Here is a 53902-nt window from a genome sequence, read left to right as displayed (position 1 = left end):
GCGGGGCCGGCGCCGCCCACGGTCACGACCGCGAGCAGACCGGCCGCGACGGCTCCTCTGGCGAGCATGCGGACCTCCCTCACTGTGGGCGATTACCCGCTCACAGTACGCTCCCGCACGACCTCGTGCCCGGCACGCCGCCAGCCGATCAGGCCGCCGTCCAGCGGGCGGGCGTCGAGACCGCGCTCGCGCAGCAGGCGGGCGGCCTGCGGGGAGAGCACGCAGTACGGCCCGCCGCAGTAGGCCACGACCCGGGCGTCCGCGGGCAGCTCCGCCAGGCGGCCCGCCAGGTCGTCAAGGGGCACCGAGATCGCGCCCGGCACGTGCCCCTTGGCGTAGGCGGCGGCCGGCCGGACGTCGACGACCACCGTGCCGGGATCGGCCAGCCTGGCGGCCAGCTCGTCGGCCGTGACGCCGGACAGGTCGCCCAGGTGCTCCCGCACCGCCTCGCGCAGGCCGGACAGCCGGTCGTGGGCGAAACGCTGGAGGTCGCCCAGGAAGCGCGAGACCTGCTCGTCGGCCAGCCGGTAGCGGACCCGCGTGCCGTCCCGGCGGCTGGTCACCAGGTGGGCCGCGTGCAGGTGCTGGAGCTGGGCCGAGGTGTTCTTGAGCGGCACGCCGGCCGCCCGCGCCAGCTCCTCGACCGTGCGCTCGCCCTGGTCGAGCACGTCGAGCAGGCGCAGCCGCACCGGGCTGGCCAGCGCCTTGCCGACGCGGGCCAGCTGCCGGTAGACGGGCTCCTCGGGGAAATCCGCCATCAGACCGCGTACTGGTCGTGGCGCAGCCAGAGTTCGGTCCACTCCTCGGGGGTGAGCTCGCGGCCGCTGTGGGTGATCTCGGCCAGCTCCTCGAAGTACGCCTCGCGCGGCGCGCCCGGCGTGAAGAGCACCAGCATCGAAGCCGGCTCGCCCGAGGCGTTGCGGAAGGCGTGCACGCCGCCCTCGGGCACGTGCAGGAAGTCGCCGGGGCGGCCGTCGGCCCACTTGTCGCCGTCGTAGAGCTGGACGGTTCCGGTCAGCACGTAGAACGACTCGGTGATGGTGCGGTGGAAGTGCGGGGACGCGCCGCCGGGACGCGGGCCCATCTCCCAGCGGTAAAGGCCGTAGGCGCCGTTCGTCGAGCCGCCCGTGCCCAGGTAGTGGACGCGGGTGCCGGTCGCCATCGACAGGTCGGGGCCGTTGTCCGCCGGGCGCAGGGTGGCGCTGATCTCGCCGGTCTCGCCGAGGTAGCGCTGCTGGGGGTACGACATGGGACAACCTCCACTATTCCAAAGAAAATGAGAATAGCGCCTCAGAACGTGATGACCGTGCGGGCGACCGTCCCCTGGCGGACGTGGGCGACGGCCTCGTTGATCTGGTCGAGGGGGAGGCGTTCGGTGATCAGGCCGTCGAGGTCGAGGCGGCCGCGGAGGTACTGGGCGGCCAGCATGGGCAGGTCGCGGTGCGGCGCGGCGTCGCCGCCCTGGGTGCCCATGAGGCGGCGGGAGGAGAACAGCAGGCCGGTGTCCAGCGCCATGGGGTGGCCCTGGGGCGGGCTGCCGACCATGACCGTGGTCCCGCCCGGCTGGGTGGCGGCGAAGGCGTCCGCCAGCACGCCGGGGACGCCGGTCGCGTCGAAGGCGTAGTCGACGCCGCCGCGGACCAGCGCGCTCACCTGGCGGGGCAGGTCGCCGGCGGTGAGCAGGTGGGTGGCCCCGAAGCGCTCGGCCAGCTTGAGCTTCCCCTCGGCCACGTCCGCGGCGATGATCGTGGTGGCGCCGGCGAGCACCGCGCCCTGGATGACGTTGAGCCCCACGCCGCCGCAGCCGACCACCAGGACCGAGGCGCCCGGCGGCACCTCGGCCACGTTCAGGACGGCGCCCACGCCGGTGACCACGCCGCAGGCCAGCAGGCACATGGCGGCGAAGGGCGCGTCCTGGGCGATCTTGACGCACATGGCCTCGGCGACCACCGCGTACTCGGCGAACGAGCCGATGCCGATGAAGCGGCGGGTCTCCCGGCCGTCGAGGGTGACCCTGGGCGGGCCGCCCATGATGGTCGGCAGCCGCTGCGGGCCCGAGCACAGGTGGAAGCGGCCGGAGCCGCAGTGGCGGCAGCGCCCGCAGGGGCCGCTCATGGCGATGATGACGTGGTCGTCCGGCCTGACGGAGGTGACGCCCGCGCCGACGCTCTCCACCACGCCCGCGCTCTCGTGCCCCAGGATGAACGGCGGCGCGCCCACTACCGGGCTCTTGCCGTCGATGGCCTTGAGGTCGGAGCCGCACACGCCCGAGGCCCTGATCCGGACGCGCACCTCGCCGGGGCCGGGGTCGTCTATCTCGACGTCGCGGATCTCCATGGGGGCGTGGAACCCGGTCAGCACGGCCGCGCGCATCAGCATGGGCCCACGCTAGCCCGGCGCGCCGTCTGCGAGCAAGCGGTTGCTCGGTAGGCCGTTGACACCCCCTTCCGGCAAATCTACGCTCAGCGAAACCAAGCGAGCGCTAGGCCGAGTCGCGAGGAGAACAACATGGTACGGCGGGGCGCGGCGGCGCTCACCCTGACGCTGCTCGTCGCCGGCTGCGCGGCCCAGCAGACCGGCGCGGCCCAGTCGGGCGCGGGAGTGACGGACACCACGATCAAGATCGGCGGCGTGCTGACCAAGACCAGCGCGAGCGGCTACTCGACCAGGGACGCGGAGATCGGGGCGAAGGCCAGGTTCGCCCGCGCCAACGCCGAGGGCGGCGTGCACGGCCGGAAGATCGACTTCATCGGCGCCGAGGACGACGCCCAGGACGCGGCCAAGGGCGACGCGGCGGCCAAGAAACTCGTCCAGAAGGACCAGGTGTTCGCCCTGGTCCCGGTGCACGCCCCGAACTTCGGCGGCGCGGCCTTCCTCGAACAGCAGGGCGTCCCCTGGTTCGGCTGGGCCACCGGGCCGCAGTGGTGCGGCACCAGGACCGGGTTCGGCTACAACGGCTGCCTGGCCCCCAAACAGGGCGCCGGCTCCCAGACGTGGTGGGGCAGGCAGATGGCCGACCTGCTCGGCGGCGCCGCCGGCAAGAGCGTCTACGTGCAGACCAGCGACTCCAGCGGCAGCAAGTACGGCGGCACGACCATCTCCCAGTCGTTCACCGCGGCCGGGTTCGAGCTGGCCGGCGTGAACTCCGGCCTGCCGGCCGCCGCCCCGCCCCCCGACTGGCTCCCGTACGTCAACAAGATCATGACCTCGGACGGCGGCAAGGCCCCCGACGTCGTCGTCTCGGTGATCGCCGGCACCAAGTTCAACGTCGGGCTCTACGCGGCGCTCAAGCGGGCCGGGTACAAGGGCGTGCTCACCGACGCCACCAGCTACGACCTGGCCATCCTCAAGGACCCGGCCGGCGCGCAGGCGCTCGACGGCGTGATCGCCGCGCCCATGTTCGAGCCGTTCGAGTCGCCGGCGCCCGAGATCGCCCAGCTCAAGAAGGACGTCGAGCAGGTCGCCCCCGGCACCGCGCTCACCCAGCACCTGGCGATCGGCTACTGGGCCGCCGACATCTTCCTCGACGTCCTCAAGCGCACCGGCAAGGACCTGACCAGGGAGAAGTTCCTGGCCACCGCCAACGGCGACTACGTCTACGAGAACCCCGGGTTCGGCCGCATCCGCTACCCGCGCGACCACAGCGAGCCGAACGGCTGCGGCGCCCTGGTCAAACTGGAGGGCGGGGCCTTCCAGGTGGCCAGGAGGATGGCCTGCTTCGACAACGTGCCGCTGAAATGATCCTCCAGTACGTGCTCAGCGGCCTGGTCACCGGGGCCGTCTTCGCGATCATGGGCTCCGGCCTGACCTTGTCGTACGCGGCGACCGGGGTGTTCAACTTCGCCCACGGCGCCGTCGGCTTCCTGGCCGCCCTGGTGTTCTACGAGCTCACCGCCGCCGCCGGGCTGCCCGCCTGGCTGTCGGCGGTGGTGGCGGCCGGGCTGTTCGCGCCCGCGCTCGGCTACCTGCTGCACCGGGCCATGTTCCGCGGGCTCGCCCAGGCGGGGGAGACCGCGCAGATCGTCGCCACCATCGGGCTCACGATCGCGCTGCCCGCGCTCGGCCTGCTGGCCGTGGAGCTGGCCGGGCTGCCCGCCACGGACGCCACCTCGCTGCCGCGCGGTGTCGGACCCCATCCGGCCGTGTCGCTCGACCCGCTCGGCGTGCGGCTGGACACCGACCAGCTCATCACCTTCGCCTTCTCGGCCGTCGCGGCGGCGGGGTTGTGGGCGTTCCTGCGGCACACGCCGTACGGGCTGCGCATGCGCGCCTCCGTGGACCGCCGCCGCCTGGCCACGCTGCGGGGCATCGACGCCGACGCCACCTCGGCGCTGGCCTGGATGCTCGGGTCGGGGCTCGCCGGGCTGGCCGGGGTGCTGGCGGCACCGGTGCTCGGGCTGGACGCGACGGCGTACACGGTGCTGCTGTTCGCCTCGGCGACGGCGGCGGTGTTCGGGCGGCTGCGCTCGATTCCCTGGACGTTCGCCGCCGGGCTCGCGCTCGGCGTCGTGCAGAACCTGGTCGCCGGGTACACCGACTTCCTGGAGGAGGTCACCGGGCTGCGCACGGCCGTGCCGGTGATCCTGCTGTTCGCCGGGCTGCTGCTGCTGAACCGGTCGCGGGAGCGGGTGGCGGGCAGCGCCGCCGAGGACGTCCCGCCGCCCGACCACCTGGCCGGGGTGCCGGCCTGGCGCAGGCGGCTGCCGTGGGCGGCGGGCCTGGCCGCGCTGGCGGTCTTCGCCCTGCTCGGGCCGGAGTACTACGTGGGCGTCGCGGCCCAGGGGCTGGTGCTGGCGCTGATCTTCTGCTCGTTCGTGGTGGTGACCGGGATCGGCGGCATGGTGAACCTGGCGCAGGCCGCCTTCGCCGCCATGGCGGCGCTGACCTGCGGGTGGGCGTTCGCCTCCGGGCTGCCGTTCGTCGTGGCGATCCTGCTCGGGGTGGCCGCCGCGGGGGCCGTCGGGCTGGTCGTGGCGCTGCCCGCGCTGCGGCTGGGCGGGCGGGTGCTGACGCTGGCCACGCTGGCCCTGGCGCTGCTGGCCGACCAGGTGCTGTTCCAGGTGGACGCCTTCAGCAACGGGACCATCGGATGGGCGCTGCCGGCGCTCGGGCTCGGCTTCGCCGACACCTCCGACCCGCGGGTGCGGGTGGCCGTGCTGCTGGCGCTGATCGGGCTGGTGGCGCTGCTGGTGCGCAACCTGGAGCGGTCGGCGTCGGGGCGGGCCGTCCTCGCCGTGCGGTCGGCGCCCGCGGCGGCCGTCACCTCCGGGCTGTCCGCGCCGCGGGCCAAGATCGTGCTGTTCGTGCTGGCGTCGGCGATCGCCGGGCTCGGCGGGGTGCTGTTCGCGATCTCCAAGGGGTCGGTCACGGCCACCGACCTGCCGGCGTTCGCCGGGTTCGTCTGGCTGGCGGTGGTGGTGCTGCAGGGCGTGCGCAGGATCGGCGGGGCGGTGCTCGGCGGGCTGGTCGCGGTGGCCGTGCCCGAACTGCTGGCGACCTGGGACGTGTCCGCGCACGTCGGGTCGATCCTGTTCGGCGCGGGCGGCATGATCCTGGCCCGGCATCCGGACGGCGTGCTCACCCAGCTCGCCGAGGCCCGCCATCGCCGCCGCGCCCGCCGCCTCCCCGCCGCTGCTGCCATCGCTCCTTCCACCGCTTCCTCCACCGCTTCTTCCGGCACGCCTGCCGCGCCTCCGGCCGGGCGTGGCGGGTCCGGCGGGTCGCTGTTCGTGCTGGAGGACGTCGTGGCGGGCTACGCCGACTGCACCGTGCTGCGCGGGGTGCGGCTGGAGGTGCGGCCCGGCGAGGTGGTGGCGCTGCTCGGCGCGAACGGCGCGGGCAAGTCCACCGCGTGCGCCGTCGCCGCCGGGGACCTGCCGGTGACCGGCGGCCGGATCCTGCTCGACGGCGTGGACGTCACCGCCTGGCCGGCGCACCGGCGGGCGCGCGCCGGCGTCCTGCTGGCCCCCGAAGGGCGGGGCGTCTTCCCCGGGCTCACCGTGGAGGAGAACCTGCGCACCTGGCTGGACGATCCGGAGCCGGTCTACCGGCGCCTGCCGCAGCTCGCGGCCCGCCGTACGGTGGCCGCGGGCGCGCTGTCGGGCGGCGAGCAGCAGCTCCTCACGCTGGCCCCGGCCCTGGTGCGCCCGCCGCGGGTGCTGATCGCCGACGAGCCCTCGCTCGGCCTGGCCCCGCTCGTGGTGCGGCAGGTGTTCGACGTCTTCGCCGAGCTGCGCGACCGGGGCGTGGCGCTGCTGCTGGTCGAGGAGAAGGCGACCGAGGCGCTGGCCGTCGCCGACCGGGTCGCGTTCATGCGGCTGGGCGCCGTCACCTGGACGGGCCCCCGCTCGGAGGTGGACGGCGACCGGCTGACCGCCGCCTACCTGGGGGTGAGGTGAATGCTGGCGGTGCAGGGCGTGTCCGTGGCCTTCGGCGGCGTCAGGGCGCTGGACGGCGTCTCGTTCGAGGCCGGGCCCGGCCAGGTCTGCGGGGTCATCGGGCCGAACGGCGCGGGCAAGACCACGCTGTTCGACGTGGTGTCCGGGCTGCGCAGGCCGGTCGCGGGCCGGGTCACGCTGGACGGGCGCGACCTGACCGGCGTGTCCGCGCTCCGGCGGGCCAGGGCCGGCGTGCGCAGGACGTTCCAGCGCACGCAGGTGTTCGGCCGGCTCACCGTGGCCCAGAACGTGCTGGCCGCGCTCGACTGGCACGGCGGTGGCGGCGGACTGGCCGCCGACCTGGCCGGGTGGCCGAGCCGGCGGCGGATCGAGCGCGAGCGCGGCGCGCGCGTGGCCGAGGTGCTCGACCTGTGCGGGCTCACCCCGCTGCGCGACGCGTACGCCGCCGCGCTGCCGGTCGGGCAGCGCCGGATGGTGGAGCTGGCCCGTGCCCTCGCGGACCGTCCGCGGCTCCTGCTGCTGGACGAGCCGACCTCCGGCCTGGACGCCGCCCAGACCGCCCGGCTGGGCGAGGTCGTCAGGGCTCTGGACACCACCGTGCTGCTGGTCGAGCACGACATGGGCTTCGTCATGGAGATCTGCGACCGGATCGTCGTCCTGGACCTGGGCAGGGTCATCGCGGCCGGGACGCCGGCGCGGGTCAGGGACGATCCGGTGGTGCGGGCCGCGTACCTAGGCTGAGTGCCGTTCGGTGAAGGACAGGATGCGGCGCCAGGCGTCCTGGCAGATGTGCTCCCACTCCTTGAACGAGCGGTCGAAGAAGGAGTGGGGCGCGCCCTCGTAGACGTGGGTCTCGTGCTCGGTGCCCACCCGGTCCAGCGCCGCGGTGTAGGCGTCGAACTCTTCCGGGCTCGACACCTTGTCCGCGCCGCCCCTGAGCAGCAGCAGCGGCGCGCCGGGGCCGGTCGTCGGCTCGTCGATGAAGCGCAGCGCGCCGTAGAAGCCGATGCTCCCGGCCAGGCCGTTGCCCTCCGCTCCCTGACGCCACGACAGGGCGCCGCCCATGCAGAAGCCGACCGTGAACACCGGGCCGCCGGCGGCCAGCTCGGCGGTCGCCGCCGCCGCGTCGGCCTGCACCTGGTCGAGCTTGAGCTGGTCGACGTGGGGCATGTAGTCGAAGTCGTCGCCCCGGTCGTCGGTCCCGGCGGTGCGGCCGAAGTAGTCGATCGCGATCGTGCGGAACCCGGCCTCGGCGAAGCGCACCGCGAGGTCGCGGTAGAACGGGTGCAGGCCGCGCACGTCCGGCATGATCACCACGCCGCGGCCGTTCGGCTCGGCCGGGTCGGCCCGGTAGGCCATGAAGCGGGTGCCGTCGGCGGAGGTCAGCGTGATCTGCTCGTGCGCCGCCACCCCGCCCCGGATCGGCGGGGCGGGCGGCCGGCTGTCGGTGGAATGACACATGTGCCCAGCATGCCCAAGGTGATCGCCCGTCATCCACCTTCGTCCTCAGTACGGCGGCGCCGCCCGGAACGCCGCCAGCAGGTGGGCCCGCACCCGCCCCACGGCCGGCCTGGCCGGCGCCCCCGACCGTACGGCCAGGTAGCCGGTGTTGATCGGCGGCTCCGCCGGCTCGGCCAGCACGACCAGCGTGCCCTCGGCCAGGTCGCGCCGGCACAGGTACGCGGGCAGGACGGAGACGCCCATGCCGGCCCGCACCGCGCTCAGCACGCCGCGCAGGTCCGGGATGACGACCTGCGCGGCCATCGACGGCCGCCGCCCGAAGACGGCCCGCCAGTAACGGCGCACGATGGGCAGGTCCTCGGCGTAGGCCACCACGGGCACCGCGGCCAGCTCCTTGGGCCCGACCCGGCCGGGCGGCAGCGCGCGGGCCACGGACGGCGCCGCCACCAGGACGAACTCCTCGTCGTAGACCGGGTCCGCCTGGACGCCGCGCACCCGGGGCCGGATCGTGGACAGCACCAGGTCGAGCCGTCCGGCGGCGAGGTCGGCCAGCAGGTCGTCGGCCAGGCCGAGGGTGGTGCGCAGGCGCAGCCCGTCGCGGACGAGCGGGGCGAGCATCGGCATGACCTCCTCGCACAGGAACTCGGCCGGGCCGCCCAGGTGCACGGCCTCGTCCGAGGGCAGCTCCGAGCCGGCCACCTCCTCCAGCGCGTCGAGGGCCGGGGCCACCCGGCGGGCCAGCTCGTCGGCGGCGGGGGTGGGCGCGACACCGCGCGGCAGCCGGTCGAACAGCGGCCGGTCGAGCGTCGCCTCCAGCGTCTTGACCTGGGCGGTCACCGCGGGTTGCGAGAGGCCGAGCGTCTGCGCGGCGGCGGTGATGGAGCCGGTCCTGTGGACGGCGAGGAAGGTCCGCAGCAGGTCCAGCGAGAGAGACGACATATCAGCATTCTGATGCCACGACCGACATTTCGCTATTTGTGGCTGATGGGCCTTCCTGGCCATGCTCGAAGGCATGAGCAAGCGCATCCTGATCGTGTTGACCAGCCACGACGACCTCGGCGGCGTGGAGCGTACCGGATACTACGTGCCCGAGGCGGCCCATCCCTGGCAGATCTTCACCAAGGCCGGCTTCGAGGTGGACGTCGCCAGCATCGCCGGCGGCCGCCCGCCGCGCGACGGCCACGACCCGGACGACCCGGCGCAGGCCGCCTTCCTCGCCACCGGCCTGGACGAGGACACCGCCCCCCTCTCCGGCGTGGACGCCTCGGCCTACGACGCCGTCCTGTACGCCGGCGGCCACGGCACCATGTGGGACTTCCCCGCCGGCCCCGACGTGGCCCGGGTCGGCCGCGAGGTCTACGAGCGCGGCGGCGTGGTCGCGGCGGTCTGCCACGGCCCGGCCGCGCTGGTCGGCCTGACCCTGTCCGACGGCTCCCACCTGGTGGACGGACGGCGGGTGGCCGCCTTCACCAACAGCGAGGAGACCGCGCGGGGCGTGGCGGGGGTGGTGCCGTTCCTGCTGGCCGACGCGCTGACCGAGCGCGGCGCCCGGCACGAGCCCGCCCCCGACTGGCAGCCGCAGGTCGTCGTGGACGGCCGGCTGGTCACCGGCCAGAACCCGGCCAGCGCCGCGCCCCTGGCCGAACAGGTCGTCACCCTGCTGAGCCGACCCCGGCTGACCCCCCGCTGACCCCGGCCGACCCCGGCCGAGGTCGCCGGACGGCGGGCGGGGCGCGCGCAACGGCAGCCGGATGGCGGTTGCCGCGCCGGCGCGCGAGATCCGACCATCGAGGGGTACGGCAAGCCCCCTCCGTGGAAGGAAGTCCTCATGGCGTTCCACCCCAACCTCGATCCGGACCTGCGTGCCGCCCTGGAGAACGCGCCCTTCCCGGCGTTCGACGTGACGGCGCTCGACGCGGAGGAGCTGGCCGGGCACCGGGCCCAGATCCACGCGATGCTGGCCGCGATGCCACCCGCCGAGACCGAGGTGCGGATCGAGGACCGCCGCGTCCCCGGCCCCGACGGCGAACCGGACATCCGGGTCCGCGTCTACCGCCCCGCGCAGGACGGCGCCGGCCGGCCCGGCCTCTACTGGATCCACGGCGGCGGCATGATCGTCGGCATGCCCGAGGTGGACGAGGCCACGATGATCGAGTACGTCGAGCGGCTCGGCGTCGTCGTGGTCTCCGTGGACTACCGTCTCGCGCCCGAGCACCCGCACCCGGCGCCGGTCGAGGACTGCTACGCGGGGCTGGTGTGGACCGCCAAGAACGCCGAGGAGCTGGGCATCGACCCCGCCCGGCTGGCCGTCGGCGGGGCCAGCGCGGGTGGGGGGCTGGCCGCCGGGACCGTGCTGCTCGCCCGCGACCGGGGCGGCCCCGAGGTGGTCCTCCAGCTGCTGATCTGCCCGATGCTCGACGACCGCAACACCACACCGTCGAGCCTGGAGTTCACCGAGGCCGTGGTCTGGGACCGGGCCGCGAACCTGTACGGCTGGTCCGCCCTGCTCGGCGACCGGGCGGGCGGCCCGGACGTCCCGCCGTACGCGGCGCCGGCGCGGGCCGAGGACCTGTCGGGGCTGCCGCCCGCGTTCGTCGACGTGGGCGAGCTGGAGGTGTTCAGGGACGAGGACATCGACTACGCCCAGCGGCTCGCGCGGGCCGGGGTGTCCACCGAGTTCCACCTCTACCCGGGGGCGTTCCACGGGTTCGACGTCATGGTGCCCGACACCCCGCTGAGCAGGCGGGCGCGGGAGACCCGGCTGGCCGCGCTCAGGCGGGCGTACCGCCTGTAGCGGCGGCGGCGTCGGCGTTCGCGGCGGTGGTGGCGTCGGCCGTGGTGGTGTTCGCGGTGGTGGCGTTCGCGAGGAGGCGCAGCAGGGCCAGGGCGAGGTGGGCGCGCAGGCGTCCGGCCGGGTCGGCGAGGGAGAAGCCCAGCGCCGACTCCGCCCGCGCGATGCGGGCGGCCATCGAGCTGTGGTGCAGGTGCGCCCCGGTGGCGGCGGCGCGGACCGATCCGGCCGAGCACAGCGCGCGCACCGCGAGCAGGTGGTCCTCGCTCAGCCGCGCCATCGCCCGCACGTCGGCCAGCTCCGCGACGGCCGGGCCGGGCAGGTCGGCGAACAGCGCGAGCGCGCCGAGATCGGTCCAGCGCACCACCCGGTCGTGCGGGCCGGTGAAGCGCAGCGCCGTGCGGGCCTTGGCCCACGACTCGGCGGCGTGCGACCCGGGCAGCTCGGGGCCGATGCCCACGCGGGCGCCCTCGGGCAGCTCGCCCTCGACGGTGGTGGCCACCAGCGCGGCCTGGGTGTCGCCGATCCTGGCCGTACGCACGCGGTGCCCCATCGCCCGCAACCCGGCCGCAAACGGGTCGCCGGGGAGGGGAAACGCCGTGGTCTGGAGCGGGTCGCCGGGGAGGGGGGACGCGGTGGCCTGGAGCGGGTCGCGGGGGAGGGGGGACGCGGTGGCCTGGAGCGGGTCGCTGGGGAGGGGGGACGCCGTGGTCCGGAGCGGGTTGCTGGGGAGGGCGAAGGCCAGGGCCTGGAGTGGGGTGGATGGTGCGAAGCCGAGCAGGCGGAGCGCCCGCGCGCGTTCCGCCTCGCCGGTCTCGGCCGACAGCACCAGCTCGACCAGCGCCGGGTCCCGGCCCTCGCGGGCCTGCGCGGCGGCGCGTTCCAGGGTCAGCTCGGCGGCGGCGGCGAACCGTTCGAGCACGATGTCGTCGAGGTCGTGCGGGGCGCCCTCGCGTTCCATCCACACGCTGCCCAGGCCGCCGCTCAGCTCCCTCGCCCGCGCCCCCTCCTGGGGCCCTGCCCCGGCCCGCTTCCCCGCGCCTGGCGTCTGCGCGTCGGCGGCCCGGCCGTCCGGGCCCGTCCGGAGGCGCCGGCCGGCGGTGGCGTCGTGCAGGCCGACCGGACATCGCGCCAGCCGCGCGGTCGCCGCGAGCAGCACCGGCACGGTGACGTGGTCGCGCACCAGCGAGTCGAAGTAGGCGATGACCCGCACCGCGCTCTCGGCGTCGGTGTCGAGCGTGGAAAGCCGGAGCAGAAGACCCTGCACGACGTCCACACTAGGCCGACGGACGGCGGCCTGGCCAGCGGACCAAGCGTGCGCTAGTTTGGTTTCGTGGATCTCGACTTCTCCCCGGCCGAGCTGGACTTCCGCGCCGAGGTTCGCGACTGGCTGGCCGCCCACGTGCCCGAACGGCTCCCGCCGATGGACACCGCCGAAGGCTTTCGGGCCCACCGTGCCTGGGAGGCGCTGCTGGCCGGTGAGCGGCTGTCGGTCGTCTCCTGGCCGCGCGAGTACGGCGGCCGGGCCGCGTCCCTGATCGAGTGGCTGATCTTCGAGGAGGAGTACTGGGCCGCCGGCGCCCCCGCCCGGGTCAGCCAGAACGGCATCTTCCTCCTGGCCCCCAGCCTCATGCGCTTCGGCACCCCCGAGCAGCGGCGACGCTGGCTGCCCCGGATGGCGACGGCCGAGGACGTGTGGGCGCAGGCCTGGTCCGAGCCCGAGGCCGGCAGCGACCTCGCCGCGCTCACCGCCCGCGCCGAACGCGCCGACGGCGGCTGGCTCCTGTACGGGCACAAGACCTGGAGCTCCCGGGCCGCCCACGCCTCCCACGGCTTCGGCCTCTTCCGCACCTCCGGCGCGCGGCACAAGGGCCTGACGTACTTCCTGTTCCCCCTGGACGACGTCGCCGTCCGGCCGATCGCGCAGCTCGACGGCCTGCCCGGGTTCGCCGAGCTGCACTTCGACGGGGTGTTCGCGCCCGACTCCATGGTGCTCGGCGAGCCGGGCGACGGCTGGCGGATCGCGATGTCCACCACCTCCTCCGAACGCGGCCTGACCCTGCGCAGCCCCGGCCGCTTCCTCGCCACCGCCGACCGCCTCCTCGACCTGGCCCTGGACGCCGACCCCGCCCTCGCCGACCGGGCCGCGCGCTGCTGGACGGCGGCCGAGGCGTACCGGCTGCACACCTTCGCCACCGCCCGCCGGATCATGGCCGGGGCCGAGATCGGGGCGGCGGCCAGCATGGGCAAGGTCTTCTGGTCGGAGCTGGACCTGCGCATGCACGAGCTGGCCATGGAACTGCTCGGCGACCGCGCCGGCGGGACGGCCTGGCTGGACGGCTTCCTGTTCTCGCTGGCCGGGCCCATCTACGCGGGCACCAACGAGATCCAGCGCAACATCATCGCCGAGCGTGTCCTGGGCCTGCCCCGATGACCCTTCTGGAGTCGCCCTCATGCACTTCGCCTTCACCGACGAGCAACTCGCCCTGGGGGCGACCGTCCGCGACGTGCTGCGGGCGCACTGCCCGCCCGGCGCGCTGCGGACCGAACGCCGTCCCGCCTGGGACCGGCTGGCCGAGCTGGGGTTCTTCGGGCTGCTGCTGCCGCCGGAGCTCGACGGGCTCGGGCTCGGGCTGACCGACGTGCTGCCCGCGGTCGAGGAGACCGGGCGGGCCTGCCTGCCGGGGCCGGTGGTCGAGACGGCGGTGGCGGCGGCGTTCCTGACGCCCTTCCTGGCGCCCGAGGCGGCCAAGCTGGCCTCGGGCGGGGTGTGCGTGGGGGTGCTGCTGCCGGGGGAGGCGTACATGGCCGACGCCGATCTCGCCGACGTGCTCGTCGTGGCGCGTACGGGGGAGGGGGTGCGGGTGCTGGCGGGGCACGAGGCGCGGCTCACCGCTGTGCCCGGCGTGGATCCGTGCCGGCCGTTGTTCGACGTCGCCTTCGAAGCGTCCGGACATGCCGATCCCGGCGCGGACCGGGTGGCGCTCGCGGCGCGGGCCGTCGCGGTGGCGACCGCCGCCCAGCTGATCGGGGTCGCGCGGGAGCTGCTCGCGGTCTCGGTGTCGTACGCGGGGGTCAGGAGGCAGTTCGGCGCGGCGATCGGGTCCTTCCAGGCCGTCCGGCACCGGCTCGCCGACGTGGCGGTCGCCGTCGAGTTCGCCGCGCCGCTGGTGCACCGCGCGGCGCTGTCCGTCGACCGGGACGCGCCCACGGCCGGACGGGACGCCGGCGCCGCCAAGGCCGCGGCGGGCGAGGCGGCGACGCTGGCCGCCCGCGTCGCCCTGCAGACCCACGGCGCGATCGGCTACACCGAGGAGCTGGACCTGCGGTTCTGGCTCGCGCGGGCCTGGTCCCTGTCGGCCGCGCACGGCACCACCGCCGCCCACCGCGAACACGTCCGCGCCTGCCTGGGCACCCGCGACCTGCGGAGGTATCCGTGAAGTACGGCGTGCCGCTGGGCCTGCTGCACCCGGACGCCTGGAAGGACGTGGCCGTGGCCGCCGACGAGCTGGGGTTCGAGTCGGTGTGGCTGCCCGAGCACCTGGTGTTCGCCACCGACCTGTCGCTCGCCGTCTACCCGGGCACCGAGGACCCCGGCATCAAGCCGACGACCCCGCTGTTCGACGCCCCGGCCTACCTGTGCTGGCTGGCCGGGCTCACCACCCGCGTCCGGCTCGGCACCGCCGTGCACCTGCTGGCGCTGCGCCACCCGTTCGTCTCGGCCCGCGCCTTCGCCACCCTGGACGTGGTGTCGGACGGACGGGCGATCTGCGGCGTGGGCGCGGGCTGGTACCGCGGGGAGTGGGCGGCGGCCGGGCTGCCCTTCGAGACCCGCGGCGCCCGCCTGGACGAGGTGATCGAGATCGTCCGGCGGCTCTGGACCGAACCCGTGGTCGCCCATTCCGGACGGTTCTACCGGTTCCCGGAGGTCGCCTTCGAGCCCAAGCCCGTGCAGGGACGGCTGCCGGTGCTGGCCGGCGGGGAGTCGGCGGCGGCGCTGCGCCGGGCGTCCCGGCTGTGCGACGGGTGGATCAGCATGCCGCACACGGTCGAGTCCATCAGGCCGCAGCTGGCGCGGCTGGGGGCGGGGGTGCCGGTCACGGCGCACGCGTACGCGCTGGGCTCTCCCGGGGAGGTGGCCGCCTGGGCGGAGCTGGGGGTGGAACGGCTGATCGTCCGGCCGTGGACGCGCAGCCGGGACGCGGTCACCCGCCTGGCCGCCTTCGCCGCCGACTACGACGTGACCTGACCCCGCCGGGCGCCGCCCGCCCGGCCCTCCCCGGCATCCCGCCGCCCCGGCGGGCCGTCCTCAGGCGGGCTGACGTCCCCAGTCGGGGGTGCTGACGATCTCGCGGGTGGGGGTGCGGTGACGGCGGCCGCGCAGAGGGGCGTCCTGGACGAAGGCGTCGATGGTGCTCGTGCCGCCGGACTGCTGGCGCGGGCCTCGCGGGTGCTGCGAGACCGCGGTCCCGGCAGCCCCGGCGGTTACGGCGGTTCCGGCGCGACGGTGGCGGCGGCCGCGCGGGACGGAATCGGCGGTGAACTCGTCCATGAAGAAGGGGTGCTCGGAGGCGTACGCGTCCAGGAGCGGCTCGCTGCGGCGGCGACGGCCCTGGTACGTCGCGCCGATCCCGGACGCCTGGGCGGCCCGCGGCGTCGTCCTCGTCCGGGCGGTCACCTCGGCGCCCGGGCGGGGGCTGGGGGAGAAGGCGCTGAACGTGCTCGTCGCCGGAGGCAGCGAGATCGGCACCATCGGGCCGGTGTCGAACATGGGCTCGAAGGGCGCCGTGTCGGGGGCGGGCCGGAACGAGGCGCTGTCCAGCCGCCGCGGCGGGGCCATCCGGTCGGTGAACGGCTCGAACGCGTCCACACCGGCCGCGACCTCGCCGCCCGCGGGGCCGAACTCGGGGACGGGGGCGGCGAACTCGAAGGTACGGTTCCTGCCGGCCTCGAAAGAGCCCGCGCCAAGCTCGGAGCGGCCGCCCTGACCGGTCTCGGGAGAGACGGCCGCGCGTTCGAAGCCGCCTTCCCGGCCGGTCTCGGAGCCGCCTTCCCGGCCGGTGCCGGGGGAGCCTGCGGCGAGTTCGAAGCGGTGCCTCCGGCCGGTCTCGTGCGAGGCGGCCGCGCGTTCGAGGCCCGTGCCGGAAGGAGTGGTGGTGAGTTGGAAGGGGTCGGCGGGGTCGGCGGTGGTCCGCAGCGCGGAGGGCCGGGTGTGCTCGTGGCGCGTCTCCGCGGGACGGCGGCGACGCCGGTGGCGTGAGGGGGCGGCGTGGGTGCCGCGCCTGGAACGCGTCCCGGGAAGGGGCACGGCGACGGGCACGGGAACAGGCAGAGCGACGGGCACGGCGATGCCGGCAGTGACGCCCGTGGCGATGCCGGCAGTGACCCCCGCGGTGACACCCGCGCTGACGCCCGTGGAGGTGCTCTCTGCCGAGGTGACGCTCAGAGCGGCGGTGCTCAGAGTGACGCCTTCCCTCGCGGAGAGGGTCGCGGCGGCGCGTACGCGGGCGGCCTTCGCCGAGGCGGTCGCCGGGCGGAGGCGGCTCTGGCGGGTCTTCGCCAGGGCGACGAGCGCCAGCGCGGCGATCAGCGCGGACCCGACCAGCGACGGGGAGCCGATCGCGGGGATCGAGCCGGTCGAGGAGGCGTCCACGAGCGTGGGAAGGGGCTCGGCGGTGGCGGACGTGGTGTCGGCGGTCGTCGCCTTGGCGTGCTTGGACTTCTGTCCCGACTTCCCGGCCGCCGCCGTCGGCACGGGCGCCGCCCCCGTCGCCGGCGAGGCGGACGCGGACGGCGCGGCGGGGGACGCCGGAGGCGAGGACGCCGTGGTCCTGGCGGGCTTGTCGGACTCGGCCTTCGGACGCGCGGCGAGCGGGGCCTCGACGGCGCGCTCCTGCTCGACGTGCGGGATCAGGGAGCTGAGCGAGTCGGCGGGGAGCTGGAGCGTTCCCACGTCGGTGCCGGGCCTGGCGGGCGTCGCCGCCTGCTCGTCGGCCCGCTGCTGGGCCGCCTCCTCGTCGAGACGGGCCTTGATGCGCTCGGGGTAGCCGTACCCGACGACCTTGCTGGTGTCGCGCTCCTTGCGCTTGGCGACGCCGCCGTCGATGTTGCCCTCGATGGTGAAGATCGTGTCGCCCTCGACCCGCGTGACGATGCCGACGTGGTCGATATTGTCGATCTTGCCGGTGCCGCTCCAGTCGTAGAAGACGAGCGCGCCGGGCTTGGGCGTCTTCCCCCAGGCATCCTGCGCCTTGAACCATTCGGCGTGCCGTACGGTCCAGGCGAACTGCCCGATCCACTCCTGGTAGCCGAGCTTGTGCGCGGCCCAGGAGAGGTACATGTCACACCAGGGTGCGGCGGAGTAGTCGGCGTCGAACTCGACGGTCTTGCCGTACCAGTCGCCGAACTTGGTGTACGCACCGGCCTTCTCGGCGTAGCCGAGCTGGCTCTCCAGCAGGTCGATGTACTTCTGCATCTCGGGCGTCATGGAAGTATGGGGGAACCTTCCGGTCAAGATCCGGATTTATCCACACATACTCGGGTACACGGGGGTAACCCGGGACATGTGTGGCAAAACCGGAAACCTGTAGTCTTCCGTGCGGTGCGAGGTTACCGCTTCGTGACCAAGGTCAAGCACGCCCCAAGAGAAGGCAAAGACATCACCGGGCGCATAACCGCAGCTCAACCAAGCTGGCGGACCGGCCCAGGGTGGGTGATTTAACAGGAAAAGGCGCGCGTGTCGCGCCCAGCGGGCCTAGTAACCGGCCCCGGTGAGCAACCCTCCGTCCACCGTGAACTCACTCCCCGTGCAGTAGCTGGCCCGGTCCGAGGCCAGGAACGCGACCACGTGCGAGACCTCCACCGGCTTCGCGAACCGCTTGATTGACCATGGACTTCACGAACGCCTCCGCGTCCACCTCGGCCATCAGGTCCGGGTTCACCGCCATCGCCGTGTTGATCGCCCCCGGATGCACCGAGTTCACCCGGATTCTGAACCGGGCCAGCTCCCGCGCGGCCGACTTGGTCAGCCCGCGCACCGCGAACTTCGAGGCCGCGTACGCCGACAACCCCTCCGCCCCGACGAACCCCTCGATCGAGGAGATGTTCACGATGGCGCCGCGTCCGGCCGCCTTCATGGGCTCGATCACCGACTTGACCCCCAGCCAGGTGCCCTTGAGGTTCACGTCGATCACCCGGTCGAAGTCCTCGGGCGCCATGTCCTGGATGCGGCCGTAGGTGAGGATGCCGGCGTTGTTCACCAGGACGTCGAGCCGGCCGTGCAGCTCCGTGGCCGTGCCGACGGCCCGCCGCCATTCGTCCGGGCTGCGCACGTCGTGCCGCACGTACGCGGCCCCGGTCTCGGCGGCCAGCGCCTTGCCCTCCTCCTCCAGCACGTCGCCGAAGACCACCCGCGCGCCCTCTTCGAGGAACAGGCGCACGTGCGACTCGCCCATGCCCCTGGCCCCGCCCGTGATCAGCGCGACCTTGCCGTCAAGCAGTCCCACGACTACCTCCTGCCGCGACGGCCGCCGCGGCCGCCTCCATGGAGCGGTAGACGGGGACGCCCGCCGCCGCCGCGATCCGCCGTACCTCGTCCTCCACGCCCGCGGGCGCGCACTCGCCGTTCCTGGTGACGAGCGTGATCCTCACCCGCGGCAGTGCCTCCTGCGCGGCGGCCAGCGCCCGCGCGTAGGCGTACAGGGGCTCGGCCGCGTCGCCGTAGGTGAAGAAGCTCTGCACGTTCACGTGGGCGACCACGTCCGCGTAGGGCTCCCGCCGGACGATCGCCCCGATCACCTCCGGCACCAGCCCGGGACGCCCGCGCGGCCCCACCGGCACCTCCAGCGGGTTGCCCGCGGCGGCCAGGCCGAGCCCGTCGAGCACGCCTTCCGGCAGCGGGGCGAGCCGCACCCCGGCCCGGTCGAACGCGTCGGCCGCCAGCACGCCCGCGCCGCCGCTCGGCCCGATCACCAGCACCCGGTCGCCGTCCGTCACGCGGGAGCCGTGCGCCTGGAAGAAGGCCAGCACGCCGATCAGGTCGTCCTGGGAGGAGACCAGCGCCGTGCCGGTCTGGGCCGCGACCGCCGCCCACACCCGCAGGTCGCTCACCATGCCGCCGGTGTGCGAGAGCGCCGCCCGCTGTCCCTGCGAGCTGCGCCCGCCGACCAGCAGCGCCACCGGCAGCCCCGCCGCGCGCAGCGCCTCGTGCAGCTCCCGGCCGCCGCGCGGGTCCTCCAGGTAGAGCCCGACGGCCCGCGTCTCGGGGTCGCGGGCCAGCCAGGACAGCAGCTCGGCTGGGGTCACGTCGGCCGCGTTCCCCACGGTGACGACCCGGCTGAACGCCAGCCCGCGCCGCTCCCCGACCTTGATCACCTCGCCCGCGAGGCCGCCGCTCTGCGAGATCAGCGCGACCGTCCCCGCCGGTCCGACCCCGCCGCCGACGAACGTCTGCCGGCCGCGCGGGCAGTACACGCCCATGCAGTTGGGGCCGAGCAGCCGGGTGCCCGCCGCGCGGGCGGCCGCGGCCAGGTCGCGTTCCAGGTCCGCGCGCCCGGCCTCGCCGAACCCGCCGCTCATCACCTGCACGTACGGGATGCCCGACGCCTGCCGCACGACCTCGGCGCACCGCTCGGCGGGCACCGCCACCAGCGCGTAGTCCACGTCGGCGGCGGCCAGTGACGGCACCGCGGGCACCCCCGCCACCTCGGCGGCCGACGGGTGCACGGCCACCAGCGGCACCCCGGCCGCCCGGTAGAAGTCGAGGAACATGTTCCCGAAGTTCGGCCTGCTCGCCGAGGCGCCGACGACGGCCACCGCGCGGGGCTCGAAGAGCGGCAGGAAGTCGGCCGGCTCGCGGGTGGCGGGCGGGCGCGGCCGGCCGGGCAGGTAGCGCGCGTCCACGGCGGTCACGCCGGAAGGGGTGGCGATGACCGGGTTTAGCTCGAACTCGCCCAGTTCCAGCCGTTCCCACAGGCCGCTGGGGCCGCCGACCGTCATGAGCAGCTTGACGACGGCGTCCACGTCCACGGGCGGGCTGCCGCGGTGGCCGTGGAGGAGGGCCGCGCCGCGCAGCTCGTCCAGCATGAGGCGCGCGTCCCGCTCGGAGATCGGGCAGAGGCGCAGCGCCGTGTCGCGCATCGCCTCCGTCCAGACGCCGCCCAGCCCGGCCAGCAGCACCGGGCCGAACCCCGGGTCGCCGACCAGCCCGACGATCAGCTCCACCCCGGCGGGCGCCTGCTCCTCGACCAGGAACCCCTCCACGTCGAGCCGGGAGCGCATCTCCGCGGCCGCCGCGGCGAGGCCGTCCGCCCGCAGGCCGAGCCGTACGGCCCCCGCCTCCGACTTGTGCACCAGCCCCGGGCCGAACGCCTTCAGCACCAGCGGCTCGGCCAGCTCCCCGGCCGCCGCGAAGTCCAGGTCACGCACCACCACCCCACGCGGCACCGGCACCCCGGCCGCCGCGACCAGCTCCTTGACCTCGTGCTCGCGGGGGGTGCGGGGGGTGTCGTGCGTGTGAGGGGCGCGGGGGAGGTCCCGGTTCCCGTGGTCCTGGGCGCTCACCCGAGCAGGTGCCCGTGCTGCTCGCGGATCCGGCGGCGCAGCAGCTTGCCGGGGCCGCCGGAGGCGTCCTGCGAGTGCGGCAGCTCGCCGGTCACCACGATGTGGTCGGGCCGCTGGTGCGGGGGCAGCGTGTCGGCCAGGGCGAGCGACAGCTTGGCGGCGTCCAGCGACTGCCCGGCGCGCGGCACGACCGCCAGCAGCACCCGCTGCTCGTCCGCCCCCTCGGGGACGCCCACCGCGCCGGCCTCCGCCACGCCGTCCAGCGCCGAGACGGCCTCCTCGATCGTGGCCGGCTGCGTCCACTGGCCGTGCTTGAGTATGGAGTCCTCGCGGCGGCCGAGGACGCGCAGCACGCCGTCGGCCGACAACGTCCCGAGGTCGCCGCCCACGTACCACTCGCCGCGCAGGACGCCGTGGTCCTCCGTGCCGTCGTAGCCCGCCATGCGGTGCGGCCCGGCCAGGTTGATCTCGCCGACCTCGCCGGTCACCGCGGCGCCGGACGGGCCGGTGATCCGTACGGCGTTGCCCGTGCGCGCCCGCCCCGACGACCCGAGCGGCGTCGAGCCGTCGTCCACGCGGCCCATGCACGTGTACGGCGCCTCTGTCTGCCCGTAGTAGGAGTAGACCCCCGCCCCGGGCAGCCTGGCCTTGATCCGGTCGAGCATGGTCGCGGTCAGCGGCTCGCCGCCCAGCATGATCACCTGGATCGACGACAGGTCCACCCCCTCGTGCTCGGACGTCCCCAGCAGCGCCGCGTAGAACGACGGGATCTGCGACACGTGGGTGACCCGTTCGCGTGGCACCACGCGCAGGAAGTTCGCCGGCCCCCAGTCCTGCTCCAGAACCAGGCGCATGCCCGCGTACAGGGCGGGGCCGACGATGGCGGGGAAGCCGATGCCCCAGATGATCGCGCCGGTGCCGAACACCGAGTCGGGGCCGCGCGGCACGTCCAGCCAGATCTGGGCGGTCGCCAGGGAGGAGGCGTGGGTGTGCACGACGGCCTTCGGCAGGCCGGTCGTGCCGGAGGTGTAGTAGAGGGCCAGCGGGTCGTCGTGGAAGCCGCCCAGCGGCGGTTCCTCCTCCAGGCCGCCGGTCAGCTCACCGGCGTCGATCCAGGTGGTGACCTGCGGGAGGGCGTCCCTGATGCCGTCGACCAGGTCGGCGACCGTGGAGTCGTACACGAAGGCCGTGCAGCCGGAGGCGGCCACCACCGCCCGCAGCGTCTCGGCCGGCCAGTACGGGTTGAGCGCCGCCGTCACCGCGCCGATCTTGGCCTGGGCCAGGTAGACCTCGGCGACCAGCAGCGTCTCGTTGAGCAGCGCCGCCACCCGCTGCCCGGCGGTGATCCCGGCCGCCAGCAGCGCGTTCGCCCGGCGGTTGACGGCCCGGTTCAGCTCGTCGTAGGTGAAGCTGCGCTCCCCGCAGTACGTCAGCGCCACCCGGTCGGGCGTGCGCAGCGCTCCCGCGGTCAGGATCGCGTGGCCGTAGTTGCCGTAGGGTGATCGCGCCATGGGGGGTGCCTCCAGGTCAGAGGGGCGAGTAGAGCACGAACGTGTTTCCTGAGGGGTCGCGCAGCACGGCCCGCCTCTCGTGCGGCCCGTCCTCGGGCGCGCGCACCACCTCGGCCCCGCGCGCCGCCATCTCGCGCACCGCGACCGCCACGTCGTCCACCTTGTACGACGGCGCCGCCGACGCGGTGACGTGCTCGGCCGGACCGGCCAGCGCCACGGTGACGCCCCCGCCGTCCAGCGCGGCGAACCGGTCGCCGTCCCTGAACTTCACCGGCAGGCCGTAGAAGGCGATCGCCTCGTCCAGGTCGGCTACGGGGATGAGCACGTTGCCGAGTTTCACACGGGCCTCCAATGCGGCAGATCGTCCACGAACGTCACCCGCACCGGCATCCCGACGCGGACCTCCTCCGGCGCGCACCCCACGACGTGCCCGAACGCGCGCACGCCCTCGTCCAGGTCCACCCACGCCGGCACGTACGGCTCCCGCCCCCGGTAGCCGGGCGCGAACGACCGGTGCACGACGGTGAACGTGTGGACCGTCCCCGTGCCCCTGGCGGGCTCGGCGGCCAGCTCGGCGCCGCCGCACGACGGGCACGACGGCTCGGGCAGGCAGCCGCGGCGGCCGCAGGACACGCAGCGCCGGATCACCAGCTCGCCGCGCGCCCCTGCGGCGCCGGTGGGGGAGGTGTCACCGCTCATCGCTGCCAAGCTAGCGCACGCTTGGTTGCCGAACAAGAGCCCCTGCCCCCACGAAACCGCCCCCGCCGCGCCTGGCCCCGCGCCCATCCCCGCGCCCATCCCCGCGCCCATCCCCGCGCCCATCCCCGCGCCTGGCCTCGCGCCCATCCCCGCGCCCATCCCCGCGCCCGTCCCCGCGCCCGTCCCCGTGCCGGGCCCCACGCCCGCTCCTGTGGTCCGCCCCCCCGCTGGCCGCCCCCGCGCTGAGCCCAGCGCCCGCCCCGCGACCCGCTGTCCGCGCCGCCGCCCGTGCTGCGCCCTCCTCGTGGCCCTGCTCCTAGCGGCCTTCCTGCTCCTGACCGCCGGGCACCAGCCCGCCCTTCCCCGAGTGGGAGTCCGCCGGGGAGGCGGCCTCCGTGGGATGTGCGGTCGCCGGGTAGGTCGCCGCCGGCGTGGGATGCGCCACGGGCTGCCCGGCGGTCGGGGACGCGGTGCCGGTCGGGGTGGCCGGGCCGGAGCGGGTCGGCGGTGGGGCGGTGCAGGCGGGGCCGTCCACCGCGACCTCGCTCACCTGCGGCCCGTTGACCGCCGCCGGCTCGGTCATGACGACGATCCCGAGGTAGGCCCGCACCCCGCAGTCCACGCTCCCGGGATCGTGCCGGACCCCGCTGGTGTAGGCGGTGCTGCCGCGCAACGTGAGGGTCTCCCGCCGCACGGTGGTGACCGGCCCGTCGCCGAGCCGCCGCGTGTACGCGATCCGCAGCCGCACCGGCCCCGTGCCGTCCGCGGACACCCTGATCGCGCCCGCCGAGCCGCTCCACCGCGCGATGCTCGCCTCCCGTACGGCGGGCGGCGGCAGGGCGGTCCCGCTCTGCGCCCGCGTCGGCACCGTTGGAGGCACCGTCGGAGGCGCCGTCGGAGGCGCTGTCGGTGGCGTTGTCGGGGGTGCGGCACTCGTGGGCGCGGGCGGGCCGGTCGAGACGTGCGGCCCGCCGGTGGCGGCGGGCGGGGACGCGCTGCCGCGGGCCGTGGCGGGCGTGCTCCTGCGGGGCGTCGGCGTGTGGGCGTCGACCGGCGCCGGGTTCAGCTCGCCCGGCGGCTTCGGCTGCGGCATCAGGATCGTGCCCGCCCCCGGCGACAGCCGTCCGCCGGAGATCACGAGGGCGATCGCCACGGCGACCACCGTCGCGCCCGCCACCCACAGGTGCGGCGGCAGCGCGGGCAGCCGGACCGCCCGCCCGCGGATCCCGGCGCGCGGCCGGCCCGGGGCGCGGGCGTCCTGCTCGGTCCTGGCCGCCAGCGGGAAGCGCAGGGCCAGCAGCGTGGCCAGCTCGGCGAGCCGGCGGCGGCCGCGCTGCTCCCAGTCGGGCCCGTATCCTGCGACGGCGTCCTCCTCCAGCTCGGCCGCGAACTGGCGGGCCGAGGCGTACCGGACCGCCGGGTCCTTCGCCAGCCCGCGCCTGAGCAGGTCGCGCAGGGCGTCCGGGACCACCTCCAGCGGCACCGGCGCCGCCAGGTGCAGCTCCCGCAGGGCCGCGACGTCCAGCTCGCCGTCCCCGCCGTTCCCGCCCTCCTTGTACGCGCGGTAGGGCGGCCGCCCCCTGACCGCCTCGAACAGCACGCAGGCCGCCGCGTACAGGTCGGCCGGCGGCCCGGCCCGTCCCTGCGTCCACAGCTCCGGCGACATGTACGCCGGGCTCCCCGCCGGCACCCCCGGCTCCTCGGCGTGCACGACCACCCCGAAGTCGGCCAGCTTGCTCGTGCCGTCCGCCTGGACCAGGACGTTCTCCGGCTTGACGTCCCGGTGCGGCACGCCCTTCTCGTGCACGGCGGCCAGGGCGGCGAGGATGCCCTTGAGCAGCACCAGGGCCGCCTCCGGGGCCGTCCGGCCGTGCTCGGCCAGCAGTGTGCGCAGCGAGACGCCGTCCACCAGCTCCATGACGACGGCGGCCCGGGCCGGGGTCTCGACGTACTCGTAGAGGCGGACCACGTTGGGGTCGTCGAGCTCGACGAGCTGATGGGCGTCGGCCCTGAAGCGGTCCATGAACTCGGGGTCCCTGCGCAGGGTGGCGTTCAGGTACTTGATCGCGACGTAGGCGCCGGTGGACTGGTAGGTGGCGAGGAACACGCGGCCGGTGCGGCCCGCGCCGAGCTGACGAACTTCACGGTAACCAGGGACCAAGTCCAACCCCCATCAGCCATGCCGTCGTGCATTCGACGGTCTCACCCGGGGTGTGGGTTGTCACGTCTGGAGAAATTTCGCCCTTTGTGATGAAAGGTGACGTCCGGTGAGGCCGTGGGGGCGGTGTTATGCTGTGGCGAACCCAAGCAAGCGCTCGGCTAAATGACGGAGGGTGCGGGTGGAGCGGTCGGCCGTGCTGGTGATGGAGATGCAGCGGGGAGTCGTCGGCGACCTCACGAAATTTCCGGATTTGGTGGCGGCCTGCGCCCGTCACGACGTCGTCCCCAACGCCGCCCGCGTCCTGCGCACGGCCCGAGCGGCCGGTCTCCCGGTGATCCACTGCACGGCCGCCTTCCGGCCGGACCGGGCGGGCTCGCACACCGGCAACTGCCCGTTCATCGTCTCCCTGCTCAAGGACCCCGCGCACATGCTGGAGGGCACGCCCGCCGTGGAGGTGCTGCCCGAGCTGCGCGAGGACGGCGACCTGGAGAGCCGGCGGCACCACGGGTTCTCGCCGTTCACCGGCACCTCGCTGGACATGACGCTGCGCTCCCTCGGCGTCTCGTCCGTGGTCGCGATGGGGGTCTCGCTCAACCTGGGCATCCCGGGGCTGGCGCTGGAGGCGGTCAATCTCGGCTACCGGGTGACGGTGGTGCGGGACGCCGTGGCCGGGATCCCCGAGGACTACGCCAAGGCCGTCCTGCGCAACACGATCGGCCTGCTGGCCACCCGCGTCGCCGCCGCCGACCTCGTCCGGGCGTGGACGTGATGGACGGCCTGCGCCTCGACGGCCGCGTCGCCGTCGTCACCGGGGGAGCGGGCGCGATCGGCACGGCCGTCGCGACCGATCTCGCCGCGCTCGGGGCCCGCGTCACCGTCGCCGACGTGGACCTGCCGGGCGCCCGCCGGACGGCCGCGGCGCTGCCCGGGGCGCGGGCGCTGGCCGTGGACCTGGCCTCGCCCGCCTCCGTCGAGGCGTTCTGCGCCGAGGCCGGGCCCGTGGACGTGCTCGTGCACAACGCCGGGGTGTCGGTCGTGCAGCCGTTCACGGCGAGCGACCCGGCGGACTGGGACCTCATGTGGCAGGTCAACCTGCGCGGCCCGATGCTCATGACCAAGCTGCTGTTGCCCGGCATGACGGCCAGGGGCTGGGGACGGCTGGTGTTCGTCTCCTCCGACGGCGCCAGGGCCGGCTCGGGCGGCGAGGGCGCGTACGCGGCCACCAAGGCGGGCCTGTTCGGCCTGGCCAAGACGCTCGCCCGGGAGGCCGCGAGGGGCGGGGTGACCTCGAACGTCGTCTGCCCCGGGCCGACCGACACCCCGATGCTCCGGCGGATCTCCGAGGCCGAGCCGGGGCTCGTGGACAAGATCGCCAAAGGGATCCCGCTGCGCCGGCTGGGCACGCCCGCCGACGTCGCGGGGCTGATCGCCTACCTGTGCACCGACCGCGCCGCCTACATCACCGGCCAGACGCTGTCGGTGAGCGGCGGCGTGACCATGCAGTGACGCGCGCCGTGAGGTCACAGGGAGCGGTAGACGGCCTCGATCAGGCGCAGGCCGCGCAGGTTGCCGGTGAGGCTGTCGGCCATCCGGTTCATCACGTACCCGAAGGCGAGCCCGCGGGCGGGGTCGCCCATGCCGAGCGAACCGCCCATCCCCGAGTGGCCGAACGCGGTCGCCGACGGCATCGGGAACGTGAACGACGGGCGCATGTAGCCGAGGCCGAACGCGGTATCCATGAACAGCACGCGGTCGGGGCCGCTGACGCGGGGGCGCAGGGCGTCCTGGAGGGTCGCGGAGCTCAGCAGGTCGCCGCCGACCAGCGCGCGGTAGAACCCGGCCAGGCCCTTGGCGGTGGTGACGACCCCGGCGGCGGGCCATCCGGCGCGCAGGATCACCGGGTTGTTCGCGCCGCCTTCGAGCAGGCGGATGGCCGGGTTGCCGAGCGCCCGGTTCATCAGGCTGCCGGGATCGAGCACCGCCCGGCCCATCTCACCCAGCAGATCCCGCCCGCCTCCGGCCCCCGGCCCGGTCCCTCCGCCGGTGGGAGCGGGGTTCTGGGAGGCGGGGGCGGGGTTCTCGGGATTGGGGCGGGGGCGGGTGGGGGCCTTGAGGCGGGCGGCGCGGGGGATCACGTCGTCGGGCGCGCCGACCCACAGGTCCAGCCCCAGCGGCCCGGCGATCTCCGCCGCCACCAGCTCGCCCACCGACTTCCCGGTGACCCGCCGCACCACCTCCCCGACCAGGAAGCCGTACGTCAGCGCGTGGTACCCGTGCGCCGTCCCCGGCTCCCACAGGGGCGTCTGACCGGCGAGCCGGGCCGCGATGGCCGGCAGGTCCTCGAACTCCGCCACCGGCACGGGCGTCTCGATCACCGGCAGCCCGCAGGAGTGCGTCAGCACGTGCTCGACCGTGACCGCCTCCTTGCCCCCGGCGGCGAACTCCGGCCACACGTCGGCGACCGGCGCCCGCACGTCCACCAGCCCCCGCTCGGCGAGCCGCAGCAGCACGGTGGCCGCCACCGCCTTCGTGCACGAGTACGCGAAGGCCGGGGTGTCCGCCTCCCAGGCGCGTCCCGTGTGCCGGTCGGCGACGCCGTCCCACAGGTCCACGACCAGCTCGCCGTCGAGGTGGACGGCCACCGCCGCGCCCAGCTCCTCGCCCTCGGCGAAGTTCCGCTCGAACGCCTCGCGCACGCGGGAGAACCGGGGATCGCAGTACATCAGACCTCCGCAGGAAAGGAAGCGCTTACTTGGTGCACGAGCCTAACAACTGGGGACGATTCGGCCCAGACGATCAGCGGGGCACCCTCAACCTGCTGACCCCCGCCGTCGTCCTGGAGGCCCTGCGCAGCGCCGTCACGGGCGAGGTGCTGAGCCTGGCCATGCCGATCAGGGGGGCCACCTCCTCGGCGGCCCCCACGACCGTCCCCCACCTGCGGGGCCGCCCGCTGCCGCAGCACTTCATGTCCGTGGACGGCGGCGACTACGCCGCGGGCGTCCGGCCGGTCGGCGACGGCCTGCGGGTGGCCGACGACGCCCTGCTGGTCAGCCACCACGGCACCACCACCCACATGGACGCGCTGTGCCACATGTGGACCGGCGACCGGCTCTACAACGGCCACCCGGCCGCCCGCGTCCGCTCCTACGGCGCCACCAGGTGCGGGATCGAGCACGTCGGCGGCGTGGTGGCCAGGGGGGTGCTGTTCGACGTGCCCCGGCGGCTCGGGCTGGACCACCTGCCGGCGGACTTCCGGATCCCGGCCGGGCTGCTCCAGGAGATCGCCACGCCGCGCCCCGGCGACGTCGCGGTGGTCCGTACGGGATGGCCGCTGGTGTGGCAGCGGTCGCACGAGGAGTACTGGGCGGGGCAGCCGGGGCTGTCGGCCGAGGCCGGCGCCTGGCTGGCCGCCCACGACGTGTCGGCGGTGGCCTGCGACAACGCCGCCGTGGGCGGCCTGAACGAACACCAGCTCGCCGACGAGTGCGCCGCCGACGACCTGCACCTCATCCTGCTCCACCGGCACGGCGTGCACCTGGTCGAGATGTTGTGGCTGGAGGAGCTGGGCGCGGCCGGACGGACGGAGTTCGTCTTCGTGGCCGCGCCGCTGCGCATCGAGGGAGGCACCGGCAGCCCGATCACCCCGCTCGCCGTCCTGTGAGCGCGCCGGGTCACCAGGTGACGGGCAGGCTCCGGACGCCGTACACCGAGGCGTCGTGCTTGACCGGCACCTCGGCCGCCGGCACGGCCAGCCGCAGGCCCGGGAAGCGCTCGAACAGCGCCCGGTAGCCGATCCGCAGCTCGATCCTGGCGAGCTGCTGGCCGAGGCACTGGTGCACCCCGTGCCCGAAGGCCAGGTGGCGGCGCGCCTCCGGACGGTCCGGAAGCAGCCGGTCGGGGTCGGCGTACACGGCGGGGTCGCGGTTGATAACGGGCAGGGACAGGGCCACGGTCTCACCCGCCCTGACCGTCACGCCGGCCACCTCCACGTCCTCCAGCGCGGCCCTGGACGGCGCGCCGAGATGCAGGATCGACAACCAGCGCAGCAGCTCCTCGACCGCGCCGTCCCCGTCCGGGCGCCCGTGCTCCAGCAGCGCGAACACGCCCAGCGCCAGCATGTTCGCCGTGGTCTCGTGGCCCGCCACCAGCAGGATCACCGCGAGTCCGGCGAGCTCGTCGTCGTCGAGCTCGCCGGTCAGGTCGCTGATCAGGCCGTCGTCCGGCTCCACGCGCCTGCGGCGGGCCAGGTCGCGCAGGTAGCCGGTCAGCTCGGCGAGCGCCCCCGCGCCGTCCGCGCCGAAGGTGACGAGCCGGGCGCTGAGCTCCTGGAACCAGTCGTGCTCGGCGTACGGGACGCCGAGCAGCTCGCAGATGACCAGCGACGGGATCGGCAGCGCGTACGCCGTCACGAGGTCGGCCGGCGGCCCAGCGGCGGCCATGGCGTCGAGGTGGTCGGCGGCGATGCGCTCGATCCGCGGTTCGAGCAGGCGCATCCTGCGCAGCGTGAACCGGCCGGTGAGCAGCCGGCGGTAGCGGGTGTGCTCCGGCGGGTCCAAGGCCGCGAAGAAGCCCGGCGGCGCGGGGGCGCCGAGCCCGGCGGGGCCCCCGGGCGAGGCCCGGTGCTTGAGCTCCTGCCGGGCGCTGAACCGGGGATCGCCCAGCACCGCGCGGGCGGCCTCGGCGGTGGTCGCCAGCCAGCCGAGATGGCCGTCGGCGAGCTCCAGACGGCTCATCGCCGGAAGGCCCGCCAGCCCGGCCGGGGGATCGAAAGGGCATTCCGCAGGACGTTCGATGGGAAGTCGCATAATTGTGAGAGTAGACTCTCAATTGCGAGTTGTATAGCACGATCGGGAACGTCACGGGCGTGATGGTGGCCCTGCGGTTCGAATGGGCCGGAACCCGGCCATGGACGGCGCCACCGAGCTGGACAAGGCGCTCGCCCACCTGGAGGCCGGGCTTCCGGTGCGGCCCGGCATGCACCGGGCGGCCGGGCTCGGGGGTCAGGCGCCCGGGTAGTTGCCGCCGCCGTACGCGGCGTCGAGGGCGTCGTAGTCGGGGGTGAAACCCTGCTTGGGGATGGCGTCGGCGAACACCACCTCCCGCGGCCTCTTGTACGCCGCCAGCTCACCCCTGACGTGCGCGACCAGGTCCTCCTGCGAGGCGGCGGCGTCCGGCTTCAGCACGACCACGGCCTTGACCGCCTGGTGCCAGCGCGGGTCGGGCACGCCGATCACGGCGGCGTCGGCGACGGCCGGGTGGGTCCTGAGCGCGCGCTCGACCTCGGCCGGGTAGATGTTCTCGGCGCCCGACTTGATCATCCGGAGCCGGGGGCCGATGAAGGTGATGGTGCCGTCGGGTTCGCGGCGGCCGAGGTCGCCGGTGTGATGCCAGCCGTACCGCGACTTCTCTGCATTTAAGTCGGGTCGGGCGAAATATCCGGAAAAGAGGGTCTTGCCCCTCGCGCAGATCTCGCCCACCTCGCCCGCCGGCACCTCCACGCCCTCCGGATCCAGGATGCGCACCTGGACCAGCGGCGACGGCCGTCCCGCGAACCCCGCGCCGCCCTCGGCCAGCCCGAGGAAGGTGAGCATGCCGCCCACCTCCGTCTGCCCGTACCCGCCCATCTTCGAGCGGCACCAGGGCGAGTCGTCCACGGTGATCATGTCGTCCCACTCGGCGGAGTGGGCGACGAAGCGCAGCGAGGACAGGTCGTACTTGCCGCCCGCGTTCGCCGCCGCGACCGCGTCGATCATCGGCCCGAACAGGAACGCCTGCGTCACCCGCTCGGCGTCGACCAGCCGGCAGACCTCCTCGGCGTCGAAGGCGGGCGTGAACACGTTCGTGCCGCCGATCTGGAGGGTGGCCAGGCAGAACATCATCGTCCCGACGTGGAAGAGCGGCCCGTCGTTGAGGAAGGTGAACCCCGGCTCCATCTGCCGTACGACGAGCAGCGTGGCGCTGTGGGCCACCAGGGCGGCGCTGCTGAGCAGGGCGGCGGCCGGCCGGCCCCCGAAGGCGGCGGTGTACAGGGCGAGCACCGGCTCGGCGTCGTCCACCTGCGGGAACTCGCGCGGCGAGCCCCCGGCGACCAGCTCCTCGTACGCCTCGCCCGCGCGCACCCACGTCGCCTCGTCCGCCAGCTCGGCGGCGGTGTCGGAGTGCTCCCAGACGACGACCCGCGGCGCCAGGTCGGCCAGGACGAACCGCAGCTCGTCCCCCGACTGCCGCCAGTTGGCCGGGCAGAGCACCGCGCCCAGGCGGGAGCAGGCCAGCAGCAGCTCCAGCACGGCGTGCGAGTTCTGGCCGAGCCACATCACCCGGTCGCCGGCGGCCACGCCGCGCCCGGCCAGGGCGTCGGCCAGCCGCGTCACGCGGGCGTCCAGCTCGGGGTAGGTGAGCCGCACGTCCCCGTCCACCACGGCGGTGACCCGGGGGCGGCTGCGGGCGTGGTCGGCCAGGACATCGGACAGGGTGAGGCTGTGGATCATCGTCATCCTCCTGCGGGGGCGAAGGCCGGCATGACCTCGGCGGCGAAGAAGCGCATGACCCGCTTCATGTCCTCCAGCGGCATGGGCCTGGTGCTGCCGAAGTCGCACAGGAGGTTGCTGAAGCCGGCGTCCCTGAGCAGCGAGATCTGCTCGATCACCCGGGCGGGGTCGCCGATGACCTCAAGCTGCTCCCAGCGGAAGTCCGGCGAGACCGAGCCGCCCTTGAGGTAGCGGTCCTGGTAGTACTCGAAGCCCTCGGCGGCCTTGCCGGTCCTCGGGTCGATGGGCGCGCTGCGCTCGTTGAAGATGCGCGAGCGGTCGAAGGACGCCTCGAACCTGGCCTGGTCCTCGCGGGCCTGCTCCAGCGTGGGGGCGACATAGACGCTGCGGGCCACCACCAGGTCGGCGCCCGCCGGGTGGCCGGCCCGCGCGGCCGTCTCCCGCCAGGTCTCGGCCGCCTTGACGACCTTGCGGAACGTCGCCGCGGGGTCGGCCAGGACGGGCAGGCCGCGCTCGGCGTACATGGTGACGGTCTCGGGGGAGACCGCGGCCACGTGCAGCGGCGGGTGCGGCGACTGCAGCGGACGCGGTACGAGCGAGACCTCGGCGCCGGTCCGGTAGAACTTCCCCTCGTGCCGGTACGACTCCCGCGTCCACAGCCCGAGGATCACCTCCAGCGCCTCGTTGAACCGGTCGCGCGCCTCGGCCAGGTCGATCCCGAAGCCCTCGAACTCGAAGCTCTGGTACCCCCGCCCGATCCCCAGGTCGAGCCGCCCGCCGGAGAGCACGTCCACCTGCGCGGCCTCCTCGGCCACGTGGACGGGGTTGTGCAGCGGCAGCACCACGATGCCGGTGCCGAGCCGGAGCCGGGAGGTGCGGGCGGCGGCGTGGGCCAGCATGGTGAACAGGTTGGGGGCCACGCCGTAGTCGCGGAAGTGGTGCTCGGCCAGCCGCACCCCGTCGAAGCCCAGCTCCTCGGCCAGCTCGATGAGCTCCAGATGGTAGTCGTAGACGTCCTTGAAGCTCTGGCCGTCGAAGCGGTGGAAGAGGTGGAAGGTCGAGAACTTCATGCGGCGGCCTCTCCGTATGTAAACCAAGCGCTCGCTTGGGAGCGTATCACGCCGGCTGCCGCTCCAGGACCACCTCCCGGGCCGCCTCGCGTGGCCGCAGCACCGGCGCGAGCAGCGTGAGCGCCACCAGGATCCCCGTGATCAGCGCGAACGCCGCCGGGTACGACACGCCGTCGGCCACCCATCCCGTCACCGCCGGCGCGGTCAGCCCCGACAGGTACGTGATCGTCGCGACCCCGGCGACCCCTTCGCCCGGCGTGGGTCCCGCGTTCCCCGCCGCCGCGAACACCAGCGGCACGATGACCGCGACCCCCAGCCCGACCAGCGCGAACCCGACGATCCCCAGCACGGGCGTGCGGGCCAGGACCACCAGCACGCCGCCCGCGACCGCGACGATCCCGCCCGTCCGGACCGCCCGCACCGGGCCGGTCAGGCGCACCACGCGGTCGCCCAGCAGCCGGGCGCCGGCCATGCAGAGCATGAAGATCGTGTAACCCGCGGCGGCCACGCCGGGCCCGGCGTCGGCGACGTTGGTGAGGTAGACCGCGGCCCAGTTGGAGCTGGCGCCCTCGGCGAACGTCCCGCAGAAGCCGACCACGCCGATGGCCGCGATGGCCCGCGAGGGCAGGGCGAAGCGGCGCGGCGCGGGCCCGGCGGCGGCCCGCGGCCCGTCGGGCAGCAGCCCGCGCCCGGCGATCCCGCCCGCGACCACCAGGACGGCGGCGACGACCCCCAGGTGCAGGCGGGCGTCGATGCCGGCGTGCGCGGCCAGGGTGCCGAGGCCGCCCGCGGCCAGGCTGCCGACGGCCCACATGCCGTGCAGGCCGGAGATGACCGGCTTCTTCAGATGCCGTTCGAGCGTGACGCCGTGGGCGTTCATGACGACGTCGCACATGCCCGCCGACGCGCCGTACAGCAGGAAGATGACGAACAGCCAGACGGGGGCGGGGGCGAAGGCGGGCAGGGCCAGTCCGCCGCACCACAGCGCGAGCAGCGCGCGCGTGGTGGCGCGGCTGCCGAACCGGTGGGCCAGGCGACTGGCCAGCGGCATCGCCGCGAAGGCCCCGATCGAGGGGCAGAGCAGCGCGAACCCGAGCATCGCCGCGCTCAGGTGCACGTGCTCCTGGAGCCACGGGATGCGGGTGGCGAAACTGCCGGCGACGGCTCCGTGTGCGGCGAAGACGGCCGCGATGGCGCGATGAGGGCTCATGGCCAGAAAACTATCAGGCAACCTTCCTGATGGAAAGAGCTATCAGGGAGGCTTCCTGACTATTATGGGCGGCGTGAAGACCGCGACCCCGTCCATGGCCCGTGCGATCAACGACCGGCTCGCCCTCGACCTGCTGCTGGAGCACGGTCCGCTGACCGCTCCGCAGCTTCGTGAGCTGACCGGCCTGTCCCGGCCCACCGTCTCCGACCTGATCGAACGGCTCAAGGGCGGCGGCCTCATCGAGGAGGCCGGCGAGCGCGGCGAGGACCGTCGCGGTCCCAACGCCCGCCTCTACGCGCTGGTCGCCGGCCGGGCCCACGTCGCCGGGGTCGACCTGCGCCGCACGGCGATCAAGGTCACGGTCGCCGACCTCACCGGCCACGTCGTCGGCTCGGCCGTCCGCGAGATCTCCGGCGACCTGGTCGCCCTCGTCGCGGCCACGGTCGCCGAGGCCGCCGGGGGCCGCGCGCTCGACAACGTGGTCATCGGCGCCCCCGGCCTGGTCAAACCCATGGACGGCGAGCTGGCGGTGGCCAACGACGTGCCCGGGTGGCGGCCCGGCCTGGTGGGCGCCGTGCGCGAGCGGCTGGGCGTGCCCGTCGTCCTGGAGAACGAGGTGAACCTCGCCGCGGTCGCCGAGCTGCGCACCGGCGCCGCCCAGGGCAGCGACGACTTCGTGCTGCTCTGGCTGGACGACGGCATCGGCGCCGCGGTCGTGCTCGGCGGGCGGGTGCGGCGCGGCGCGTCAGGGGGCGCGGGGGAGGTCGGCTTCCTCGACGTGGAGGGCACGCCGTTGTGCATCCTGCTCCAGAACACGACCCGGCCCGAGGAGCTGGCGCGCCGGGTGGCCAAGGGCGCCTTCGCCTTCGTCACCCTGCTCGACCCCGGCCTGGTGGTGCTCGGCGGGGCCACCGGCCAGGACGGCGGCGACGAGCTGGCCGGGCAGGTCGCCGCCCGGCTGGGCGAGCTGTCGCCCGCGCCCACCGAGGTCAGGGCCACCCGGGTCGGGGGCAATGCGGTGCTGGAGGGCGCCGTGCTGACCGCCCTCGACACGGCGCGGGACAACGTCTGGTGACCCGCGCCGGAAGGCCCGCCTCAGCCGGTCCGGCTCACTGGACGGCGGCGGGCTCGCGCAGCGGCAGGCGCACCTCGAACCAGGTCTCGCCCGGCACCGAGCGCACCTTGATCTCGCCGCCGTGCCGCCCGGCCACGATGCGGTAGGAGATGTCCAGGCCGAGCCCGGTGCCCTCGCCCACGCTCTTGGTGGTGAAGAACGGCTCGAAGATCCGGTCCTTGATCGCATCCGGCACGCCGGGGCCGGTGTCGCCGATCTCGACGATCGCCTCGTCCTCGTCGTGGGCCGTGCGGACGGTCAGCGTGCCCTCCTCGCCCATGGCGTCGAGCGCGTTGTGGATCAGGTTCGTCCACACCTGGTTGAGCTCGCCCGCGTAGCAGGGGATGAGCGGCAGCGTGCGGTCGTAGTCGGTGACCACGCTGACGCCCGGCGGGGTCTTGCCGCGGAAGATGGCGATCGTGCTGTCGAGCAGGTCGTGCACGTCGATCATCTGGAACGGCGCCCGGTCCATCTGCGAGTACTGCTTGGCCGAGCGGATCAGCGAGGTGATGCGCTCGGTGGCCTCGGTGACCTCGTTCAGCATCTGGGAGATCTCGACGGCCTCGGCCAGCCAGTGGAGGGCGGCCGGGGTGTGCTCCTCGCCCACCTTGCCGCGGATCTTCTGCAGGTACTCGGCGGTGAAACCGGCGTTGACCAGCGCGGGAGCCAGCTCCCACGCGTCCTCGACGCCGACGTCCTCCAGCGCCTCGCCCAGCTCGTCCTCGGCGTCGGAGATCTCCAGCGGGGAGCGTTGCGGCTGGTTGCCCAGGTTGCTCGTGCACGCCTCCTGGGCCTCGATCAGCGTGCGCAGCTTCTCCGGCGGGATGCCGGCCTCGGCGAGCTGGGCGAGCTGGATGCGGGACGCCTTGATCAGCGAACGCAGCTCGCTCACCGCGCGCACGGCCGCCGCCGCCGGGTTGTTCAGCTCGTGCGTGAGCCCGGCCGTGATCGTGCCGAGCGCGGTCAGCCGCTGCCGCCGGTCGATGATCTCCCGCTGCATGCGCCCGCCCGACATCATGCCGTCGAGCAGGTGCATCGCCATCGGGAACCACTCGGCCACGATGTAGGCGAACTTCTTGGCGGGCAGCAGGAAGATCCGCGAGGGCGCGGTCGCGCGCAGCGTGTGCTGGTAGGTCTCCGGAGCCCGGTCGCCCAGGTACGCCGAGGTCGCGCCGCCGTACACGCCTGGCTGGGAGGCGCGCGGCATGGCGACGGTGCCGGCGCTGACCGTCTCGTTGATCAGCTGCACCTCGCCCTCCAGCAGTACGGCGAAGCACTCGGCCGGCTCGCCCTGCCGGACGACGTCCTCGTCCTGGGCGTACGAGCGCACCCGGCCGCTGGCGGCCAGCTTGCCGAGCTGCTCGTCGGTCAGCCGCTCGAACAGGAAGAGCTTGCGCAGTTCGTCGATGTCGACGGTGTCGGTCATTGCTTCTCCAGATAACGATGCACCAGCGCGACGGCCATCGCGCCCTCACCGACGGCGGAGGCCACCCTCTTGATCGACTCGGCCCGCACGTCCCCCGCGGCGAACACGCCCGGCACGTTGGTCTCCAGGTAGTAGGGCTCGCGGCGCAGCGCCCAGTTGCGCGGCCGCCTGCCGCCCTGCACCAGGTCGGGCCCGGTCAGCACGAACCCCTTGGCGTCCCGCTCGATCGTCTCGCCCAGCCACGACGTGTACGGCTCGGCCCCGATGAACACGAACAGGTACTGGGCGTCGACCGTGCGCTCCTCGCCCTTGGTCGACAGCGTGAGCCGTTCGAGGTGGTCGTCACCGGCGCCGGCGACGACCTCGGTCAGGAGGCTGACCTCGATGTTGTCGATCGCGTTGATCTGCTCGATGAGGTAGTGGGACATGGACTTCTCCAAACCATCACTCCTCACCAACAAATGGACCTTGCGCGCGAATCCCGCCAGGTAGACGGCCGCCTGCCCCGCCGAATTGGCCGCGCCGACGATGTAGACCTCGTTGTCCTTGCACGCCGGCGCCTCGGTCAGCGCGGCGCCGTAGAAGACGCCCCGGCCGACGAACTCGTCCAGGCCGGGCGCCTCCAGCCGCCGGTAGGTGACGCCGGTGGCCAGGATGACCGCGTGGGCGGCGATCTCCCCGCCGTCCTTGAAGCCGATCACCCGGGCCTGCCCGCGCGGCTCCAGATGGGTGACCTTGCGCGCGCTCAGCAGCTCGGCCCCGAACTTCAGCGCCTGCCGGCGCGCCCGGTCGGCGAGCTGCTGCCCGGACACGCCGTCGGGGAAGCCCAGGTAGTTCTCGATCCTGGAGCTCTGGCCCGCCTGGCCGCCCGAGGCGTGCGCCTCGACCAGCACCGTGTTCAGGCCCTCCGAGGCGCCGTAGACCGCCGCGCCGAGGCCCGCGGGCCCGCCGCCGACCACGATCAGGTCGTAGAAGTCGGTGGCCGGCGTGGTGGACAGCCCGACCGCGGTGGCCAGCGTGGCCTGGTCGGGGGACTCCAGCGTGGTGCCGTCCTCGGTGACCACCAGCGGCAGGTGACAACCCTCGCCCGCCGCCTTGACGAGCTGCGCGCCCTCGGGGTCCTCGGCCAGCATCCACTGGTAGGGCACGTGGTTGCGGGCCAGGAAGTCCCGCACCTGGTACGAGCGCGCCGACCAGCGGTCGCCCACCACGCGCAGCTCGGGACGCGCCGTCCGGTCGGTCCGCATCCAGGCGTCGAGCTGGCCGTCGATCACCGGGTAGAACTTCTCCTCCGGCGGGTCCCACGGCTTGAGCAGGTAATGGTCGAGGTCGACCACGTTGATCGCCTGGATCGCGGCGTCGGTGTCGGCATAGGCGGTCAGCAACACCCGGCGCGCGTACGGGTACATGTCCATGGCGGCTTCCAGGAACTGCACGCCGTTCATCTGCGGCATCCGGTAGTCGGCCAGGATCGCCGCCACCTCGTCGCCGCGCAGCCGCATCTCCTTGACCGCCTCGATGCCGTCGTGGGCCGCCTCGGCGCGGACAATCCTGTACTCATGGCCGTACCGGCGCCTGAGGTCACGAGCCACCGCCCGCGACACCCCCGGGTCGTCGTCGACCGTCACGATGACCGGCTTGTCCATTCCCCTACCTTCTCCCCAATGGTCCCTAAGGGAAGGATGTCATGCACGCGTGGGTTGGTGAGCACTCGCTCATATCATGGGCGGATGAGCACCCGTGAGCGCATCCTCGACGCCGCCGAGCAGGCCATTCGGGAGTTCGGCATCTCGGGCGCGACCACGCGGCGCATCGCCCAGGCGGCCGGCTGCTCAGAGGCGCTGCTCTACAAGCACTTCGCCGGCAAGGAGCAGATCTTCCTCGCGGTCCTGCTCGAACGGCTGCCCGCGCTCGCCCCCGCGCTGGCCCGGCTGCGCATGAGCACGGGCGAGGGCGACCTGGCCGACAACCTCACCCGCTTCACCCTGGCGGCGCTGGAGTTCTACACCGAGGCCGCCACCATCGCCTCCGGCATGCTGGCCGACCCCTCGCTGCTGGCCCGGTTCAAGCACATGCTGGCCACCACCAACACCGGCCCCCACCTGCCGATCAGGGCGCTGGCCGAGATCCTCGACGCCGAGCGGGCCGCGGGCCGCGCCGACCCCGGCCTCGACCCCGCCGCGGCGGCCGCCCTGCTGATGGGCGCCTGCTTCCACCGGGCCAACCTGTCCTACTTCGTCGACCCGGCCGACAAGGACGAGGAGTGGGCGGCCGGCGTCGTCGCCGCGTTGCTCAGGCGATGACCCGGCTGGCGCCGCCGTCGACCAGCATCGAGACGCCGTTCACGTACGAGGCCCGCTCGCTGGCCAGGAACGCGATCACGTCCCCCACCTCCTCGGCCTGACCGACCCGCCCGACCGGCACGGCCCGGCCGCGCTCCTCGACCACGTCGTCGCCGCCCGACATGCCGCGCAGCCGTTCGGTGTCGATCGCCCCCGGCAGCACGTTGTTGACCAGCACGCCGTCGCCGCCCACCTCGCGGGCCAGCGTGCGCACGAGCCCGGCGACGGCCGGCCGCATGGCGTTGGACAGCGCCAGCCCGTCGATCGCCTCGCGGACGGACGAGCTGGTGACGGTGACGATCCGGCCCCACCCCCGCGACCGCATCTCCGGCAGCACCGCCTGGATCAGCCGGACGGTGCCGAGCAGGTTGCGCTGCACCGCGACGTCCCAGTCCTTGAGGCCGACCTCGTCGGAGCGGCCGGTGGGCGGGCCACCCGCGTTGGCCACCAGGATGTCGACCGGGCCGAGCACGTCGCGCGTCTCGTCGGCCACCCGCTGAGCCGCCGCCGGGTCCTCCACGTCGGCCAGCACGGCGTGCACCACGTGGCCGAACTGCTGGAGCTCCACCACCGCGTCCGCGAGCCGTTCGGGGTTGCGCGAGCTGACGCACACGTCGCAGCCCTCGCGCGCGAGGCTCTTGGCGGCGGCCAGGCCGATGCCCGCGCTGCCGCCGGTGACCAGGGCGACCTTGCCCGAGATGCCGAGATCCATAAGCCGACTATAGTGACGGGCCGATCAGTCCGGCCGCACCCGGGTCAGCTTGTCCGGGTTGAGCACGCCGTAAAGCCCCTGGATACGGCCGTCGCGCACGTCGAGGGCGATGAGCTGGTCGCTTCCTGCCACGTGCGTCCACAGGGCGGGGCGGCCGTTGGCCTCGACGAGGCGCGCCTGGCTGAAGTCGTAGCGGGCCAGCAGGCCGCCGATGAAGCCGCTGACCTTGCGCCGGCCCAGGATCGGGCGCAGGGCGGCCCGGACCTTGCCGCCGCCGTCGTTCCACATGACGACGTCCTCGTGCAGCAGCTCGGTCAGCGCGTCGAGGTCGCCGCCGCCGGCCGCTTCCATGAACTTCGTCAGCAGCCTGGCGTGGTCCTCGTTCGTCGGCGTGAACCGGTCGCGGCCCTGCGACACCCGGACCGAGGCGCGGTGGTGCATCTGCCGGGCGTTGGCCACCGACGAGCCGACGATCTCGGCGATCTCGTCGTACGGCAGCTCGAACGCCTCCCGCAGCACGAACACCGCCCGCTCCGGCGGCGAGAGCTTCTCCATCAGGTGCAGGGTCGCGAAGGAGACGGTGTCACGCAGCTCGGCCGTGTCCAGCGGCCCGGCCTCGCCCGTCGCGACCGGCTCGGGCAGCCACGGCCCGGTGTACGCCTCCCGCCGCACCCGGGCCGAGCGCAGCTGGTCGAGGGCCAGCCGCGAGACCACGGTCAGCAGGAACGCGCGGGGCTCCCTGATCTGGCTCCGGTCGGCGCCCTCCCACCGCAGCCAGGCCTCCTGCACGACGTCCTCGGCGTCCCACATGCTGCCGAGCAGGCGGTAGGCCAGGCCCAGCAACATGGGGCGGTATTCCTCGAAGTCCACGTCCGGCATCATGCCCTGTCGCCCGGCCGGGCGGCTCGGTGGGGGCCGGTGGCGGCACTGTGGGGCGGCACTGTGGGACAGCTCTGTGGGGCGGCTCTGTGGGTGGCCAAGGCGGGCCGGGCGTGATGGGCTGGGGGCGTGGCGAGAAATCTGATCCTGTCAGGAGGGCTCTTCCACGACTTCGCCGCCACGTCGGCCGCGCTCGCCGACGTGCTGGGCGAGGTGGGCGTCGAGTCCGAGATCACCGAGGACATCGCGGGCGCGCTGAGCGAGCCGCCGGAGGTGCAGCTCATCACGGTCAACGCGCTGCGCTGGCAGATGGGCCAGGACCGCTTCGCCGACCTGCGCGGCGAATGGCGCTTCGCGCTGCCCGCCCAGGCCCGCACCACGCTCCTCGACCACCTCGACCGGGGCGGCGGCCTGCTGTGCATGCACACGGCCGCGGTCTGCTTCGACGACTGGCAGGGCTGGCCGCGGGTGCTCGGCGGCAGCTGGAACTGGCCCAAGTCCCACCATCCGCCCCTGGGCTGGACCGGCGTGCGGGTGCACGGCGCCGCCCACCCCATCGTGGCCGGCCTGCGCGACTTCGACCTGGTCGACGAGGTCTACAGCGACCTCGACGTGCTGCCGGACGTGCGCCCCCTGGCCTCCGCGCACGGCCAGCCGCTGGTGTGGGCTCGTCCGGTGCGCCGCGGCCGGGTGGTCTACGACGCGCTGGGGCACGACACCAGGTCCTACGACAACGAGGTCCACCGGGCCCTGCTCCAGCGGGCCGCGTCGTGGCTGCTGAAACGGCCGGTGGACGACACCGGCTGACACGTCCGGTTCGGACAAGACCCGAGCTCGCGCGGCGGGCACGATGGCCGTATGAACGTCAATCTCTCGGCGGTCGCCGGGTTCCTGGCCACGCACGCGCGGGTCCTGGACCGGCGCCGCTTCCACTTGCTCATGGAGGAGACCGGCCCGGCCTCCGTGCTCGGCGCCCTCGACGCCTACCGCAACCCCGACGGCGGCTACGGCTGGGGCCTGGAGCCCGACCTGCGCTCGCCGGAGAGCCAGCCGGGCGCGGCGCTGCACGCCTTCGAGGTGTTCGAGGAGATCGGCCCCGACACCGCGCCGCAGGCCGTCGCGCTGTGCGACTGGCTGGAGTCGGTGACGATGCCCGACGGCGGGCTGCCGTTCGCGCTGCCGCTCACCCTGGCCGAGGGCACCGCGCCCTGGTGGGCGGGCGCGGACACGAGCACCTCGTCGTTGCAGATCACGGCCGTGTCCGCGGCGGCGGCCCACGGCGTGGCCGCCCACGACCCGGCCGTGGCCGCGCACCCGTGGCTGGAGCGGGCCACCCGATACTGCCTCGACGCGATCCAGGCGCTGGACGAACGGCCGCACGCCTACGTGCTCTCCTTCGCCGTGCGCTTCCTGGACGCCGTCCACGGGACGCGGCCCGAGGCGGCCGGGCTGCTCAAGCGGCTGGCCGCGCACATCCCGGAGGACGGGCGGGTGCCCGTGGAGGGCGGCACCGCGGAGGAGCGGCTGCACCCCCTCGACTTCGCCCCCTACCCCGGACGGCCGGCGCGCGAGCTGTTCGCGCCCGAGGTGATCGCCGCCGACCTCGACCGGCTGGCCGGGACGCAGCAGGAGGACGGCGGCTGGGTCGTGGACTACGCGCGGATCTCGCCCGCCGGCGCGCTCGAATGGCGGGGCGCGGCCACCGTGCGGGCCGTCGAGATCCTGCGCCGCAACGGCGTGCTCTGACCGGCCCTGACCGGCTCCCGCCGGCCCCTACCGCTGGCGCTGCCCCACCCGGCGGGCCGACTCCGACTCCTGGGCCATGCGGCGCAGCGTGTCGAACGCCTTGCCGTACAGGACGGTGCCCAGCACCAGGGCCTCCACGGCGGCGTCGCGCGGCCCGTCGAAGGGGATGGTGTCCATCTCGACCTCGGTCACCAGCTTCCTGGCGGCCTCGACGTACGGCGCCAGGTCGACGCGCAGGCCGAGCTGGCGCATGCGGACCATCGTCTGCGCCAGCTCGTCGCGGGTGGGGGCGTCCTCGACGACGTTCCAGCCGAGCTCGTCGATCAGCCGGTCGACCTCGGCCCTGGCGGTTCGCCACTCCTCGTCCTGCTCGGGCTCGACGACCGGGCCGAGCGCGTAGTGCGCGATCCCCAGCATGTGGTGGATGGGCAGCGTCTCGTCGTCGACGGCGGCGATGACCTGCTTGATGGCGGCCACGGGGAGCCTGCCCACCTCCAGCAGGGCCCGGATCAGGCGCAGCCTGCGCAGGTGGGACTCGTCGTACTCCGCGCGGGTCGCGGAGGTCTGCTCGCCCTGGTGCAGCATGCCCTCACGCAGGTAGTACTTGATCGTGGGGATGGCGACACCGGATCGGGCGCTCAGTTCTGAGATGCGCATCGATAGATAATAGCGCTATCCAGAGCGGGCGACGTGGCGGGCCGCGCTCACCACCTCGTGGACGTCGGCCTGCCGGTTCCACAGGAAGACCGCCTCCAGCGGTGGCACCTCCTCCTTGATGGGCACGAAGGTGAGCGCGTCGGGCACCGCGCTGCCCTCGTGGACGCACAGGCTGTAGCCGGCCCCCGCGCCCACCATGTCGATCACCAGGTCATGGGTGGCGGCGGCCGGGCCCAGCCGGGGATGCAGCCGATGCCGGACGAACCCCTCCAGGAACCGCCGGGCCCCGGCGACCGCGTCCGACTCGGGCATGATCAGCGGCTCGCCGGCCAGGTCCGCCAGCGACAGCGCCTCCTGCCCGGCCAGGGGGTGGTCGCGGGGGAGCAGCGCGCGGACCGGGAAGCGGTGGACGAGCATCCGGGCCACGCCCCTCGGCAGCGAGCCGGGGGCGTAGCCGAGGCCGGCCTGCAACGTGCCGTCGGCGATGGAGACCAACTGCTCGGCCGTGCTCATCGGCGCGATCCGCACCGGCACGTTCTGGAGCTGCGCGAGCAGCCGGGCGGCCACGTCGGCCAGCCCGTCGGCCACGCCCAGCCGGGCGGTGCGGCCCGTGCCGCGCGCGGCGGCCACGGCCCGTTCGTAGGCGTCGAGCGCCACTGTGGCCTGGGCCAGGAACGCCTCGCCCGCCTCGGTGAGCCGCACGCCGCTGGACGAACGGCTGAACAGCTCGACGCCTATCTCCTTCTCCAGCGCCCTGAGCTGCTCCGACAGCGTGGGCTGCGCGATGTGCAGCGCGGTCGCGGCGCGGCGGAGGCTGCCGGCGCGCGCGATCGCCATCGCGTATCTGACGTAGCGCAGATCCATCTCTCACCTCGGGGTGATGATGATGGGCTATCGGCTGATCACATCTCCGTATTACAAGACGGGGCAGCCCGCGTGAAGACATCCAGTCACGGCTTGTGCCTTCCCGCTGCTCAGGATCTCGCCCAACCTGGCGGCGACGGCCTTCGGACGCGGGACGCCGCCGTTGTGGCCGCCCGGAAACTCCGCGTACGGCGCCTCTGGCGCCTCGGTCGTCCGCGTGCCGAGCAAGCGCTTGTATTGGCGTGTTATCGTGCGGGATGCAGTCCTTCGCCGGGTGCGCGGCCGTGGCCGGGATCGGGATGACCGCGCTGACCCGGCAGTCCGGGCGCACCGAGCTGGAGCTGGCCGCCGAGGCGTGCCGGGCCGCCTGCGCGGACGCCGGGATCGTCCCCGGCGAGGTCGACGGGCTGCTCAGCTACCACATGAACGACTCAGCGCCGGTCGTCCAGGTGGCCCGCGCGCTGGGGATCGAGCGGCTGCGCTGGCACAACGACATCGCCGGCGGCGGGACACAGGCCGCCTCCGTGCTGGGGGACGCGGCCATGCTGATCCACGCCGGCGTGGCCAGGAACGTCCTGGTCTTCCGGGCGCTCAACGGGCGGTCCGGCACGCGGATGAACACCGCCTCCACCGGCCCCCTGGAACGCCACACCTACGGCCTGGCGGGGCCGATCCCGCTGTTCGCCATGGCCGCGACCCGCTACCTGCACGACACCGGGCTCACCGCCGAGCACCTGCACGCCGTGGTCGCCCAGTCCAGGCGCAACGCCGCCGGCAATCCGCGCGCCCTGCGCCGCGAGCCCCTTGACCTGGCCGCCTACCTGGCCAAACCGTATGCCTGCACGCCGCTGCGCACCGCCGACTGCTGCCTGGAGACCGACGGCGCGTGCGCGCTGCTGGTGAGCGGCGTCCTGGACGGCCCGCGCATCCGGGCGGTCGTCCGCGGCGGCGGGCCCGGCTGCTCCTCCATGGACCGCTCGCCGGACGTGACGGCCGTCTTCTCCGCGCACGTCGCGCCGCTGTTGTGGGCGGCCTCCGGGATGCGGCCCGCGGACGTCCGGGCGGCGCTGCTCTACGACGCCTACTCCTGGCTGGTGCCCCGGCAACTGGAGGACTTCGGGCTGGTGGCGCGGGAGGACCTGGGGGCGTACCTGCTGGAGCGGCGGCACGCGTGGGTGAACCCGCACGGCGGCCTGCTGTCGGAGGGGTACGTGCACGGGCTCAACAACGTGGCCCAGGCGGTGCGGGAACTGCGCGCCGGGCGCGAGACCGCCCTGGTGACCGGGTTCGGCGGCAGCTACGGCAGCGCGGCCCTCCTCACCCGGTGAACGTCAGAGAGTGAACGTCAGGGAGTGAACCTCAGAAAGTGAACGTCAGGGAGTGAGCGTGAACGCGGCGTGCGAGCTCCGGCCGTCGTCGCCGGGCAGCACGCCGCGGGCCGCCAGCCAGGCCGCCGCGCCCGCCGCGTCGCGCGCCGTGCGCACCCGCTCGCCGGACAGCCGCGCCAGCACGGCCCGGCGCACCGGCCCCTCGCTGGTCAGCACGCTGCCCGCGAGCACGACGTCGCCCGAGACGTGCACCCTGCGCAGGGTGGCCACCAGACGGTCGGCGGCCTCCTCGGCGACCTTGAGCGCCATCGGGTCACCGGCCTCGGCCGCCCGGCTGACCAGGGCGGACAGCGCGGCCAGGCGCATGTGGTCGGCCTGCGCGAGCCGGACGAACCGGTCGGCGACCGCCCGCGGCGACCCCGGACGCTCCTCGCCCAGGACATGCTCGACGACGAGCGCGACCAGGCTGCCCGGCGCGCCCGTCGCACCCCGGTCGAGGGCGGAGACGACGGCCTTGGCGGCGGCACGGCCGATCCAGAAGCCCGAGCCCTCGTCGCCCAGCAGCCAGCCGAGCCCGTCGGCGATCGTGTCGATGCGGTGGCCGGCGACCCTGGCCGCGACCGCGCCCGTGCCCGACAGCAGCAGCGAGCCGTCGGGCTCGGCGGTGCCGGCGGCGTAGGCCACCGCCACGTCGCGCTCGATCAGCGGGCCCGCCTCGATGCCGTGGCCGGCCCACACCCGGGTCAGCTCGGGGACCAGCGTGTCGACCTGGCCGGCGACCCCGGCCAGCGAGGCCACGACCCGGCCGCCGTCGTGCGACCCCAGCGCCTGCCCGAGCGCGGTGCCGATGGCCGCCACCGCCTTGTCCAGACCGTGTGCCGAGGGGTTGCCGGCGCCTGCCCGCGCGTAGCCGACCCGGGTGCCGTCGAGGGTGTGGACGGAGACGCGCGTCGAGGTGGCTCCCGCGTCGACACCGACCACCAGCGATTTGGTCACGGTCGAATTCTGGGGGTTGACGTGACCGGGAAGCAAGAATAATTTTCGCCAGAAGACCGAGTATTCGGAAGGAATATTCGTGACTTCAGGAGCCCTCGGGCGCGTCGAAACAGAACTGCCCGGTCTGCCGGAGGCGTTGCGCCGGGTCGGCGAGGTGATCCTCGGTGACCCCGCCGAGGCCGCGCGGTCGACCATCATCGCGCTGGCCGAACGGGCGGGCAGCTCGCCCGCCACCGTGACGAGGTTCTGCCGGGCGTTCGGCTTCTCCGGCTACGCCGAACTGCGGGTCGCCCTCGCCACGGAGACCGGCAGGGCCGCGCAGGCCGGCTGGGGCGCGGGGGTCGGGCACGAGATCGGCCCCGACGACCCGCTCGACTCGGCCATCGAGGTGATGGCCGCGGCCGACGCCAGGCTCATCCAGGACACCGCCGCCCAACTCGACCTCGCGACGGTCGCCCAGGTCGCCGACGCCGTCGTCAGGGCCCGCAGGGTGCTGCTGATCGGCGTCTCCACCAGCGGGAACGTCGCCACCATGCTCGAAGGCAGGCTGCGCCGCATCGGCATCCCGTGCTGGAGCGCCGGCGACGCGCACGTGGCGCTGTCGGAGGCGGCGCTGCTCGGCGCGGACGACGTCGCCATCGGCATCAGCCACCGGGGCCGCACCCGCGAGGTCATGGAGGCGCTGGCCGAGGCGGGCAGCCACGGCGCGACCACGGTCGCCGTCACCTCCTTCGCCCGCTCGCCGCTGGCCGAGCTGGCCGGCCTGGTGCTGACGACGGCCAGCAGGGAGACCACGTTCCGGCTGGGCGGGCTGGCGGCCGTGCACTCGCAGATCTTCGTGCTCGACGCCGTCTACGTGGCGGTCGCGCAGCGCACGTACGAGCGCACCAACGAGGCGTTCGAGCTGACGATCAGCGCGGTGGAGAGCCACCGCGTGGAGAGAGGCTGACATGCGGTACGCGTCCAAGGCCCTCGCCCTCGCCGGACAGGTCGCCGAGAGCCAGGCGGAGCCGGTGCGCCGGGCCGCCGCCCTGATCGTCGCCGCGCTGCGCGCCGGCGGGGTGGTCAACGCGTTCGGGTCGGGGCACTCCGAGGCCATCGCCATGGAGATCGCCGGACGGGCCGGCGGCCTGGTGCCCAGCAACCGCCTCTCCCCGCGCGACCTCGTCCTGTACGGCGGCCGGCCGCCGAGCGTGCTCACTCCGGAGCTGGAACGCGACCCGGCCGTCGCCCACGAGATCTACGACCTGGCCCCCGTCGCGCCGCAGGACGTGTTCGTCCTGGTCTCCAGCTCCGGCGTGAACGGCACGGTCGTGGAGCTGGCCACCCTGGTCAAGGAGCGCGGCCACCCGCTCGTCGCGATCACCTCGGTCGCGCACAGCACGCGCATGACCTCGCGCCATCCCTCGGGCGGCAAGCTCATGGACCTGGCCGACGTCGTGCTCGACAACGGCTCCCCGTACGGGGACGCCGTCCTCGACCTGCCGGACGGCGGCACGTACGGCGCGGTCTCCACGATCACCTCGGCGCTGCTCGCGCAGATGGTGGTCACCGAGGCGGTGGAGGAGCTCGTCGCCCTGGGCGAGCGGCCCCCCGTCTACCTGTCGGTCAACGTGACCGGCGGCGACGAGCACAACAAGGCCCTGGAGAGCCGGTACGCAGGGCGAATACGACGAGGATCATGAACAGCTAGGAGCCATCAATGCCTGACACCCCCCATATCAGCCGTCGTGAACTCCTGCGCGGCGCGGCTCTCGTCCCCGTCGCGGGGGCGCTGGCCGCCTGTGCCACCCCGGCCGCCAAGCCCACGGCCACCGCCTCGTCCGCGCCGGTGGCGACCAGCGCGGCCAACCCGTTCGGCGTCGCGGACGGCAAGCCGCTGGAGGTGTGGATCTTCGACGGCGGCTTCGGCCAGGACTACGCCAAGAACATCCACGAGCCCCTGTTCAAGACGAAATATCCGAAGAGCGAGATCAAGCACAACGCCACCAAGGAGATCACCAAGGTCCTCCAGCCGCGGTTCGCCGGCGGCAACCCGCCGGAGGTGATCGACAACTCCGGCGCGAACTTCATGGACTTCGGCGCCCTGTCCCAGGACGGCCAGCTCCAGGACCTCACCCCCCTGCTCGACGCGCCGAGCTGGGACGACCCCGCCGTCAAGGTCAGGGACACCATCGACCAGTCGGTCATCGACATCGGCACCTACGACGGCAAGTTCAGCGTGCTGGGTTACGTGAACTACATCCACGGCATCTGGTACTCACAGAAGGTGTTCAGGGACAACGGCTGGGAGATCCCCAAGACCTGGGACGAGTTCGTCAAGCTCTGCGAGACGATCAAGAAGTCCGGCAAGATGGCGCCCTTCACGTACGCCGGCAAGTTCCCCCAGTACCTGTACGAGCCGCTGCTGACCATGGCCGCCAAGATCGGCGGCAACGAGGTGCTGGTCAACATCGACAACCTGGAGGACGGCGCCTGGACCACCGAGGCCATGAAGACCGCCGCCACGGCCTGGGCCGAGGTGGGCGCCAAGTACCTCATGGAGGGCACGACCGGCCTCGACCACGTGCAGACCCAGACGGCCCAGAACAAGTACAAGGTGGCCATGCTGCCGTCCGGGTCGTGGCTGGAGAACGAGCAGAAGAGCACCACCCCGCCCGACTTCGAGTACGGCATGTTCCCGATCCCCGACGTCACCGGCTCCGACAAGATGCCGTACGGCACCCTGCACACCCAGCCCGGCGAGAACTTCATGGTCGCGGCCAGGAGCGCCAACCCGCAGGGCGGCATCGAGTACCTGCGCGGCATGTTGTCGAAGAAGGCGGCCGGCGACTTCAGCGAGATGGTCAAGACGGTGACCGCGGTCAAGGGCGCGACCGAGGGCCGGACGATCTCGCCCGGCGTCACCAGCGCCTCCAAGGCCGTCGCCGACGCAGGCGCCAACACCGTCTACTACCGCTGGTACACCTGGTACGGCCAGCTCAAGGACGAGGGCATCGCCGCCACCGGCGAGCTGATGTCCGGCGGCCTGACGCCGGAGAAGTACCTGGAGCGCATGCAGAAGAAGGCCGACGAGATCAAGAACGACTCCTCGATCAAGAAGTACAAGCGCTGATGTTGTTCAACAGGTATCGCCGCGGGCTGTTCATCACCGCGTTCCTGGCAGCCCCGGTGATCCTCTATCTCGCCTACGTCATCTCGCCGCTGATCCAGGCGTTCCGCATCGCGATGACCGACTGGCGCGGCGTGACGGCCACGCCGGACTTCATCGGGCTGGACAACTTCGTCCGGCTGTTCAAGGACGGCGTCTTCTGGAAGGCCGTCAGCCACAACGCCATGCTGCTCGTGCTGCTGCCGCTGCTCACGATCGTCATCGCGCTGTTCTTCGCCTTCCTGCTCAACGTGGGCGGGCGCAAGGGCTCCTCGGGCATCGCGGGCTCGAAGTTCTACCGGGTGGTGTTCTTCTTCCCGCAGGTCCTGGCCGTGGCCGTGGTGGGCGTGCTGTTCCAGCAGGTGTTCCGGCCCGACGGCAGCGGCATGCTGAACGGGCCGCTGATCGCACTCGGCGCCAAGCCGGTCGGCTTCCTGTCCGACCCCGGCGTGGCCTTCTGGTCGGTGCTCGGCGTGCTGGTCTGGCAGGCGGTCGGCTTCTACGTCGTGCTGTTCTCGGCCGGGCTGGCCTCCATCCCGCGCGACATGTTCGAGGCGGCGCAGATCGACGGCGCGGGCCGGTTCAGCCTGTTCTTCCGCATCACGCTGCCGCTGCTGTGGGACACGATCCAGGTGGCCTGGGTCTACCTCGGGATCCTGGCGCTCGACGCGTTCGCGATCGTGTGGGTGATGACCGACCAGCACGGCGGCCCCGACTGGTCGACCACCGTCATGGCCGCCGAGATCTACCGCAACGCCTTCCAGTACTTCCGCTTCGGCTACGCCTCGGCCCTCGGCGTCATGATGTTCTTCTTCACCGTCGGCTTCGCCATCCTCTCGCTGCGCCTGTCACGCCGCGAACGAATCGAGTACTAGATGACAACGACGACCACGTGGACGGTGGCGAACTCCCGCAAACTGGCCCGTCAGGAGCGCCGGCGGCGGCTCGGGCCGATGGCCGTGCTCTCCCACGTCGCGCTCCTGGTGTGGACGGTGCTCGTCGTGGTGCCGATCCTGTGGACCTTCCTGGCCTCGGTGAAGAGCGAGGACGAGATCTTCGGCGAGGCGTGGGGGCTGCCGGCCAAGCTCAACTGGGACAACTTCGCCCGCGCCTGGGAACAGGCGCACATCGGGCAGTACATGCTCAACAGCGTCATCGTCGTCACCTTCAGCGTGGCCGGGACGATGCTGCTCGGCTCGATGGCCGCGTACGTGCTGGCCCGGTACCCCTTCCGCGCCAACCGGCCGATCTACTTCCTGTTCGTGTCCGGGCTGGCCTTCCCGGTGTACCTGAAGCTGACGCCGCTGTTCTTCGTCGTGCAGAACATGGGGGCGGTGCCGCTGGTGGGGCCGTACATCGGGTTGAACACGCATGCGGGGCTGGTGCTGGTCTACATCGCCTACTCGATGCCGTTCACGGTGTTCTTCCTGACCGCGTTCTTCCGTACGCTGCCCACGGCGGTGGGGGAGGCGGCGATGGTGGACGGCGCCTCGCACACCCGCGTGTTCTTCCAGATCATGTTGCCGATGGCCAGGCCCGGCATCATCAGCATCACGATCTTCAACGTGCTCGGGCAGTGGAACCAGTACCAGCTGCCGCTGGTGTTGCTCCAGGACCGGGACAAATGGGTGCTTACGCAGGGGATCGCTGACATCTCCACGTCCGCGGGGTACGACCAGGACTGGTCGGCGCTGTTCGCCGCGCTGACGCTGGCGATCCTGCCGATGCTGGTGGTCTACACGGTGTTCCAGCGCCAGATCCAGTCCGGCCTGACCTCGGGAGCCCTCAAATAGGGGACGTCGCCTCTGGGCTCAGTGGGCTTCGCTGGGGGCGCTTCGCGCCTGGGGACTCAGGCGCTCTTTCTTGGGGCGCCTGGCGGCGCAACGCCCGCGCCTACCGGCGCCCGTGGTTTGCCCCCGTGACTGGTTACCGGGTTGGCCGGGGGCTTCGCCTCTGGGCTCGGTGGGCTTCGCTGGGGGCGCTTCGCGCTTGAAGACTCAGGCGGTCTTTCTTGGGGCGCCTGGCGGCGCAACCCCCGCGCCTACCGGCGCCCATGGCCGGCCCCCGCGACCGGCTACCGGTTCCGCCTGGGGCCATCTCGGGAGGCCCGCACATTCGGCATGGTGCAGCCGTCGACAGGCGCGAACCTCGTTCCGTTCGCAGGGGACATCGTCCATCTGCGACAACGGAATCCTGATCAATCGACGTGCGGATACGTCTGCCGCAGATAGTCGTTGAGCTGTCGCCACTGGGTCGGATGGATGTCGAGCGCGTGCAGCTCGCCGGGCTCGACCCAGCGCACGTCGCTCGCCTCGTCGTTGGCCTCCGGACGGCCGCCGACCGGGCGGGCGATCAGCATCACCTCGTACTCCTGGCGGACCTCGCCGTCGGTGTAGGCCACGATGTGGCCGGGGTCGGAGTAGACGCCGAGGAGACCGGTGGGCTCGACGCGGACGCCGGTCTCCTCCTCCGTCTCCCGTATGGCGCACTGTGAAGGGGTCTCGCCGATCTCCATCTTGCCCATCGGCAACGCCCACTGACCGGTGTCGCGCCGGCGCTGCATGAGGATGCGGCCGGCGTCGTCCACGGTCACCGTCCCGCAGGCCGGCACCAGGCTGTTGGCCTTGGGGGCGTCCGGGTCGTTCCAGTACTCGACTCGTCCCATGGGGAATGCCTCCTCAGACTTCCGCGCCGGACCACGGAACGGCTCCGGCCCAGACTCGCTCGAAGGATGACATGTAGTGCTCGGCCATCGTCCCCCCGTCGAGGCGATGGAAGTGGAAGGTCGGGTTGGCGGAGGCTGGTTCGCCGTACGCGTGCGGGTTGACCAGGATGTCGTCGTCGTAGCGGAACAGCGAGGCGTACAGAGTGGTCGCGTGCAGACGAATCTCGCAGCCATCCAGGTCCGGCAGCGTCCGGTAGTAGGTCAAGGATGAGCGGATCTTGGCGGGCAGCGTTCCGCCCAGCCCTTCCTCGCGATCTCGCGTCTCCACCGACTGCGCGTCGGGGGCGCCGAAGCACAACCTGATCGCGACACCGCGCTGTGCGATCTCGGTGAGCAATCGGGCGATCCTGGGTTGTGTCTGAGCGTAGAAGGTTCCTGAGAAGACGAGAACGTCCACCCGCTCCTGAGCGTCGGTGAGGAGTCGAAGCCACAGCTCACGAGGCACGCTGGCACGGTCGGGAAAGACCTCCACGAGTTCGGACCGGTTCGCCCTGCCGCGGCGAGCCCCGCTGCTTTCCAGCACGTCGGGCCACAGGTACGTCTCGTCGGCGGTCAGCAGCTTCGCCGCCGCCCACCTGTGCCTCCGGTGCGGAACACGGCCGGTGTTGATCCAGCGTTCGACTGTCTTGGGCTCGACGCCGCAGGTCTCGGCCAGGTCCTCCAGGGCCACACCATGGCGGAGCATCGCTGTGCGTAGGCGCTCGTTCACGCATCCAGTGGACGCGAACGTCCGGGACGTTTCAAGGCCGTCCCGGGACGTTTCCCGTGCCGCTACACGTCCCGGCAACGGGGTGCGGCGAGGTTGGAAGGTCCCGTCCTCCTGGCTTCACTTGGCGTACCGGGACCGAAGTCACTGGAGGCAGGTGGATGAACCCACAGCAGGAGTCGAGGCACCCACTTCCGGGGCCGGGAAGAGCGGCACGGCGAGTCGCTCTCCGCTATGCGGAGCCGCACAGGTCGCATCAGAGCGCCGCGCTCACCGCCGGAGCACGGGCGTGAGCCTGACGGTCCAGGAAGTTCTCGGCAGGTTTCCCGGGTGGCGGATCATCGACGTGACCGGCGGCTGGGTCGCGTTCCGCGTCCCCCTCGTGTCCCGTGACAGCGGGCTGTCCAACGTCCGCTGCGGGGCGACCCTGGCGGAACTGGCCGGGAACCTCCAGGCCGAGAGCAGGCTCCACGAGTCGCGCTCACCCACGACGAGCAACTGATCAGACGGAGGCCGACCGGGCACGCCATGCCTGTCCCGCCGCCCCCGAAGCAGTCGTTCTCAGAGTCTTTCCGGCAGGAGGAGCAGTGAATGGGTGTGTTGCGGGCGCACCACCGTGAAGTGTCGGCGATCGAGCGTGGCCACCTCTGGAGTGTTGAGCCGTTCGGCGATCGCTATGACGGAGGCGTCGACCGCGCCCAGAGGCAGGCTCGCATAGGCGGCGACCAACGTGCTCATACGCCGAAGGTCCTGCTCAGTGAGATCGACCAAGTTCAGACCTGCCCCGAAGGTTCGCAGAAACGAAGCCTCCGCTGCACTGCCCTGCCGCCTCTCCACCAGCTGACACGCCTCATGGTGCCTGTCTTTGCTGTTGAGCGCCGCGACCAACGGGCCTGTGTCAAGGACGATCACAAGGGGTGATTGTCCTCCGCCCGCAGGATCTCCTCGGCGCGTTCCGCGAAATCCGGCTCCGCCTCTAGCATTCCGATGAACGGCAAGTCCCGCACCGCCTGCTGCTCGTCGAGCTGATCCCGGACCAGACGGAGCAGAGGCGCGACCTTCTCTTCGGGCAGCCGGTCCATGCCGTCCAGTCTACGAGACATGAGCGTCCTGAGCCTGGGACACCCTTGTCCTGGCGGGGAAGGCCGTCCCGTCGAGCTCCGGCTCGCCGGAGGCAAGGCCGACCGGGCAAGCGGCACCTCGTCGATGAAGGCGCCGAAGAACCGTCTGATCGTGACGCCGGCCTAACCCCGGGTGACGGCCTTGTGGACGTCGCTGAGGAAGCGTTCGATGGTGGCCTGTTCCGTGGTGTCGTACCGGCCCATGAGGGCGACGATCTCCTGGATGAGCGGGCCGAAGAAGCTCCAGCCGAGCGTGACGGCGCTCTCGTCGACCTTGAGCAGCACCCGCCGCCGGTCCCGGGTGTCGCGTTCCCGGCGGACGTGACCGAGCCGTTCCAGACGGTCCACCACCGCCGTGGTGCCCGCGGAGTTGAGGCCGAGGTGTGTGCCCAGCGTTCCGGGGGTGGCGGGGGTGCCGGTGCGGGCGGCGTCGAGGAGGCAGATGAGCGCGCGTACGTCGGTCGGGTGCAGGGCGTGCGCGGCGGCGAACCGCTCGCCCATGCGGTCGAGTTCCACGGTGACGGCGCGCAGCAGATGGACCAGCCGCATCCCGGCGTCCTGGTCGTGCACGTTCCCGGCATGCTCCGGCGGCGGCGTCGTCATGCCACCAGTATGGCATTATCTCGCTCAGCGAGATTATTGCTGAGCAAGCTATTCAGTTAGGTGCGGCATGTCGGACTTCCTCTCCGCCTACGACGCGGTCCTCGAACGCTGGCCGGTACCGGTCGAGCCCATCGACCTGGTCTCGGCGTACGGCACGACCCGGGTGAACGCGTGCGGCCCCG

Annotated in this window: 56 protein-coding genes (2 of these 56 running past the window's edge); 24 read left to right on the top strand and 32 right to left on the bottom strand. The window is 73.4% G+C overall.

Going from position 1 to position 53902, the window contains the following annotated elements:
* The 4 genes in view from ACWEJ6_RS18920 to ACWEJ6_RS18905 are tightly spaced (at most 41 nt apart) and all read right to left on the bottom strand, a layout consistent with a single transcriptional unit that may run on beyond the window.
* Positions 1-68: the 5' end (the start) of a hypothetical protein gene (locus ACWEJ6_RS18920; RefSeq protein ID WP_387681822.1), read on the bottom strand. It extends 244 nt beyond the left edge of the window; only the first 68 of its 312 coding nucleotides appear in the window; it begins with the start codon at positions 66-68; its stop codon lies off the left edge, out of view.
* A gap of 24 nt (positions 69-92) precedes the next feature.
* Entirely contained in the window at positions 93-758 is a 666-nt protein-coding gene (locus ACWEJ6_RS18915; protein WP_387681825.1) for an ArsR/SmtB family transcription factor, read from the bottom strand.
* On the bottom strand, positions 758-1249 hold the full coding sequence (locus ACWEJ6_RS18910) for a cupin domain-containing protein (RefSeq protein WP_358298591.1): 492 nt from the start codon (positions 1247-1249) through the stop codon (positions 758-760). The genes ACWEJ6_RS18915 and ACWEJ6_RS18910 overlap by 1 nt, the downstream gene beginning before the upstream one ends.
* Positions 1250-1290: 41 nt before the next feature.
* Entirely contained in the window at positions 1291-2379 is a 1089-nt protein-coding gene (locus ACWEJ6_RS18905) for an alcohol dehydrogenase catalytic domain-containing protein (RefSeq protein ID WP_452424984.1), read from the bottom strand.
* A gap of 129 nt (positions 2380-2508) precedes the next feature.
* Here ACWEJ6_RS18905 and ACWEJ6_RS18900 point away from each other — a divergent pair, with 129 nt between their 5' ends.
* The 3 genes from ACWEJ6_RS18900 to ACWEJ6_RS18890 are packed head-to-tail and all read left to right on the top strand — an operon-like array spanning position 2509 to position 7139.
* Positions 2509-3741: an ABC transporter substrate-binding protein gene (locus tag ACWEJ6_RS18900; protein ID WP_358298587.1), complete on the top strand. Its 1233-nt coding sequence runs from the start codon at positions 2509-2511 to the stop codon at positions 3739-3741.
* Complete coding sequence (locus ACWEJ6_RS18895) at positions 3738-6398, top strand: ABC transporter permease subunit (RefSeq protein ID WP_452424981.1); 2661 nt, start codon at positions 3738-3740, stop codon at positions 6396-6398. The genes ACWEJ6_RS18900 and ACWEJ6_RS18895 overlap by 4 nt, the downstream gene beginning before the upstream one ends.
* Positions 6399-7139, top strand: a complete 741-nt coding sequence (locus tag ACWEJ6_RS18890) for an ABC transporter ATP-binding protein (RefSeq protein WP_452424979.1) — start codon at positions 6399-6401, stop codon at positions 7137-7139. It abuts the gene before it with no gap.
* Here ACWEJ6_RS18890 and ACWEJ6_RS18885 read toward each other — a convergent pair.
* The gene (locus ACWEJ6_RS18885; protein ID WP_452424977.1) at positions 7131-7859 is read right to left on the bottom strand and encodes a dienelactone hydrolase family protein; all 729 of its coding nucleotides are present in this window, start codon (positions 7857-7859) and stop codon (positions 7131-7133) included. The two genes, ACWEJ6_RS18890 and ACWEJ6_RS18885, sit on opposite strands and share 9 nt — an antisense overlap.
* Positions 7860-7904: 45 nt before the next feature.
* The gene (locus ACWEJ6_RS18880; RefSeq protein ID WP_452424975.1) at positions 7905-8798 is read right to left on the bottom strand and encodes a LysR family transcriptional regulator; all 894 of its coding nucleotides are present in this window, start codon (positions 8796-8798) and stop codon (positions 7905-7907) included.
* A 73-nt stretch (positions 8799-8871) separates the two neighbouring features.
* Between ACWEJ6_RS18880 and ACWEJ6_RS18875 the strand changes: the two genes are divergently transcribed.
* Both ACWEJ6_RS18875 and ACWEJ6_RS18870 read left to right on the top strand, forming a co-directional pair.
* On the top strand, positions 8872-9549 hold the full coding sequence (locus ACWEJ6_RS18875) for a type 1 glutamine amidotransferase domain-containing protein (protein WP_452424973.1): 678 nt from the start codon (positions 8872-8874) through the stop codon (positions 9547-9549).
* 138 nt (positions 9550-9687) lie between these two features.
* Positions 9688-10653: an alpha/beta hydrolase gene (locus ACWEJ6_RS18870; protein WP_452424971.1), complete on the top strand. Its 966-nt coding sequence runs from the start codon at positions 9688-9690 to the stop codon at positions 10651-10653.
* On the opposite strand, the gene ACWEJ6_RS18865 is transcribed toward ACWEJ6_RS18870, so the two are convergent.
* Positions 10631-11917 (bottom strand): helix-turn-helix domain-containing protein, encoded by a 1287-nt coding sequence (locus tag ACWEJ6_RS18865; RefSeq protein ID WP_452424969.1) that lies wholly within the window; start codon positions 11915-11917, stop codon positions 10631-10633. The genes ACWEJ6_RS18870 and ACWEJ6_RS18865 overlap by 23 nt on opposite strands.
* Before the next feature lie 66 nt (positions 11918-11983).
* On the opposite strand from ACWEJ6_RS18865, the gene ACWEJ6_RS18860 reads away from it, so the two are divergent.
* Genes ACWEJ6_RS18860 through ACWEJ6_RS18850 form a run of 3 tightly spaced genes read left to right on the top strand, consistent with a single transcriptional unit; the run spans position 11984 to position 14899 of the window.
* Positions 11984-13084, top strand: a complete 1101-nt coding sequence (locus tag ACWEJ6_RS18860; RefSeq protein ID WP_452424967.1) for an acyl-CoA dehydrogenase family protein — start codon at positions 11984-11986, stop codon at positions 13082-13084.
* 19 nt (positions 13085-13103) lie between these two features.
* Entirely contained in the window at positions 13104-14090 is a 987-nt protein-coding gene (locus ACWEJ6_RS18855) for an acyl-CoA dehydrogenase family protein (protein ID WP_452424965.1), read from the top strand.
* Entirely contained in the window at positions 14087-14899 is an 813-nt protein-coding gene (locus tag ACWEJ6_RS18850; RefSeq protein WP_452424962.1) for a TIGR03619 family F420-dependent LLM class oxidoreductase, read from the top strand. The genes ACWEJ6_RS18855 and ACWEJ6_RS18850 overlap by 4 nt, the downstream gene beginning before the upstream one ends.
* Positions 14900-14959: 60 nt before the next feature.
* On the opposite strand, the gene ACWEJ6_RS18845 is transcribed toward ACWEJ6_RS18850, so the two are convergent.
* The 8 genes from ACWEJ6_RS18845 to ACWEJ6_RS18810 form a co-directional block, all read right to left on the bottom strand.
* Entirely contained in the window at positions 14960-17137 is a 2178-nt protein-coding gene (locus ACWEJ6_RS18845; RefSeq protein WP_452424960.1) for a CHAP domain-containing protein, read from the bottom strand.
* Between the two features lie 267 nt (positions 17138-17404).
* Positions 17405-17485: a hypothetical protein gene (locus ACWEJ6_RS18840; RefSeq protein WP_452425034.1), complete on the bottom strand. Its 81-nt coding sequence runs from the start codon at positions 17483-17485 to the stop codon at positions 17405-17407.
* On the bottom strand, positions 17448-18155 hold the full coding sequence (locus tag ACWEJ6_RS18835; RefSeq protein ID WP_452424958.1) for an SDR family NAD(P)-dependent oxidoreductase: 708 nt from the start codon (positions 18153-18155) through the stop codon (positions 17448-17450). Before ACWEJ6_RS18835 ends, ACWEJ6_RS18840 begins: the two co-directional genes overlap by 38 nt.
* The gene (locus ACWEJ6_RS18830) at positions 18142-20211 is read right to left on the bottom strand and encodes an acetate--CoA ligase family protein (protein ID WP_452424956.1); all 2070 of its coding nucleotides are present in this window, start codon (positions 20209-20211) and stop codon (positions 18142-18144) included. Before ACWEJ6_RS18830 ends, ACWEJ6_RS18835 begins: the two co-directional genes overlap by 14 nt.
* On the bottom strand, positions 20208-21722 hold the full coding sequence (locus ACWEJ6_RS18825; protein ID WP_452424954.1) for a class I adenylate-forming enzyme family protein: 1515 nt from the start codon (positions 21720-21722) through the stop codon (positions 20208-20210). Before ACWEJ6_RS18825 ends, ACWEJ6_RS18830 begins: the two co-directional genes overlap by 4 nt.
* Positions 21723-21738: 16 nt before the next feature.
* On the bottom strand, positions 21739-22062 hold the full coding sequence (locus ACWEJ6_RS18820; protein WP_358000513.1) for a VOC family protein: 324 nt from the start codon (positions 22060-22062) through the stop codon (positions 21739-21741).
* Positions 22059-22421, bottom strand: a complete 363-nt coding sequence (locus ACWEJ6_RS18815) for a Zn-ribbon domain-containing OB-fold protein (protein ID WP_387681867.1) — start codon at positions 22419-22421, stop codon at positions 22059-22061. Before ACWEJ6_RS18815 ends, ACWEJ6_RS18820 begins: the two co-directional genes overlap by 4 nt.
* Positions 22422-22737: 316 nt before the next feature.
* Positions 22738-24582, bottom strand: a complete 1845-nt coding sequence (locus ACWEJ6_RS18810; RefSeq protein ID WP_452424951.1) for a protein kinase domain-containing protein — start codon at positions 24580-24582, stop codon at positions 22738-22740.
* A 178-nt stretch (positions 24583-24760) separates the two neighbouring features.
* Here ACWEJ6_RS18810 and ACWEJ6_RS18805 point away from each other — a divergent pair, with 178 nt between their 5' ends.
* Both ACWEJ6_RS18805 and ACWEJ6_RS18800 read left to right on the top strand, forming a co-directional pair.
* The gene (locus tag ACWEJ6_RS18805; RefSeq protein WP_352363040.1) at positions 24761-25351 is read left to right on the top strand and encodes an isochorismatase family cysteine hydrolase; all 591 of its coding nucleotides are present in this window, start codon (positions 24761-24763) and stop codon (positions 25349-25351) included.
* Complete coding sequence (locus ACWEJ6_RS18800) at positions 25351-26088, top strand: SDR family NAD(P)-dependent oxidoreductase (RefSeq protein WP_364340518.1); 738 nt, start codon at positions 25351-25353, stop codon at positions 26086-26088. Before ACWEJ6_RS18805 ends, ACWEJ6_RS18800 begins: the two co-directional genes overlap by 1 nt.
* Before the next feature lie 14 nt (positions 26089-26102).
* Here the strand turns inward: ACWEJ6_RS18800 and ACWEJ6_RS18795 are convergent, their stop codons facing one another.
* A complete protein-coding gene (locus ACWEJ6_RS18795; RefSeq protein WP_452424948.1) occupies positions 26103-27305 on the bottom strand; it encodes a serine hydrolase domain-containing protein in 1203 nt (400 codons plus the stop codon).
* A 29-nt stretch (positions 27306-27334) separates the two neighbouring features.
* On the opposite strand from ACWEJ6_RS18795, the gene ACWEJ6_RS18790 reads away from it, so the two are divergent.
* Positions 27335-28243 (top strand): cyclase family protein, encoded by a 909-nt coding sequence (locus ACWEJ6_RS18790; protein ID WP_452424946.1) that lies wholly within the window; start codon positions 27335-27337, stop codon positions 28241-28243.
* Positions 28244-28253: 10 nt separating this feature from the next.
* Here the strand turns inward: ACWEJ6_RS18790 and ACWEJ6_RS18785 are convergent, their stop codons facing one another.
* Positions 28254-29387, bottom strand: a complete 1134-nt coding sequence (locus ACWEJ6_RS18785; RefSeq protein WP_452424944.1) for a cytochrome P450 — start codon at positions 29385-29387, stop codon at positions 28254-28256.
* Positions 29388-29469: 82 nt separating this feature from the next.
* Here ACWEJ6_RS18785 and ACWEJ6_RS18780 point away from each other — a divergent pair, with 82 nt between their 5' ends.
* Positions 29470-29598, top strand: coding sequence for a hypothetical protein (locus ACWEJ6_RS18780; protein ID WP_452424942.1), 129 nt, complete (start codon positions 29470-29472; stop codon positions 29596-29598).
* Here the strand turns inward: ACWEJ6_RS18780 and ACWEJ6_RS18775 are convergent.
* From ACWEJ6_RS18775 to ACWEJ6_RS18765, 3 genes are read right to left on the bottom strand one after another with little or no spacing between them, the layout of a single operon-like run.
* Positions 29583-31070 carry an AMP-binding protein gene (locus tag ACWEJ6_RS18775; RefSeq protein ID WP_452424940.1) on the bottom strand — a complete coding sequence of 496 codons (1488 nt, stop codon included), beginning with the start codon at positions 31068-31070 and terminating at the stop codon, positions 29583-29585. The two genes, ACWEJ6_RS18780 and ACWEJ6_RS18775, sit on opposite strands and share 16 nt — an antisense overlap.
* 2 nt (positions 31071-31072) lie before the next feature.
* Positions 31073-32140 carry an LLM class flavin-dependent oxidoreductase gene (locus tag ACWEJ6_RS18770; protein ID WP_387681887.1) on the bottom strand — a complete coding sequence of 356 codons (1068 nt, stop codon included), beginning with the start codon at positions 32138-32140 and terminating at the stop codon, positions 31073-31075.
* Positions 32141-32186: 46 nt separating this feature from the next.
* Positions 32187-33350 carry an MFS transporter gene (locus ACWEJ6_RS18765; protein WP_452424938.1) on the bottom strand — a complete coding sequence of 388 codons (1164 nt, stop codon included), beginning with the start codon at positions 33348-33350 and terminating at the stop codon, positions 32187-32189.
* Between the two features lie 73 nt (positions 33351-33423).
* Here ACWEJ6_RS18765 and ACWEJ6_RS18760 point away from each other — a divergent pair, with 73 nt between their 5' ends.
* Positions 33424-34425, top strand: coding sequence for an ROK family transcriptional regulator (locus ACWEJ6_RS18760; protein WP_364340389.1), 1002 nt, complete (start codon positions 33424-33426; stop codon positions 34423-34425).
* Positions 34426-34459: 34 nt separating this feature from the next.
* Here ACWEJ6_RS18760 and ACWEJ6_RS18755 read toward each other — a convergent pair whose 3' ends face one another.
* Positions 34460-35890, bottom strand: a complete 1431-nt coding sequence (locus ACWEJ6_RS18755; protein ID WP_452424936.1) for an ATP-binding protein — start codon at positions 35888-35890, stop codon at positions 34460-34462.
* On the bottom strand, positions 35887-37536 hold the full coding sequence (locus ACWEJ6_RS18750; protein WP_352319969.1) for an FAD-dependent oxidoreductase: 1650 nt from the start codon (positions 37534-37536) through the stop codon (positions 35887-35889). Before ACWEJ6_RS18750 ends, ACWEJ6_RS18755 begins: the two co-directional genes overlap by 4 nt.
* 84 nt (positions 37537-37620) lie before the next feature.
* On the opposite strand from ACWEJ6_RS18750, the gene ACWEJ6_RS18745 reads away from it, so the two are divergent.
* Positions 37621-38193 carry a TetR/AcrR family transcriptional regulator gene (locus ACWEJ6_RS18745; RefSeq protein WP_452424933.1) on the top strand — a complete coding sequence of 191 codons (573 nt, stop codon included), beginning with the start codon at positions 37621-37623 and terminating at the stop codon, positions 38191-38193.
* Here ACWEJ6_RS18745 and ACWEJ6_RS18740 read toward each other — a convergent pair.
* Together ACWEJ6_RS18740 and ACWEJ6_RS18735 are read right to left on the bottom strand one after the other, a co-directional pair.
* Entirely contained in the window at positions 38183-38944 is a 762-nt protein-coding gene (locus ACWEJ6_RS18740) for an SDR family oxidoreductase (protein WP_452424931.1), read from the bottom strand. The two genes, ACWEJ6_RS18745 and ACWEJ6_RS18740, sit on opposite strands and share 11 nt — an antisense overlap.
* Before the next feature lie 24 nt (positions 38945-38968).
* Complete coding sequence (locus ACWEJ6_RS18735) at positions 38969-39823, bottom strand: RNA polymerase sigma-70 factor (RefSeq protein ID WP_387682124.1); 855 nt, start codon at positions 39821-39823, stop codon at positions 38969-38971.
* A gap of 129 nt (positions 39824-39952) precedes the next feature.
* On the opposite strand from ACWEJ6_RS18735, the gene ACWEJ6_RS18730 reads away from it, so the two are divergent.
* Together ACWEJ6_RS18730 and ACWEJ6_RS18725 are read left to right on the top strand one after the other, a co-directional pair.
* Positions 39953-40630, top strand: a complete 678-nt coding sequence (locus tag ACWEJ6_RS18730; protein ID WP_452424929.1) for a ThuA domain-containing protein — start codon at positions 39953-39955, stop codon at positions 40628-40630.
* Between the two features lie 51 nt (positions 40631-40681).
* Positions 40682-41569: a hypothetical protein gene (locus ACWEJ6_RS18725; RefSeq protein WP_397160978.1), complete on the top strand. Its 888-nt coding sequence runs from the start codon at positions 40682-40684 to the stop codon at positions 41567-41569.
* Positions 41570-41596: 27 nt separating this feature from the next.
* Here ACWEJ6_RS18725 and ACWEJ6_RS18720 read toward each other — a convergent pair whose 3' ends face one another.
* Positions 41597-42226, bottom strand: coding sequence for a MerR family transcriptional regulator (locus ACWEJ6_RS18720; RefSeq protein ID WP_452424927.1), 630 nt, complete (start codon positions 42224-42226; stop codon positions 41597-41599).
* A 15-nt stretch (positions 42227-42241) separates the two neighbouring features.
* The gene (locus ACWEJ6_RS18715) at positions 42242-43090 is read right to left on the bottom strand and encodes a LysR family transcriptional regulator (protein WP_452424925.1); all 849 of its coding nucleotides are present in this window, start codon (positions 43088-43090) and stop codon (positions 42242-42244) included.
* Positions 43091-43347: 257 nt separating this feature from the next.
* On the opposite strand from ACWEJ6_RS18715, the gene ACWEJ6_RS18710 reads away from it, so the two are divergent.
* Positions 43348-44418, top strand: a complete 1071-nt coding sequence (locus ACWEJ6_RS18710) for a thiolase C-terminal domain-containing protein (protein ID WP_452424923.1) — start codon at positions 43348-43350, stop codon at positions 44416-44418.
* Positions 44419-44463: 45 nt separating this feature from the next.
* On the opposite strand, the gene ACWEJ6_RS18705 is transcribed toward ACWEJ6_RS18710, so the two are convergent.
* Positions 44464-45414 (bottom strand): N-acetylglucosamine kinase, encoded by a 951-nt coding sequence (locus tag ACWEJ6_RS18705; protein WP_452424921.1) that lies wholly within the window; start codon positions 45412-45414, stop codon positions 44464-44466.
* Positions 45415-45493: 79 nt separating this feature from the next.
* Here ACWEJ6_RS18705 and ACWEJ6_RS18700 point away from each other — a divergent pair, with 79 nt between their 5' ends.
* From ACWEJ6_RS18700 to ACWEJ6_RS18680, 5 genes are read left to right on the top strand one after another with little or no spacing between them, the layout of a single operon-like run.
* Positions 45494-46363: a MurR/RpiR family transcriptional regulator gene (locus ACWEJ6_RS18700; protein ID WP_452424919.1), complete on the top strand. Its 870-nt coding sequence runs from the start codon at positions 45494-45496 to the stop codon at positions 46361-46363.
* A 1-nt stretch (position 46364) separates the two neighbouring features.
* Positions 46365-47099 (top strand): SIS domain-containing protein, encoded by a 735-nt coding sequence (locus tag ACWEJ6_RS18695; RefSeq protein WP_352363078.1) that lies wholly within the window; start codon positions 46365-46367, stop codon positions 47097-47099.
* Positions 47100-47116: 17 nt separating this feature from the next.
* Positions 47117-48529, top strand: coding sequence for an N-acetylglucosamine/diacetylchitobiose ABC transporter substrate-binding protein (gene ngcE / locus ACWEJ6_RS18690; protein WP_452424916.1), 1413 nt, complete (start codon positions 47117-47119; stop codon positions 48527-48529).
* Positions 48529-49440, top strand: coding sequence for a carbohydrate ABC transporter permease (locus ACWEJ6_RS18685; RefSeq protein WP_352319946.1), 912 nt, complete (start codon positions 48529-48531; stop codon positions 49438-49440). Before ngcE ends, ACWEJ6_RS18685 begins: the two co-directional genes overlap by 1 nt.
* Positions 49441-50358: a carbohydrate ABC transporter permease gene (locus ACWEJ6_RS18680; protein ID WP_352363084.1), complete on the top strand. Its 918-nt coding sequence runs from the start codon at positions 49441-49443 to the stop codon at positions 50356-50358.
* A 404-nt stretch (positions 50359-50762) separates the two neighbouring features.
* Here the strand turns inward: ACWEJ6_RS18680 and ACWEJ6_RS18675 are convergent, their stop codons facing one another.
* Positions 50763-51230, bottom strand: a complete 468-nt coding sequence (locus ACWEJ6_RS18675; protein ID WP_452424913.1) for an NUDIX hydrolase — start codon at positions 51228-51230, stop codon at positions 50763-50765.
* 13 nt (positions 51231-51243) lie between these two features.
* Complete coding sequence (locus tag ACWEJ6_RS18670; RefSeq protein ID WP_452424911.1) at positions 51244-51999, bottom strand: XRE family transcriptional regulator; 756 nt, start codon at positions 51997-51999, stop codon at positions 51244-51246.
* Between the two features lie 286 nt (positions 52000-52285).
* Between ACWEJ6_RS18670 and ACWEJ6_RS18665 the strand changes: the two genes are divergently transcribed.
* Positions 52286-52498, top strand: a complete 213-nt coding sequence (locus tag ACWEJ6_RS18665; protein ID WP_452424909.1) for a hypothetical protein — start codon at positions 52286-52288, stop codon at positions 52496-52498.
* A gap of 59 nt (positions 52499-52557) precedes the next feature.
* Here the strand turns inward: ACWEJ6_RS18665 and ACWEJ6_RS18660 are convergent, their stop codons facing one another.
* The 3 genes from ACWEJ6_RS18660 to ACWEJ6_RS18650 form a co-directional block, all read right to left on the bottom strand.
* Positions 52558-52908 carry a type II toxin-antitoxin system VapC family toxin gene (locus ACWEJ6_RS18660; protein WP_452424907.1) on the bottom strand — a complete coding sequence of 117 codons (351 nt, stop codon included), beginning with the start codon at positions 52906-52908 and terminating at the stop codon, positions 52558-52560.
* Complete coding sequence (locus ACWEJ6_RS18655; RefSeq protein ID WP_452424905.1) at positions 52905-53078, bottom strand: hypothetical protein; 174 nt, start codon at positions 53076-53078, stop codon at positions 52905-52907. The genes ACWEJ6_RS18660 and ACWEJ6_RS18655 overlap by 4 nt, the downstream gene beginning before the upstream one ends.
* 162 nt (positions 53079-53240) lie before the next feature.
* Positions 53241-53720, bottom strand: coding sequence for a MarR family winged helix-turn-helix transcriptional regulator (locus ACWEJ6_RS18650; RefSeq protein ID WP_452424903.1), 480 nt, complete (start codon positions 53718-53720; stop codon positions 53241-53243).
* Positions 53721-53787: 67 nt separating this feature from the next.
* Here ACWEJ6_RS18650 and ACWEJ6_RS18645 point away from each other — a divergent pair, with 67 nt between their 5' ends.
* Positions 53788-53902, top strand: partial view of an alpha/beta fold hydrolase gene (locus tag ACWEJ6_RS18645; protein WP_452424901.1) — the 5' end (the start) only. 728 nt of this gene lie beyond the right edge of the window; the window shows 115 of its 843 coding nt (coding positions 1-115); the start codon lies at positions 53788-53790; the stop codon falls past the right edge of the window.

This window comes from Nonomuraea sp. NPDC004702 (genome assembly GCF_053601695.1).
This window is presented reverse-complemented; position numbering and strand designations above follow the sequence as displayed.

What these genes read in the sequence shown, in the direction of transcription:
- ACWEJ6_RS18715 (WP_452424925.1), bottom strand. Translation starts at nt 43,090, where the DNA reads ATGGATCTGCGCTACGTCAGATACGCGATGGCGATCGCGCGCGCCGGC.
- ACWEJ6_RS18875 (WP_452424973.1), top strand. Translation starts at nt 8,872, where the DNA reads ATGAGCAAGCGCATCCTGATCGTGTTGACCAGCCACGACGACCTCGGC.
- ACWEJ6_RS18770 (WP_387681887.1), bottom strand. Translation starts at nt 32,140, where the DNA reads ATGAAGTTCTCGACCTTCCACCTCTTCCACCGCTTCGACGGCCAGAGC.
- ACWEJ6_RS18735 (WP_387682124.1), bottom strand. Translation starts at nt 39,823, where the DNA reads ATGCCGGACGTGGACTTCGAGGAATACCGCCCCATGTTGCTGGGCCTG.
- ACWEJ6_RS18780 (WP_452424942.1), top strand. Translation starts at nt 29,470, where the DNA reads ATGGGCCGGAACCCGGCCATGGACGGCGCCACCGAGCTGGACAAGGCG.
- ACWEJ6_RS18685 (WP_352319946.1), top strand. Translation starts at nt 48,529, where the DNA reads ATGTTGTTCAACAGGTATCGCCGCGGGCTGTTCATCACCGCGTTCCTG.
- ACWEJ6_RS18825 (WP_452424954.1), bottom strand. Translation starts at nt 21,722, where the DNA reads ATGGCGCGATCACCCTACGGCAACTACGGCCACGCGATCCTGACCGCG.
- ACWEJ6_RS18740 (WP_452424931.1), bottom strand. Translation starts at nt 38,944, where the DNA reads ATGGATCTCGGCATCTCGGGCAAGGTCGCCCTGGTCACCGGCGGCAGC.
- ACWEJ6_RS18720 (WP_452424927.1), bottom strand. Translation starts at nt 42,226, where the DNA reads ATGCGCATCTCAGAACTGAGCGCCCGATCCGGTGTCGCCATCCCCACG.
- ACWEJ6_RS18845 (WP_452424960.1), bottom strand. Translation starts at nt 17,137, where the DNA reads ATGACGCCCGAGATGCAGAAGTACATCGACCTGCTGGAGAGCCAGCTC.
- ACWEJ6_RS18745 (WP_452424933.1), top strand. Translation starts at nt 37,621, where the DNA reads ATGAGCACCCGTGAGCGCATCCTCGACGCCGCCGAGCAGGCCATTCGG.
- ACWEJ6_RS18895 (WP_452424981.1), top strand. Translation starts at nt 3,738, where the DNA reads ATGATCCTCCAGTACGTGCTCAGCGGCCTGGTCACCGGGGCCGTCTTC.
- ACWEJ6_RS18880 (WP_452424975.1), bottom strand. Translation starts at nt 8,798, where the DNA reads ATGTCGTCTCTCTCGCTGGACCTGCTGCGGACCTTCCTCGCCGTCCAC.
- ngcE (WP_452424916.1), top strand. Translation starts at nt 47,117, where the DNA reads ATGCCTGACACCCCCCATATCAGCCGTCGTGAACTCCTGCGCGGCGCG.
- ACWEJ6_RS18885 (WP_452424977.1), bottom strand. Translation starts at nt 7,859, where the DNA reads ATGTGTCATTCCACCGACAGCCGGCCGCCCGCCCCGCCGATCCGGGGC.
- ACWEJ6_RS18900 (WP_358298587.1), top strand. Translation starts at nt 2,509, where the DNA reads ATGGTACGGCGGGGCGCGGCGGCGCTCACCCTGACGCTGCTCGTCGCC.
- ACWEJ6_RS18710 (WP_452424923.1), top strand. Translation starts at nt 43,348, where the DNA reads ATGCAGTCCTTCGCCGGGTGCGCGGCCGTGGCCGGGATCGGGATGACC.
- ACWEJ6_RS18680 (WP_352363084.1), top strand. Translation starts at nt 49,441, where the DNA reads ATGACAACGACGACCACGTGGACGGTGGCGAACTCCCGCAAACTGGCC.
- ACWEJ6_RS18815 (WP_387681867.1), bottom strand. Translation starts at nt 22,421, where the DNA reads ATGAGCGGTGACACCTCCCCCACCGGCGCCGCAGGGGCGCGCGGCGAG.
- ACWEJ6_RS18695 (WP_352363078.1), top strand. Translation starts at nt 46,365, where the DNA reads ATGCGGTACGCGTCCAAGGCCCTCGCCCTCGCCGGACAGGTCGCCGAG.
- ACWEJ6_RS18775 (WP_452424940.1), bottom strand. Translation starts at nt 31,070, where the DNA reads ATGATCCACAGCCTCACCCTGTCCGATGTCCTGGCCGACCACGCCCGC.
- ACWEJ6_RS18855 (WP_452424965.1), top strand. Translation starts at nt 13,104, where the DNA reads ATGCACTTCGCCTTCACCGACGAGCAACTCGCCCTGGGGGCGACCGTC.
- ACWEJ6_RS18725 (WP_397160978.1), top strand. Translation starts at nt 40,682, where the DNA reads ATGAACGTCAATCTCTCGGCGGTCGCCGGGTTCCTGGCCACGCACGCG.
- ACWEJ6_RS18890 (WP_452424979.1), top strand. Translation starts at nt 6,399, where the DNA reads ATGCTGGCGGTGCAGGGCGTGTCCGTGGCCTTCGGCGGCGTCAGGGCG.
- ACWEJ6_RS18655 (WP_452424905.1), bottom strand. Translation starts at nt 53,078, where the DNA reads ATGGACCGGCTGCCCGAAGAGAAGGTCGCGCCTCTGCTCCGTCTGGTC.
- ACWEJ6_RS18765 (WP_452424938.1), bottom strand. Translation starts at nt 33,350, where the DNA reads ATGAGCCCTCATCGCGCCATCGCGGCCGTCTTCGCCGCACACGGAGCC.
- ACWEJ6_RS18795 (WP_452424948.1), bottom strand. Translation starts at nt 27,305, where the DNA reads ATGTACTGCGATCCCCGGTTCTCCCGCGTGCGCGAGGCGTTCGAGCGG.
- ACWEJ6_RS18675 (WP_452424913.1), bottom strand. Translation starts at nt 51,230, where the DNA reads ATGGGACGAGTCGAGTACTGGAACGACCCGGACGCCCCCAAGGCCAAC.
- ACWEJ6_RS18785 (WP_452424944.1), bottom strand. Translation starts at nt 29,387, where the DNA reads ATGCGACTTCCCATCGAACGTCCTGCGGAATGCCCTTTCGATCCCCCG.
- ACWEJ6_RS18755 (WP_452424936.1), bottom strand. Translation starts at nt 35,890, where the DNA reads ATGACCGACACCGTCGACATCGACGAACTGCGCAAGCTCTTCCTGTTC.
- ACWEJ6_RS18650 (WP_452424903.1), bottom strand. Translation starts at nt 53,720, where the DNA reads ATGACGACGCCGCCGCCGGAGCATGCCGGGAACGTGCACGACCAGGAC.
- ACWEJ6_RS18905 (WP_452424984.1), bottom strand. Translation starts at nt 2,379, where the DNA reads ATGCTGATGCGCGCGGCCGTGCTGACCGGGTTCCACGCCCCCATGGAG.
- ACWEJ6_RS18915 (WP_387681825.1), bottom strand. Translation starts at nt 758, where the DNA reads ATGGCGGATTTCCCCGAGGAGCCCGTCTACCGGCAGCTGGCCCGCGTC.
- ACWEJ6_RS18910 (WP_358298591.1), bottom strand. Translation starts at nt 1,249, where the DNA reads ATGTCGTACCCCCAGCAGCGCTACCTCGGCGAGACCGGCGAGATCAGC.
- ACWEJ6_RS18750 (WP_352319969.1), bottom strand. Translation starts at nt 37,536, where the DNA reads ATGGACAAGCCGGTCATCGTGACGGTCGACGACGACCCGGGGGTGTCG.
- ACWEJ6_RS18870 (WP_452424971.1), top strand. Translation starts at nt 9,688, where the DNA reads ATGGCGTTCCACCCCAACCTCGATCCGGACCTGCGTGCCGCCCTGGAG.
- ACWEJ6_RS18800 (WP_364340518.1), top strand. Translation starts at nt 25,351, where the DNA reads ATGGACGGCCTGCGCCTCGACGGCCGCGTCGCCGTCGTCACCGGGGGA.